50 protein-coding genes (1 of these 50 cut by a window edge) are annotated in these 57,671 nt (G+C 35.4%); 25 read left to right on the forward strand and 25 right to left on the reverse strand.

Translation table 11 applies throughout. The features are described 5' to 3' along the window. The first annotated feature begins 623 nt into the window (after nucleotides 1-623). The 7 genes from AC07XU_RS17340 to AC07XU_RS17370 all read left to right on the forward strand — a co-directional run bounded on the left by AC07XU_RS17340 (nucleotide 624) and on the right by AC07XU_RS17370 (nucleotide 8,795). Entirely contained in the window at nucleotides 624-1,082 is a 459-nt protein-coding gene (locus AC07XU_RS17340; RefSeq protein WP_494944892.1) for a MarR family winged helix-turn-helix transcriptional regulator, read from the forward strand. Next, nucleotides 1,063-3,468: a 3-hydroxyacyl-CoA dehydrogenase/enoyl-CoA hydratase family protein gene (locus AC07XU_RS17345; protein WP_494944893.1), complete on the forward strand. Its 2,406-nt coding sequence runs from the start codon at nucleotides 1,063-1,065 to the stop codon at nucleotides 3,466-3,468. The genes AC07XU_RS17340 and AC07XU_RS17345 overlap by 20 nt, the downstream gene beginning before the upstream one ends. Nucleotides 3,469-3,629: 161 nt before the next feature. Further along, nucleotides 3,630-4,805, forward strand: a complete 1,176-nt coding sequence (locus tag AC07XU_RS17350) for an acetyl-CoA C-acyltransferase (RefSeq protein WP_494944894.1) — start codon at nucleotides 3,630-3,632, stop codon at nucleotides 4,803-4,805. Nucleotides 4,806-5,012: 207 nt separating this feature from the next. Then, entirely contained in the window at nucleotides 5,013-5,363 is a 351-nt protein-coding gene (locus AC07XU_RS17355) for a four helix bundle protein (RefSeq protein WP_494944895.1), read from the forward strand. Nucleotides 5,364-5,440: 77 nt separating this feature from the next. Further along, nucleotides 5,441-7,219 (forward strand): acyl-CoA dehydrogenase FadE, encoded by a 1,779-nt coding sequence (locus AC07XU_RS17360; protein WP_494944896.1) that lies wholly within the window; start codon nucleotides 5,441-5,443, stop codon nucleotides 7,217-7,219. A 219-nt stretch (nucleotides 7,220-7,438) separates the two neighbouring features. Then, the gene (locus tag AC07XU_RS17365; RefSeq protein ID WP_494944897.1) at nucleotides 7,439-7,909 is read left to right on the forward strand and encodes an FKBP-type peptidyl-prolyl cis-trans isomerase; all 471 of its coding nucleotides are present in this window, start codon (nucleotides 7,439-7,441) and stop codon (nucleotides 7,907-7,909) included. Nucleotides 7,910-7,916: 7 nt separating this feature from the next. Next, complete coding sequence (locus tag AC07XU_RS17370) at nucleotides 7,917-8,795, forward strand: FKBP-type peptidyl-prolyl cis-trans isomerase (protein WP_494944898.1); 879 nt, start codon at nucleotides 7,917-7,919, stop codon at nucleotides 8,793-8,795. A gap of 38 nt (nucleotides 8,796-8,833) precedes the next feature. Here AC07XU_RS17370 and AC07XU_RS17375 read toward each other — a convergent pair whose 3' ends face one another. Continuing rightward, nucleotides 8,834-10,177 carry a cryptochrome/photolyase family protein gene (locus tag AC07XU_RS17375; RefSeq protein ID WP_494944899.1) on the reverse strand — a complete coding sequence of 448 codons (1,344 nt, stop codon included), beginning with the start codon at nucleotides 10,175-10,177 and terminating at the stop codon, nucleotides 8,834-8,836. 25 nt (nucleotides 10,178-10,202) lie between these two features. After that, nucleotides 10,203-11,117 carry a TIGR01777 family oxidoreductase gene (locus AC07XU_RS17380; RefSeq protein WP_494944900.1) on the reverse strand — a complete coding sequence of 305 codons (915 nt, stop codon included), beginning with the start codon at nucleotides 11,115-11,117 and terminating at the stop codon, nucleotides 10,203-10,205. A 276-nt stretch (nucleotides 11,118-11,393) separates the two neighbouring features. Here AC07XU_RS17380 and AC07XU_RS17385 point away from each other — a divergent pair, with 276 nt between their 5' ends. The 4 genes from AC07XU_RS17385 to AC07XU_RS17400 all read left to right on the forward strand — a co-directional run bounded on the left by AC07XU_RS17385 (nucleotide 11,394) and on the right by AC07XU_RS17400 (nucleotide 17,946). Beyond that, nucleotides 11,394-12,680 (forward strand): DASH family cryptochrome, encoded by a 1,287-nt coding sequence (locus AC07XU_RS17385; protein ID WP_494944901.1) that lies wholly within the window; start codon nucleotides 11,394-11,396, stop codon nucleotides 12,678-12,680. Between the two features lie 174 nt (nucleotides 12,681-12,854). After that, nucleotides 12,855-15,653, forward strand: a complete 2,799-nt coding sequence (locus tag AC07XU_RS17390; RefSeq protein WP_494944902.1) for a 2-oxoglutarate dehydrogenase E1 component — start codon at nucleotides 12,855-12,857, stop codon at nucleotides 15,651-15,653. Between the two features lie 47 nt (nucleotides 15,654-15,700). Beyond that, on the forward strand, nucleotides 15,701-16,936 hold the full coding sequence (gene odhB / locus AC07XU_RS17395) for a 2-oxoglutarate dehydrogenase complex dihydrolipoyllysine-residue succinyltransferase (protein WP_494944903.1): 1,236 nt from the start codon (nucleotides 15,701-15,703) through the stop codon (nucleotides 16,934-16,936). Between the two features lie 302 nt (nucleotides 16,937-17,238). Further along, on the forward strand, nucleotides 17,239-17,946 hold the full coding sequence (locus tag AC07XU_RS17400) for a DUF2490 domain-containing protein (protein ID WP_494944904.1): 708 nt from the start codon (nucleotides 17,239-17,241) through the stop codon (nucleotides 17,944-17,946). 69 nt (nucleotides 17,947-18,015) lie between these two features. Here the strand turns inward: AC07XU_RS17400 and ytxJ are convergent, their stop codons facing one another. The 3 genes from ytxJ to AC07XU_RS17415 form a co-directional block, all read right to left on the reverse strand. Continuing rightward, on the reverse strand, nucleotides 18,016-18,351 hold the full coding sequence (ytxJ, locus tag AC07XU_RS17405) for a bacillithiol system redox-active protein YtxJ (protein ID WP_494944905.1): 336 nt from the start codon (nucleotides 18,349-18,351) through the stop codon (nucleotides 18,016-18,018). 177 nt (nucleotides 18,352-18,528) lie between these two features. Further along, nucleotides 18,529-19,023: a 6,7-dimethyl-8-ribityllumazine synthase gene (gene ribH, locus AC07XU_RS17410; RefSeq protein WP_494944906.1), complete on the reverse strand. Its 495-nt coding sequence runs from the start codon at nucleotides 19,021-19,023 to the stop codon at nucleotides 18,529-18,531. Between the two features lie 114 nt (nucleotides 19,024-19,137). After that, nucleotides 19,138-19,806 carry a tetratricopeptide repeat protein gene (locus tag AC07XU_RS17415; protein ID WP_494944907.1) on the reverse strand — a complete coding sequence of 223 codons (669 nt, stop codon included), beginning with the start codon at nucleotides 19,804-19,806 and terminating at the stop codon, nucleotides 19,138-19,140. Between the two features lie 163 nt (nucleotides 19,807-19,969). Between AC07XU_RS17415 and recF the strand changes: the two genes are divergently transcribed. Together recF and AC07XU_RS17425 are read left to right on the forward strand one after the other, a co-directional pair. Further along, nucleotides 19,970-21,073, forward strand: coding sequence for a DNA replication/repair protein RecF (gene recF / locus AC07XU_RS17420; protein WP_494944908.1), 1,104 nt, complete (start codon nucleotides 19,970-19,972; stop codon nucleotides 21,071-21,073). After that, the gene (locus AC07XU_RS17425; RefSeq protein WP_494944909.1) at nucleotides 21,066-21,356 is read left to right on the forward strand and encodes a DciA family protein; all 291 of its coding nucleotides are present in this window, start codon (nucleotides 21,066-21,068) and stop codon (nucleotides 21,354-21,356) included. Before recF ends, AC07XU_RS17425 begins: the two co-directional genes overlap by 8 nt. 61 nt (nucleotides 21,357-21,417) lie before the next feature. Here AC07XU_RS17425 and AC07XU_RS17430 read toward each other — a convergent pair whose 3' ends face one another. From AC07XU_RS17430 to AC07XU_RS17440, 3 genes are all read right to left on the reverse strand, one after another. Further along, a complete protein-coding gene (locus AC07XU_RS17430; protein ID WP_494944910.1) occupies nucleotides 21,418-21,591 on the reverse strand; it encodes a hypothetical protein in 174 nt (57 codons plus the stop codon). Between the two features lie 109 nt (nucleotides 21,592-21,700). Further along, nucleotides 21,701-22,462: a BamJ family beta-barrel-assembly machinery protein gene (gene bamJ / locus AC07XU_RS17435; protein ID WP_494944911.1), complete on the reverse strand. Its 762-nt coding sequence runs from the start codon at nucleotides 22,460-22,462 to the stop codon at nucleotides 21,701-21,703. 86 nt (nucleotides 22,463-22,548) lie between these two features. Further along, the gene (locus tag AC07XU_RS17440; protein WP_494944912.1) at nucleotides 22,549-22,968 is read right to left on the reverse strand and encodes a nucleoside-diphosphate kinase; all 420 of its coding nucleotides are present in this window, start codon (nucleotides 22,966-22,968) and stop codon (nucleotides 22,549-22,551) included. A 113-nt stretch (nucleotides 22,969-23,081) separates the two neighbouring features. On the opposite strand from AC07XU_RS17440, the gene AC07XU_RS17445 reads away from it, so the two are divergent. From AC07XU_RS17445 to AC07XU_RS17470, 6 genes are all read left to right on the forward strand, one after another. Then, the gene (locus AC07XU_RS17445) at nucleotides 23,082-24,092 is read left to right on the forward strand and encodes a DHH family phosphoesterase (protein ID WP_494944913.1); all 1,011 of its coding nucleotides are present in this window, start codon (nucleotides 23,082-23,084) and stop codon (nucleotides 24,090-24,092) included. 44 nt (nucleotides 24,093-24,136) lie between these two features. Beyond that, nucleotides 24,137-25,117 carry an FKBP-type peptidyl-prolyl cis-trans isomerase gene (locus AC07XU_RS17450; RefSeq protein ID WP_494944914.1) on the forward strand — a complete coding sequence of 327 codons (981 nt, stop codon included), beginning with the start codon at nucleotides 24,137-24,139 and terminating at the stop codon, nucleotides 25,115-25,117. A gap of 95 nt (nucleotides 25,118-25,212) precedes the next feature. Then, on the forward strand, nucleotides 25,213-25,980 hold the full coding sequence (locus AC07XU_RS17455; RefSeq protein WP_494944915.1) for a TatD family hydrolase: 768 nt from the start codon (nucleotides 25,213-25,215) through the stop codon (nucleotides 25,978-25,980). Between the two features lie 323 nt (nucleotides 25,981-26,303). Then, a complete protein-coding gene (locus tag AC07XU_RS17460; RefSeq protein ID WP_494944916.1) occupies nucleotides 26,304-27,320 on the forward strand; it encodes an asparaginase in 1,017 nt (338 codons plus the stop codon). A 246-nt stretch (nucleotides 27,321-27,566) separates the two neighbouring features. Continuing rightward, nucleotides 27,567-28,982, forward strand: a complete 1,416-nt coding sequence (locus AC07XU_RS17465; RefSeq protein WP_494944917.1) for an MBL fold metallo-hydrolase — start codon at nucleotides 27,567-27,569, stop codon at nucleotides 28,980-28,982. Nucleotides 28,983-29,113: 131 nt separating this feature from the next. After that, nucleotides 29,114-30,115: a YpdA family putative bacillithiol disulfide reductase gene (locus AC07XU_RS17470; RefSeq protein ID WP_494944918.1), complete on the forward strand. Its 1,002-nt coding sequence runs from the start codon at nucleotides 29,114-29,116 to the stop codon at nucleotides 30,113-30,115. 21 nt (nucleotides 30,116-30,136) lie between these two features. Here AC07XU_RS17470 and AC07XU_RS17475 read toward each other — a convergent pair whose 3' ends face one another. The 3 genes from AC07XU_RS17475 to AC07XU_RS17485 all read right to left on the reverse strand — a co-directional run bounded on the left by AC07XU_RS17475 (nucleotide 30,137) and on the right by AC07XU_RS17485 (nucleotide 33,078). Beyond that, complete coding sequence (locus AC07XU_RS17475; protein ID WP_494944919.1) at nucleotides 30,137-31,225, reverse strand: redoxin domain-containing protein; 1,089 nt, start codon at nucleotides 31,223-31,225, stop codon at nucleotides 30,137-30,139. A gap of 212 nt (nucleotides 31,226-31,437) precedes the next feature. Then, nucleotides 31,438-31,818 carry a PH domain-containing protein gene (locus AC07XU_RS17480; protein ID WP_494944920.1) on the reverse strand — a complete coding sequence of 127 codons (381 nt, stop codon included), beginning with the start codon at nucleotides 31,816-31,818 and terminating at the stop codon, nucleotides 31,438-31,440. A gap of 267 nt (nucleotides 31,819-32,085) precedes the next feature. Next, complete coding sequence (locus AC07XU_RS17485; protein ID WP_494944921.1) at nucleotides 32,086-33,078, reverse strand: alpha/beta hydrolase; 993 nt, start codon at nucleotides 33,076-33,078, stop codon at nucleotides 32,086-32,088. 65 nt (nucleotides 33,079-33,143) lie between these two features. Between AC07XU_RS17485 and AC07XU_RS17490 the strand changes: the two genes are divergently transcribed. The 3 genes from AC07XU_RS17490 to AC07XU_RS17500 all read left to right on the forward strand — a co-directional run bounded on the left by AC07XU_RS17490 (nucleotide 33,144) and on the right by AC07XU_RS17500 (nucleotide 36,854). Next, a complete protein-coding gene (locus tag AC07XU_RS17490; protein ID WP_494944922.1) occupies nucleotides 33,144-34,115 on the forward strand; it encodes a polyprenyl synthetase family protein in 972 nt (323 codons plus the stop codon). Continuing rightward, a complete protein-coding gene (locus AC07XU_RS17495) occupies nucleotides 34,115-35,164 on the forward strand; it encodes a TerC family protein (RefSeq protein ID WP_494944923.1) in 1,050 nt (349 codons plus the stop codon). Before AC07XU_RS17490 ends, AC07XU_RS17495 begins: the two co-directional genes overlap by 1 nt. A gap of 238 nt (nucleotides 35,165-35,402) precedes the next feature. Continuing rightward, complete coding sequence (locus AC07XU_RS17500; RefSeq protein ID WP_494944924.1) at nucleotides 35,403-36,854, forward strand: M20/M25/M40 family metallo-hydrolase; 1,452 nt, start codon at nucleotides 35,403-35,405, stop codon at nucleotides 36,852-36,854. A gap of 73 nt (nucleotides 36,855-36,927) precedes the next feature. Here the strand turns inward: AC07XU_RS17500 and AC07XU_RS17505 are convergent, their stop codons facing one another. The 5 genes from AC07XU_RS17505 to recJ all read right to left on the reverse strand — a co-directional run bounded on the left by AC07XU_RS17505 (nucleotide 36,928) and on the right by recJ (nucleotide 42,196). After that, nucleotides 36,928-37,356: a CBS domain-containing protein gene (locus tag AC07XU_RS17505; RefSeq protein ID WP_494944925.1), complete on the reverse strand. Its 429-nt coding sequence runs from the start codon at nucleotides 37,354-37,356 to the stop codon at nucleotides 36,928-36,930. A 383-nt stretch (nucleotides 37,357-37,739) separates the two neighbouring features. After that, nucleotides 37,740-38,147 (reverse strand): YkvA family protein, encoded by a 408-nt coding sequence (locus AC07XU_RS17510; protein WP_494944926.1) that lies wholly within the window; start codon nucleotides 38,145-38,147, stop codon nucleotides 37,740-37,742. A gap of 40 nt (nucleotides 38,148-38,187) precedes the next feature. Further along, the gene (locus tag AC07XU_RS17515) at nucleotides 38,188-39,696 is read right to left on the reverse strand and encodes a GH3 auxin-responsive promoter family protein (RefSeq protein ID WP_494944927.1); all 1,509 of its coding nucleotides are present in this window, start codon (nucleotides 39,694-39,696) and stop codon (nucleotides 38,188-38,190) included. 15 nt (nucleotides 39,697-39,711) lie between these two features. After that, entirely contained in the window at nucleotides 39,712-40,446 is a 735-nt protein-coding gene (lptB, locus tag AC07XU_RS17520; RefSeq protein WP_494944928.1) for an LPS export ABC transporter ATP-binding protein, read from the reverse strand. Between the two features lie 49 nt (nucleotides 40,447-40,495). Next, the gene (gene recJ / locus AC07XU_RS17525; RefSeq protein WP_494944929.1) at nucleotides 40,496-42,196 is read right to left on the reverse strand and encodes a single-stranded-DNA-specific exonuclease RecJ; all 1,701 of its coding nucleotides are present in this window, start codon (nucleotides 42,194-42,196) and stop codon (nucleotides 40,496-40,498) included. A 122-nt stretch (nucleotides 42,197-42,318) separates the two neighbouring features. Between recJ and AC07XU_RS17530 the strand changes: the two genes are divergently transcribed. Continuing rightward, entirely contained in the window at nucleotides 42,319-43,089 is a 771-nt protein-coding gene (locus AC07XU_RS17530) for an MBL fold metallo-hydrolase (RefSeq protein WP_494944930.1), read from the forward strand. Here the strand turns inward: AC07XU_RS17530 and AC07XU_RS17535 are convergent. Both AC07XU_RS17535 and AC07XU_RS17540 read right to left on the reverse strand, forming a co-directional pair. After that, nucleotides 43,086-43,487 (reverse strand): response regulator, encoded by a 402-nt coding sequence (locus AC07XU_RS17535; protein WP_494944931.1) that lies wholly within the window; start codon nucleotides 43,485-43,487, stop codon nucleotides 43,086-43,088. The two genes, AC07XU_RS17530 and AC07XU_RS17535, sit on opposite strands and share 4 nt — an antisense overlap. A gap of 144 nt (nucleotides 43,488-43,631) precedes the next feature. Then, the gene (locus tag AC07XU_RS17540) at nucleotides 43,632-44,231 is read right to left on the reverse strand and encodes a YceI family protein (protein WP_494944932.1); all 600 of its coding nucleotides are present in this window, start codon (nucleotides 44,229-44,231) and stop codon (nucleotides 43,632-43,634) included. Between the two features lie 491 nt (nucleotides 44,232-44,722). Here AC07XU_RS17540 and AC07XU_RS17545 point away from each other — a divergent pair, with 491 nt between their 5' ends. Continuing rightward, entirely contained in the window at nucleotides 44,723-45,937 is a 1,215-nt protein-coding gene (locus AC07XU_RS17545) for an exo-beta-N-acetylmuramidase NamZ family protein (protein ID WP_494944933.1), read from the forward strand. Between the two features lie 236 nt (nucleotides 45,938-46,173). On the opposite strand, the gene AC07XU_RS17550 is transcribed toward AC07XU_RS17545, so the two are convergent. The 7 genes from AC07XU_RS17550 to AC07XU_RS17580 form a co-directional block, all read right to left on the reverse strand. Beyond that, nucleotides 46,174-49,314, reverse strand: a complete 3,141-nt coding sequence (locus tag AC07XU_RS17550) for a DEAD/DEAH box helicase (RefSeq protein ID WP_494944934.1) — start codon at nucleotides 49,312-49,314, stop codon at nucleotides 46,174-46,176. Beyond that, a complete protein-coding gene (locus AC07XU_RS17555) occupies nucleotides 49,311-49,703 on the reverse strand; it encodes a (deoxy)nucleoside triphosphate pyrophosphohydrolase (protein WP_494944935.1) in 393 nt (130 codons plus the stop codon). The genes AC07XU_RS17550 and AC07XU_RS17555 overlap by 4 nt, the downstream gene beginning before the upstream one ends. A 518-nt stretch (nucleotides 49,704-50,221) precedes the next feature. Further along, nucleotides 50,222-53,101 (reverse strand): aminomethyl-transferring glycine dehydrogenase, encoded by a 2,880-nt coding sequence (gene gcvP / locus AC07XU_RS17560; protein ID WP_494944936.1) that lies wholly within the window; start codon nucleotides 53,099-53,101, stop codon nucleotides 50,222-50,224. 341 nt (nucleotides 53,102-53,442) lie between these two features. Next, nucleotides 53,443-54,006, reverse strand: a complete 564-nt coding sequence (locus tag AC07XU_RS17565) for a hypothetical protein (RefSeq protein WP_494944937.1) — start codon at nucleotides 54,004-54,006, stop codon at nucleotides 53,443-53,445. 32 nt (nucleotides 54,007-54,038) lie between these two features. Further along, the gene (locus AC07XU_RS17570) at nucleotides 54,039-54,947 is read right to left on the reverse strand and encodes an EamA family transporter (protein ID WP_494944938.1); all 909 of its coding nucleotides are present in this window, start codon (nucleotides 54,945-54,947) and stop codon (nucleotides 54,039-54,041) included. 76 nt (nucleotides 54,948-55,023) lie between these two features. After that, nucleotides 55,024-55,743 carry a pyridoxine 5'-phosphate synthase gene (locus tag AC07XU_RS17575; protein WP_494944939.1) on the reverse strand — a complete coding sequence of 240 codons (720 nt, stop codon included), beginning with the start codon at nucleotides 55,741-55,743 and terminating at the stop codon, nucleotides 55,024-55,026. A gap of 168 nt (nucleotides 55,744-55,911) precedes the next feature. Next, the gene (locus tag AC07XU_RS17580; protein WP_494944940.1) at nucleotides 55,912-56,262 is read right to left on the reverse strand and encodes a DUF6370 family protein; all 351 of its coding nucleotides are present in this window, start codon (nucleotides 56,260-56,262) and stop codon (nucleotides 55,912-55,914) included. Nucleotides 56,263-56,375: 113 nt separating this feature from the next. Between AC07XU_RS17580 and AC07XU_RS17585 the strand changes: the two genes are divergently transcribed. Further along, nucleotides 56,376-57,671, forward strand: the 5' portion of a protein-coding gene (locus AC07XU_RS17585) for an ArnT family glycosyltransferase (protein ID WP_494944941.1). Its footprint extends 339 nt past the window's final position; 1,296 of the gene's 1,635 nt are visible here — the first part of the coding sequence; its start codon is at nucleotides 56,376-56,378; its stop codon lies beyond the right edge, outside the window.

Consider the following 57,671-nt stretch of genomic DNA (forward strand, 5'->3'; position numbering starts at 1 on the left):
TACGGGTAACCACAAGGGTTACCACTACGTGCCCACGTCAATAAGGTTTATGTTACAAAGCCAGTGGTTCTTTTGGCAATTTGCGAGCCCTCATAGTAGCTCAAGTTTATTCATAACCCCTATTCACGTGAAATTCCTTTTTAAAGTCATCCTGATCGCAGGGAAGGATTTCTTTATCTTACCTTAAAACAGATCAGAAAAACAATGCCATCACGCTTCGGGTATTTCAGTCCTTCTTTCCATTTTACTACGGGGTAACCACAAGGGTTACCACTACGTGCCCACGTCAATAAGGTTTATGTTACAAAGCCAGTGGTTCTTTTGGCAATTGGCAACCCCTCATAGTAGCATAAATTTTATTCCTAGCCCTGATTAACGCGAAAATCCTTTTACCATTCCCCTTTAGGGGCTCTTGGGGTAAAAGATTGAAGCAAAAGCAGGAACAAACTTTAAGCTTTGCTTCCAAATTGCGCTCCAAAAATCAAGAATTATAGGTTATTTAACCGCTACATCTTACTCCACTCGCTTTTAAATCCTACTCAATTTTTTTTAAAAATATTTTCATTTTGTACTTGCATACTAAAATCTAATTCTATAAATTTGTTATGCAAGCATAGCAATTAATGAAGCAGAAAGAAACAGTAGATTATTTTTTAAAGGTTGTTTGGCAAAATGTATCCAACACTTATAACCAAATTGCAGGTGGCTTTGGTATTACCCAGGCCATTGGCTATGTTTTAATAAATATTGAGGCAGATGGTACAGCTGTTTCGGCATTGGCAGCTTTACTTGGCGTTAAGGCTACTAGTTTATCGCGTATGCTTAACAACATGGAAGAGCTGGGCTTAATTTACAGAGAAACAGCTACCGGAGATAAACGCTCGGTAAAGGTTTTTTTAACCGCTTTCGGAATTGAAAAAAGAAAATTAGCGAGTAACGTAGTGATAAAGTTTAATGAATATTTAAACGAAAAACTAAGTACCAAAGAAAAAGAACAATTGATAACAACCTTAGATAAAGTAAACCAGTTAACATTGGCTTATACACCTAAAAAAGATCATGATGAACAAAAGAATAAATAAAGTAGTAGTATTAGGCTCTGGTATTATGGGCTCACGTATTGCTTGCCACTTTGCCAATATTGGTGTAGAGGTATTGCTTTTAGATATTGCTCCAAAAGAATTAACCCCTGATGAACAGGCCAAAGGTTTAGCTTTAATGCATCCAAATGTTAAAAACCGCATTGTAAACACAGCTTTGCAAACAGCGGTTAAAACTAATCCTTCTCCAATTTATTCGCAAAGTGTTTTAAAGCGTATTAGCACAGGTAATTTTGAAGATGATATGTCTAAAATTGCCAACTACGATTGGATTATTGAGGTTGTAGTTGAAAATTTAGGTATCAAGCAAAAAGTATTTGAGCAAGTTGAGCAATTCCGTAAGCCTGGTACTTTAGTTACTTCAAACACCTCGGGTATTCCGATACACATGATGGCTGGAGGTAGAAGTGAGGATTTTAAGGCTCACTTTTGCGGAACGCACTTTTTTAATCCGCCTCGTTATTTAAGGTTGTTAGAAATTATCCCGACACCGCATACCAAACCAGAGTTGGTTGATTTTTTAATGCATTATGGTGATAAATTTTTAGGTAAAACAACTGTTTTATGTAAAGATACGCCTGCATTTATTGCGAACAGAGTTGGTGTTTATTCTATTATGGCTTTGTTGCACTTGGTAGAAAAAATGGACTTAACCGTAGAGGAGGTAGATAAATTTACTGGTCCGGCTTTAGGCAGGCCAAAATCTGCAACTTTTAGAACTACAGATGTGGTTGGTTTAGATACCATGATTAAAGTTTCTAAAGGCTTGTATGATAACTGCCCTGAAGATAAAGCTCACGATTTGTTTAAACTTCCAGCATATGTTCAAAAAATGGAAGCCAACAATTGGTTAGGCGATAAAACTAAACAAGGTTTCTACAAAAAAACAAAATCTGCCGAAGGCAAAACAGAAATATTGGCGCTTGATTTAAAAACGCTAGAATATCGCCCACAGCAAAAGGTAAAATCTGCTACTTTAGAAATGACTAAAACCATTGATAAAGTTGCGGATAGAATGAAAGTTTTTGCTACTGGTAAAGATAAGGCTGCGGAACTTTTTAGGGCCTCATTTTTCGGTTTGTTCGAATATGTTTCAGATCGTATTCCAGAAATTTCTGATGAACTATATCGCATAGATGATGCAATGAGAGCTGGCTTTGGATGGGAATTAGGTCCGTTTGAAGTTTGGGATGCCGTTGGTATCCAAGCTTCGCTTGATGGAATGAAACAATTAGGGCACACGCCAGCTGCATGGGTAACTGAAATGTTGGCTGCGGGAAATACTTCATTTTATAAAGTAGAAAATGGCGTTAAAAAATATTACGATATCCCATCAAAAAGCTATAAAGCAATTCCAGGAGCTGATGAATTTATCATTTTAGATAATTTAAGAGCCAATAAAGTAATTTGGAAAAATGCAGGAGCCTCAATTATTGATTTAGGCGATGGCATTATCAATGTAGAATTCCATTCTAAAATGAATACCATTGGCGGAGATACTTTAACCGCGATAAACAAAGCCATTGATATGGCTGAGAAAGATTACAGAGGCGTTGTAATTGGAAATGATGGAGCTAACTTTTCGGCAGGTGCCAACGTAGGGATGATTTTTATGATGGCTGTAGAGCAAGAATGGGAAGAACTAAATATGGCAGTCCGTATGTTCCAAAATACCTCAATGCGTATCCGTTATTCATCAATTCCGGTTGTAGTTGCGCCACATAACTTAACCTTAGGTGGTGGTTGCGAGTTTAGCTTACATGCCGATTTTGTGCAGTTAAATGCAGAAACTTACATGGGTTTGGTAGAGTTTGGCGTAGGTGTTATTCCAGGTGGTGGCGGAAGTAAAGAATTTGCTTTACGTGCTTCTGACGAATTTAAAGCAGATCAGATCGTACAAAATGCAATGAAAGAACGCTTTTTAACCATTGGTATGGCTAAAGTAAGTACATCGGCTATAGAAGCATTAGAATTAGGTTATCTACAAAAAGATAAATTTGCTATTAGTATGAACAGGAGCCGTTTAATTGCAGATGCAAAAGCCAAAGCGATTGAATTGGCTGATGCAGGTTACACTAAGCCGGTTCAACGAAAAGATATCAAAGTGTTGGGTAAACAAGGTTTAGGCATTGTATATGCCGGAGCAAACACCATGTATTCTGGTAATTACATCTCAGAACATGATAAAAAAATCTCTGAAAAATTAGGTTGGGTGATGTGTGGTGGAGATTTATCATCGCCAACAGAAGTTACTGAGCAATATTTATTGGATTTAGAGAGAGAGGCCTTTTTATCGCTTTGCGGAGAGAGAAAAACACTCGAAAGAATACAGAGCATAGTAACCAAAGGGAAACCGTTGAGGAATTAAAAGTTTAAGTATCGAGATATGAGTATCAAGTATCAAGATATGAGTATCAAGTATCAAGATATGAGTATCAAGTATCAAGATGGAAATCAAATAAACTAGTTAAAAATTAAGCTTGTGCAAGTGTCTCGATACTTGATACTCGCTACTAGATACTAATAAAAATGGAAGCATATATAATAGCAGGACTTAGAACAGCAGTAGGTAAAGCGCCACGTGGTGTGTTTCGTTTTACAAGAGCTGATGAATTGGCGGCAAACGTAATTAGAGAGTTGGTGGCTTCGGTTCCTAATTTGGATAAGGAGCAAATTGATGATGTAATTGTTGGTAATGCAACTCCAGAGGCAGAGCAGGGCTTAAACATAGCTCGTATGATTTCGCTGATGGGCTTGGATACTGATAAAGTACCTGGAGTAACCATTAACCGTTACTGCGCATCTGGCTTAGATACTATTGCTACAGCTGTAGCCAAAATTAAGGCGGGCATGGCCGATTGTATTGTGGCTGGTGGTGTTGAGGTAATGTCTGGGATGCCATTTGGCGGATGGAAGTTAGTTCCAAATCCGGAGGTTGCTAAAACTAATCCAGATTGGTACTGGGGAATGGGCTTAACCGCAGAGGCCGTTGCTAAAGAATACAATGTAAATAGAGAAGATCAAGATGAATTCTCATTTCAGTCGCACCAAAAAGCAATAGAAGCCATTAATAACGGGCATTTAAAAGCAGGAGTTTTACCAATTACGGTAAACGAAAACTATTTAGATGGCAATATGAAAAAGCAAACTCGCTCTTTTGTTGTAGATACTGATGAAGGACCGAGAGCTGATACTACTGTTGCGGCATTAGCTAAATTGAAGCCAGTTTTTGCGGCAAATGGTGTAATTACTGCTGGTAATTCATCTCAAACATCAGACGGAGCCGCATTTGTTTTAGTGGTTTCTGAAAAGAAAATGAAAGAGTTAGGTGCTGAGCCAATTGCTCGTTTGGTAAGTTATGGTGTTGCAGGTGTGCCACCACGCATTATGGGAATTGGGCCAATTGAAGCCATTCCAAAAGCCTTAAAACAAGCAGCTTTAAAACAAGATGATATTGATTTAATTGAGTTGAATGAAGCTTTTGCTTCTCAATCATTAGCCATTATCAGAACATTAGGCTTAGACCAAAGCAAAATTAACGTAAACGGTGGTGCAATCGCCTTAGGTCATCCACTTGGCTGTACCGGAGCCAAGTTATCTGTACAAATTTTTAACGAACTAAAGAGACAGAATAAAAAATATGGTATGGTAACCATGTGCGTAGGTACAGGGCAAGGAGCAGCTGGGATATTTGAGGTTTTTTAGTTATTAGATGTGGGGATAAAGATATGAGTATCAAGATATGAGTATCAAGTATCAAGAGTAGGATTACAATCAAGAATGACTAGATAATTGATAATCTCTATTCGCTAATAAAAATGAGTATCAAGTATCAAGACGCATTGAGATAAAAAATAAATGAAAATTAAGAGTGTCTTTATACTTGATACTCGCCACTAAATACTTTTATATATGCACAATTTTAAAGATTTGAAAGTTTGGCAGAAAGCAATTGACTTAGGTGTAGATGTATATAAAGCAATGTTACAACTCCCTAGTGATGAAAAATTTGGACTTGTTTCTCAAATGAAAAGATGCTCAGTTTCCATACCGTCAAACATTGCTGAAGGCTCGGGTAGGGGAAGTAACCCTCAATTCAAGCATTTTTTGAACATAAGTCAGGGTTCTGCTTTTGAATTAGAAACTCAACTTATCATTTCAAATAAATTAGAACTGTTAGATAATGATTTGACCGAAAAATTGGTTAATCAGACAACTGAAGTTCAAAAAATGATTTATTCCTTAGAACGTAAAATTAATTAGAAATTAACCCAAGCGATTCAGGGTTTCTTGAGACTTATGTCTTGATACTTGATACTCGCTACTTGATACTTAGAAAAATGAAAAAAACAATTAAAGGTGGCGAGTTCTTAATAACTGAAACCACATATCAGGATGTGTTTATTCCTGAAGAGTTTGATGAAGAGCAACAAATGATTGCGCAAACTTGTCGTGATTTTTTAACGCAAGAAATTAATCCAATTTTAGATCGAATTGATACACAAGAAGAAGGTTTAATGCCTAGCTTGATGGACAAAGCGGGTGAACTGGGAATTCTTGGTGTTTCTATTCCTGAAGAATTTGGAGGTTTCGGCAAAAACTTTAACACTTCAATGTTAGTAGCCGATGTTTGCGGTGCTGGTCACTCATTTGCAGTTGCACTTTCTGCACATACAGGCATCGGTACTTTACCAATTCTATATTATGGAAATGCAGAACAAAAAGCAAAGTATATTCCAAAGTTGGGAACTGGCGAATGGAAAGCTTCGTACTGCTTAACTGAGCCAAATTCTGGTTCTGATGCCAACTCTGGTAAAACAAAAGCAAAACTTACAGAAGATGGAAAGCATTATGTAATCAATGGGCAAAAAATGTGGATTACCAATGGTGGTTTCGCAGATATTTTTATCGTTTTTGCAAAAATTGATGATGATAAAAACCTTACTGCATTTATTGTAGAAAAGGATTTTGGTGGCATTACCATGAACCCTGAAGAACACAAAATGGGGATTAAAGGTTCATCAACTCGTCAGGTGTTTTTCAACGATTGCCATGTGCCAGTTGAAAATATGCTCTCTGACAGAGAAAATGGATTTAAAATCGCGGTAAACATTTTAAATATTGGTCGTATAAAATTATCTGCTGCGGCAATTGGTGGTAGTAGAGAGGTTTTAAATCAAGCGATAAATTACGCCAATGAGCGTATTCAGTTTGATAGGCCAATTTCTAAATATGGTGCAATTAGATTTAAAATCGCCGAGATGGCAGCAAAAATTTATGCTGTAGAATCTGCAAATTATAGAGCTGGACAAAACATTGATGATGCATATGATGAGTTAGTTGCTGGTGGTATGGATGAAGGTAAAGCAAAATTAAAATCTACCGAGCAATTTGCTGTTGAATGCGCTATTCTTAAAGTTTGGGGTTCAGAAGTTTTAGATTACGTTACTGATGAAGGCGTTCAAATTTATGGTGGTATGGGTTTCTCGGCTGATGCACCAATGGATAGAGCTTATCGTGATGCACGTATAAACAGAATTTTTGAAGGTACAAACGAAATCAACAGACTATTGACAGTTGATATGATGTTGAAACGAGCGATGAAAGGTGAGCTAGATTTGATGACCCCTGCAACAGCAGTTGCTAATGAATTAATGTCGATACCTGATTTTGGGGAAGAAGATACTACACTTTTTGCTGCTGAGAAAAAAATCATCCAAAATTTAAAGAAAGCAACGTTAATGGTAGCTGGTGCTGCGGTACAAAAATTAATGATGAGCCTTTCTAAAGAGCAAGAAATTTTAATGAACATCGCCGATATGGCAAGTTATGTTTACATCGCCGAGTCAGCTTTGCTGAGAACAGAAAAATTAGTTTCACTTCGTGGAGAAGAAGCTTGCAAAGGGCAAATTGACATGATGAAAATTTATTTTGTTGAAGCTGTTGATGGCACCAATAAAGCTGGTAAAGAAGCCTTATGGGCATTTGCCGAAGGTGATGAACAACGTATGATGTTAGTTGGCCTACGTAGATTCACTAAAATGGATCCATTTAATGTAAAACAAGCTCGCCAAAATGTAGCACAACAGGTTATCGAAGCGAATAAATATATTTTCTAAAAAGCTGAAAGACTAAAGCTGAAAGACTAAAGCTGAAAGACTAAAGCTAAAAGACTAAAGCTAAGATTGTATGAAGTACAACTTAGTTTTAGTCTTTTTTTGCATTATGCTAACTATCTATGTGCTTTAGTCTTTGGTCTTTCGGCTTTGGACTCTTTTAATTGTTAAATTTGGTTAAAAATTGCGCCATCGGTTATAAAAGCTTATTTTTGTGCAATTATGTTAAAAACCAGATTTTTATTAGGTCTTTTTTTAATTGTGGGAGCTTTCGCTTCATGTAAAAAAGACAGCTATGATGCAGAAGAACAAGCTAAAAAAGATGATGCGCTAATTGTTGATTTTATTGCAAAAAATAGCATTGTTGCTGTTAAACACAGTTCAGGATTGTATTATCAAACTTTAACTCCTGCAGCATCTGGTGAAAATAACTTCAACGGATCTACTAATGTAACAGTTAACTACGAAGGTAAATTGTTAAACGGAACTAGTTTTGATAAAGGTACGAATGTAACTTTTCCACTTGGTAATCTTATCCAAGGTTGGCAAATAGGCATCCCGTTGGTAAAAAAGGGCGGTAGAATTAGATTATTAGTACCATCTACCTTAGCTTATAAAAATACCTCACCAGGAGCTGGAATACCAGAAAATGCTGTTTTAGATTTTACTATTGATTTACTTAGTGCACAATAATATGCAAATGCTTAAAAAATATACACTTTATTACTTTGCCTTATTGGGTATAATGATTCTTTTTAACTCATGTGAAAAAGAGTATGAATCTATAGAGAGTGTAGATGATGCAAAAATTCAGGCTTATTTAAAGCAGAATAATTTAACAATGACTAAAGATCCAACTGGATTTTATTACCAAGTATTAGAGCCAGGTACTGGAAACGTTGTACTAAATAAAGATTCTATATTTTTTACCTTAAGTGGGCAGTCGTTAAGTGGTGTAAGTTATTTTGCTACTTCTAAGTATACTGCTGAGGCAACCTATTTAGGTTATGTGTCTCCAGATTCTTATAGACTTGCGTTGCAGGGTATTAAAAGAGGTGGTAAGGTTCGTGTAATATTGCCATCTCATTTAGCTTATGGTAAAAATGGTACTGCTGCCGTCCCATCTAACGAAATTATATCATCAGTTATTAGCGTTTATCCAGAAGCTTCACAAATAGCTATAGATGACAGGTTTATTAGGGAGTTTGTTGCCGAAAAGGCTATACCAAATGTAGTGAAGTCACCTAGTAGAGTTTATTATCAAGTTTTAACACCGGGCACTGGCACGGTAGTTAATGCAACATCAACCATTACTGCAAAATACACAGGAAGATTTCTTAATGGATCTATTTTTGATCAATCGGGAACTGATGCCGTCTTGCTAGGACAACTTAATCGGTTAGTTAAAGGTTATGGTGTTTTGGTTGGGATGCAAAAAGGAGCTAAAGTAAGAATATTTATTCCTTCGGATTTAGGGTATGGCGTAAGTGGAAGTATAGATAACTCTACAGGAACCTATGTGATACCACCAAATGCAATTTTGGATTTTGATATAGAATTGACTGATGTAACCAATTAAAGATTTTAAAACCCCATCTTCAAAAAAGATGGGGTTTTTTATGCCAAAGCTCTTTTAAATTCTTTTAAAATTCGATCTCTCGCAAAAGTGTGCTCAACTATTGGTACTGGTAAAATTGCTTTCTTGTATTCAGGAGCATATTTAAAAACATATTCCATTTTCGGATCAAATTTTTTGAGCTGTAATTCGGGGTTAAAAACTCTAAAATAAGGAGCAGCATCATTACCAGATCCGCAAGCCCATTGCCAGCCACCAACATTACTGGCCAATTCATAATCTAATAGTTTGTCCGCAAAATAAGCTTCTCCCCAACGCCAATCTATCAGCAAATGTTTGCACAAAAAGCTGGCTACAACCATACGCACTCGGTTGTGCATAAATCCAGTTTCATTTAATTGCCGCATGCCTGCATCAACAATAGGATATCCTGTTTTGCCTTTGCACCAAGCTTTAAATTCTTGTTCGTTATTTCTCCACTTAATGTTGTCATAAGCTGGCTTAAATGCTTTATTCACAATGTGAGGAAAGTGCCAAAGTATCATCATGTAAAAATCTCGCCAAGCTAATTCTGCCAACCATTTATCTGCCTTATGTTCAATCGCTTTTTTAGCAGCTTCTCTAATGCTAACAGTTCCGAACCTTAAGTGTAAACCAATACGTGTTGTAGCTTCTGCTGCCGGATAATCTCTCTTTTTACTGTAGCTATCCAGTTTTTTTTCAAAGTTTAATACCGGAAAATGTTGGGTTGATTTCTCAAATCCCATCTCATTTAATGAAGGGATCACTAACTTTTTGGTACGATAAAAATTGCTGAAATATTTTTCTGTTGGATAAGCTTTTACGAAAAAATCATTGAGTTTGCTATGCCAAATTTTATAATAGGGTGTAAAAACTGTATAGGGTTTTCCGTCTGCCTTTACAACTTCGTCTTTTTCAAAAATTACTTGATCTTTAAAACTATGAAATGTAATTTCTTCACTCCTTAAAAATTCGGCCAAGGCATCATCTCTTTCTTTTGCATAAGGCTCGTAATCATGATTTGTGTACACAGCTTTAACATTGTATTCTTTCAAAACTGCCTCCCAAGCCCTTTCTGGAGTATCGTATTTTACAAGTAAAGCACATTTATGAGTAGCTAATTGCTCTTCAATTTCTGTGATAGTTTGGTAGATGAAAGTTACCCTAGCATCGTCTTTACTTTCTAACTTGTCTAAAATGTTTTTATCGAATATAAAAAGAGGCAACACAGGATATGGGCCTTTAAGGGCATGATAAAGAGCGGCATTGTCTGTTAATCTTAAATCTCTCCTAAACCATAAAATACTCACCCCTAAATCCTCTGAAGGGGACTTTTTTATTTCGCCTTTTTTATCTTGTTTCATATATAAAATTTGGTTTTACACCCTTTTAGGGCTTGGAGGTGTAAATTGATTGTAATGCATCATCAAGGTTGGTAAATGCGAATTTATATCCTGTATTTAAGATTTTTTTAGATAAAGTATTGTTACTCATTAATGGTAAAATACTCATCTCTCCTAGCAAAGCATTTAATGCAAATTTAGGTACATTAATTGGCCAAACAGGTCTGTTTAGTTGTTTTGCAAGTGCTTTAGTAAGCAGTTTGTTGGTAACCGGAAACGGAGCACAAGCATTGTATGCTCCAATCATTTTTTCATCCTCAACAGCTTTAATAAAAATACCTAAAATATCATCTAGGTGTATCCAAGGCATCCATTGTTTACCAGAACCTAATGGCGCTCCAACAAAAAACTTTACTGGTTTTTCCATTGCAGCTAATGCTCCACCTTCTTTACTCAAAATTAAGCCAATCCTAATTTTCGCAACGCGGATATTCATAGCTAAACCTGCATCAACAGCATTTTCCCATTGAACGCAACAATCTGAAAGAAAATCATTTCCACTAGCACTTTCTTCTGTTAAGATTTCATCGCCCCTGTTTCCATAAAAACCAACAGCAGAGGCAGATACAAAAGATTTTATTGGAGAATTTGTATCCTTGATGGTTTTGTAAAGCAATTGCGTAGAAAGAACTCTGCTCTCAATTATTTGCTTTTTCCTTTCAGCTGTCCATCTTTTATCAGCAATACCTTCACCAGCTAAATGAATAATGGCATCAACTCCATTCAGACAATTAGCATCAATTTCTTGCTTATAAACATCCCAGATAAATGTTTTTACGTCTTTAATGTTGTTGTTTTTCCTGCTAAGGATAACAATTTCATGTCCTAATTGCTGTAATGCTGGTATAAGTTTTCTACCTACCAATCCAGTTGCTCCTGTAATTAAAATTTTTTGTGGCATTATGTTTTAACCAATAAAATGATAGATAGTTTTGATTGAAGCAAGATAGTAATTTGCTTAATAATTACGAGGCTAAACAAATTGAAGGCGCTTAACAGTTGGCAAAGAGGATTATTTGAGTGAAATTTTACATCTAATTGATTTATGATTATACTATTTAGAAATATTTAATATATTAAAAGATAAATGTGTTAACCGTATGTAAAATATTGTACGATCAATCGTGCCTGTAAATAAAAATACGGATATTGCATGTCCATATAAATGTATTCCTTCATGAGCAAAAAGATTTTGGTTTGGTTTAGAAATGATCTCCGTTTGCATGATAATGAAATGCTGGTAGAGGCTATTGCCAAATCTGAAGAAATTTTGCCCGTTTTCTGTTTTGATCCACGCCAGTTTGAAACTACTTCCTACCACACTTGTAAAACCGGATCTGTTAGAGCAAAGTTTTTAATAGAAAGCGTAAACGGATTGAGGCAATCATTACAAAAATTAGGTGGCGATTTATTGATCGTAAATGGCAAACCAGAAGAGATTTTGCCAGATTTAGTTACTAAATATGAGATTTCTGAGGTTTATCACCACAGAGAAGTAGCTAGCGAAGAAACGGCTATATCAACCCAAGTTGAAGATTTACTTTGGAAACAAAAGGTGAATTTGAAACATTTTATTGGGCACACACTTTACAATAAGGAGGATTTACCTTTTCCGATTAAAGATATACCAGATGTTTTTGCTCAGTTTAAAAAGAAAACTGAACGCGATGCAATTGTTAAACCTTGTTTCTTAACCCCACAACAAATTAATTTCGTTAATGTTGAGGAGTGGGGCGACTTACCTACACTACAAGATCTTTTCGAAAATGTTAAAGGAACTGAGCTGAGTGAACAAACGGAAATTATTGGTGGAGAAACCGAGGCCTTAACTCACTTGCATGATTTTTTACATACGGGAGAAGGAATTGCATTATCGAACACAACGCTTAAAAAAAACACGATAGTTTCTAAACTTTCTGCTTGGTTGGCTTTGGGTTGTTTATCACCACGTGAGGTATATTGGAAAATGAAGGAGGCTGAGGCTAGTTATGGGCTAAAACCTTATTTCAATCAGATTGTGTTGGGCTTGTTATGGAGGGATTATTTCCGTTTCATGTTTAAGAAATACCGCAACACATTTTTTAAATCTAAAGGTTTTAGTCTTCAGCCAATAAAAAAATCCGATTTGAATATCGATTTATTAAATGCTTGGAAAAGTGGAAATACCGAACAGCCATTGGTTAATTCGCTAATGATAGAGCTGAACACAACTGGTTATCTCATTAATTCTGCCCGACAGCTAGTTGCTGCTTATTTGGTTTACGAGCTAAATGTGAGTTGGGTTTACGGTGCTGCCTATTTCGAAGAAAAACTAATTGATTATGCGCCTGCAAGTAATTGGGGTAATTGGGCAAATTTAGCTGGAGTAGGTAATGATGCTCGCCTAACTGCCAGTTTTGATTTTCAAAAACTTATTAAAATTGTAGATCCAAAAGGGGTTTACACCCAAGAACTGAGAGCTTAAAAGTAACTGTTCGTTCCATTATATCGATCTGTTATTATCATTTCTCAATCATTATAATTTTAATACCCAACAATCTCCCTAAAAAAGCGTTTTTTATTTGATTTTATCTTCAAGATTATTCCCATTTCTTAAGGTAAAATCCTAATTTTGCAATACTTATCGTAAAAAAACAAAATGGATAACTTATCTTATCTCAATGGCGCAAACGCCGAATACATAGAATCTTTATACCAAAGCTATTTGGCAGATCCAAATTCAGTAGAATTTGGCTGGCAAAAATTTTTTGAAGGCTTTGATTTTGGAAGAGGTGCCGATGCTTCAAATGTGGGTGGTGAAGCCCCTGAACATTTTTTAAAAGAAATTAGCGTTTTAAATCTGATTACAGGTTATCGTCAACGTGGTCATTTGTTTACCAAAACAAATCCTGTTAGAGAAAGACGTAAGCATATGCCTACGCTTGATATCGAAAACTTTGGTTTATCAAAAGCAGATTTAGACACTGTTTTTAATTCTGCAATTGAAACTGGTATTGGTGCTCCAGCAAAATTAAAAGATATTATCGCTTTTCTAGAGCAAACCTATTGCGTGTCTATAGGTGCTGAGTATTTATATGTACGTACGCCAGAAGTTTTAAAATGGATACAGCAGAAAATGGAAAGCGAACGCAATACGCCTAAATTTTCTATTGAAGAGAAAAAACGTATCCTTAGCAAATTAAACCAAGCTGTTAGTTTTGAGAACTTTTTAGGGACTAAATTTTTAGGACAGAAACGTTTCTCATTAGAAGGAGCAGAAGCCTTAATTCCTGCTTTAGACTCGGTAATTGAAAAAGGATCTGAGTTAGGTATTGAAGAGTTTGTGATTGGAATGGCACACCGTGGTCGTTTAAATGTTTTGGCAAACATCATGCAAAAAACCTATAAAGATATTTTTGCGGAGTTTGAAGGCAAGGGTTACAGTGCTGAGTCACCTTTTGGTGGCGATGTGAAGTATCACTTAGGTTACTCAACAGATATTACCACAAATGCTGGTAAAAACGTGCACTTGAGTTTATGCCCAAATCCATCTCACTTAGAAACAGTAAATGGAGTTGTAGAAGGTATGTCTCGCTCAAAAATTGATTTTAAATATGGTGGCGACAATAACCGTTTAGCGCCAATTTTAATTCATGGTGATGCATCTGTAGCTGGTCAAGGTATTGTTTACGAAGTAATTCAGATGGCTGGTTTAGAAGGTTATAAAACAGGTGGTACAATTCACTTGGTTATTAACAATCAAATTGGTTTTACTACAAATTATAAAGATGCCCGTTCTAGTACTTATTGTACTGATATTGCAAAAGTTACGTTATCGCCAGTTTTTCACGTAAACGGAGATGATGTTGAAGCTTTAGTTTTTGCTATTAATTTAGCAATGGAATATCGTCAGAAGTATAAAAATGATGTGTTTATTGATATTTTATGCTACCGCAGATTTGGGCATAACGAGGCAGATGAGCCTAAATTTACCCAGCCATTGTTGTACAAAGCGATAGAGAAACATGCCAATCCAAGAGATATTTATATCGATAAATTAACTAAAACCGGAGAGTTAGAAGCTGGTTTAGCTAAGGAAATGGAAAAAGAGTTTAAAGGATTGTTGCAAGATCGTTTAAACGAAGCAAAGGAATTAACATCAACTTACAGTGAAGTTAAATTTGGTGGTGCATGGGCAGATATGCGATTGGCTACTGAAAAAGATTTTGAGACTTCGCCAAATACCTCTGTTAAAAAGGAGACTTTATTAGAAGTTGCAAAACGTATTTCTACTTTACCAAAAGATAAAAAGTTCTTCAAAAAAATTGAAAAATTATTTGATGAACGGAATAAGATGGCTACATCAACCCATGTTTTTGATTGGGCAATGGGCGAGCAATTGGCTTACGGCACTTTATTGGCCGAAGGTAAGAGAGTTCGTTTGAGCGGTCAGGATGTTAAAAGAGGTACTTTCTCACATCGCCATGCGGTATTAACTTTAGAGGATAGTGAGGAAGAGTACACACCTTTAGCAAATGTTTCAGAGCAACAAGCACAATTTGATATCTACAATTCTCATTTATCAGAATATGGGGTTTTAGGTTTTGAGTATGGTTATGCCATGGCAAATCCTAATGCTTTAACCATTTGGGAAGCACAATTCGGAGATTTCTTTAATGGAGCTCAAATTGTTGTAGATCAATATATTGCAAGTTCAGAAACTAAATGGCAAAGAGCAAACGGCTTGGTGATGTTGTTGCCACATGGTTACGAAGGTCAAGGCCCAGAGCATTCGTCAGCACGTATTGAGCGTTTTATGGAGCTTTGCGCAGAGTACAATATGCAAATTACCAACTGTACAACTCCTGCTAACTTTTTCCATGCATTACGTCGTCAGTTTAAACGTGATTTCCGTAAACCATTAGTCGTGTTTAGTCCGAAAAGTTTATTGCGCCATCCGCTTTGCGTAAGTCCGTTAAAAGATTTTACCGAAAGTAAATTCCAGGAAGTAATAGATGATACTAATGTTAAAACAGCTGATGTTAAACGTGTGTTGTTTTGCAGTGGGAAAATTTACTACGACTTACTAGAAGGTAAAAAAGCAGATAACAATGTTGATGTAGCAATTGTTCGTGTAGAACAGTTGTATCCAACACCTGTTGATCAAATGGAAGCGATTTGCAAAAAATATAAAAATGCAAATGAAGTTTTTTGGGTGCAAGAAGAGCCTGAGAATATGGGCGCTTGGCCATATTTGCTACGCAGATTAAGAAAAACTGCTTTGAGCCATATTGATGTGATTTCTAGAAAAGAAAGTGCTAGTACGGCTACAGGGTATGCTAAGCAGCATACAAATCAACAAGCTTATATCATTGCTAAAGCTTTTGAAACATCACCACAGCCTGAAGTAAAAGAAAAAGTTAAAAAAACAGCTCAAAAAATGGCAAAGGTTGATTAATACCTGAGTTATCATTTTTACATTTGAACAAAAGAATATTATAAATTATGAGTTTAGAAATTAAAGTACCGCCAGTTGGCGAATCGATTACAGAAGTAGTTTTATCTCGTTGGGTTAAAAACGATGGAGATTTTGTTGAAATGGACGAAATTATTGCTGAGTTAGAATCAGACAAAGCTACGTTCGAATTGACAGCAGAAAAAGCAGGTACTTTAAAAACGGTAGCAAGCGAAGGTGATACTTTAGCTATTGGTGCAGTTGTATGTTCAATTGAAGAAGGTGGTGAGAAGTCAGAAAGTCCGAAGTCAGAAAGTCCGAAAGCTGAAGAAAAATCAGCAGCTCCTGCTGAAGATAAAGCTAATGCTCCAGTTGCCGAAAAATCTGGAGATAGCTACGCTTCAGGAACACCATCTCCATCGGCTGCAAAAATTTTGGCAGAAAAAGGTGTTGATGCCGGTGCTGTAAAAGGTACAGGTGTTGATGGCAGAATTACTAAAGATGATGCAAATAATGCTCAAGCTGCAAAACCTGCTGCTAAAGCTGAAGCTCCAAAAGCTGCAGCAGTTCCTGCAGTTGCGGGTGCTAGAAATGAGCGTAGAGAAAAAATGTCGCCATTGCGTAAAACAGTTGCTAAGCGTTTAGTTGCTGTTAAAAATGAAACAGCAATGTTAACTACTTTTAATGAGGTTAACATGAAACCAATTATGGATCTAAGAGCTAAATACAAAGATCAGTTTAAAGAAAAATTTGGTGTTGGCTTAGGTTTCATGAGTTTCTTTACCAAAGCAGTTTGTGAAGCCGCTAAAGACTTTCCTGCGGTTAATGCTCGTATTGAAGGTGAAGAAGTTGTTTACAACGACTTTGTTGACGTTTCTATCGCAGTTTCTGCTCCTAAAGGACTGGTTGTGCCAATTATTAGAAATGCAGAAAGCATGAGTTTGGCTCAGATTGAAAAAACTGTTATTGAATTGGCTACTAAAGCAAGAGATAGCAAATTAACAATTGATGAAATGACTGGCGGAACATTTACCATTACTAATGGTGGTGTTTTTGGTTCGATGATGTCAACTCCAATCATCAATGCTCCTCAATCTGCAATTTTAGGAATGCACAACATTATTGAGCGCCCTATTGCTGAGAACAAAGAAGTAGTAATTCGTCCGATGATGTATGTAGCTTTATCTTATGATCACAGAATTATCGACGGACGTGAGTCTGTTGGTTTCTTGGTACGTGTTAAACAATTATTAGAAGATCCAGCTAGATTGTTGTTGGGAGTATAGTCGATAGCCGTCAAGCTGAACTTGTTTCAGTATTTGTTATTCATAGAGAAAAAACCTTGTCAGTTTTAAACAGACAAGGTTTTTTTATTTTGTTATCCTCTTTTTCAGTGCGTGATACGAGGAAATTTTAATTCGCGAGCTTTTAGTTATATAGAATAATTATTTCATCTTTCCACTCCGATCAATCGGGCCAAGCTCTCGCAATTACAGTAATAATAAGGTTCTTTGTTTAGTTTCTGTTACTTATTCCTCGATTATAACAAATTTTGATACTTTCGCTAAACACAACAAATTAAAACCAAATGAGAAAATTTTTCCTATTTAGCTTATTCTTTTGCTTAATATCTTCATCACTTTTTTCACAAACTGTTAATCAAAACAGTGGTTGGCTTTTCTTTTTAAAGAGCACTAAATTGAATGAAAAATGGGGTTTGCATTTGGATGTACAAGTACGTTCTGCGGATGATTACGGCTATGTTCGTAATGTTTTAATTAGACCCGGATTAACTTATTTTATAAATAAAAAAAGCAATGTTACTACAGGTTATTTATTGGCTACTACAAAAAGTCAATTTGAAAATTTGCCAGATGTAAATACAATAGAGCATCGCATTTGGGAACAATATATCATCGCTCATAAATTAGGGAGCGGAACTTTAAGTCATCGGTTTAGATTGGAGCAACGTTTTATTGGCCAGCCAATTGGCGATGATATTTTTTCGCAGCGTATTCGTTACTTCTTTAGATTTGTACAGCCTTTACAAAAACAAGAAGAGGCATTTACGAAAGGAGTATTTGTAGCTTTGCAAAATGAAACTTTCTTCAACCTTCAAAATAAAGATCAACTAAACGGAAGTTTTTACGATCAAAATAGAGTTTATTTAGCTGCAGGTTATCGTTTCTCTAAAAAGTTTGATATAGAGGCTGGATATTTAAACCAAGCCATAAACGGCAGGGCAAATAACACGGTTAATCATGTAGCTCAGTTGGCTTTCTATACCAGGTTTTAAACAGGTATTACCAATTGAGCTAATAACCTTTAATTAAATAGTTGAGCTGGATAAAGAAGAATTCTAAAATTAAGCTGCGACTATATTCTCAGCAACTTCTTCTGCAGAAATATCACTGTGTGATGCGTCTAAAATGCATTCGCCATCTTTAATTAATAACACCTGTGGCGATTCGTGATGAACCTGAAAAAGTTCTGCTATTTGCGCAGAAATATCTCTGTGAGCTATTAAATCTAAAAAATAAAGTGAAGTGTTTTCAGGAATAGCGTCCCAATCAGATTCGAAGCCTCTTTTGGCCATTAAGCTCACCGAGCAGCGAGTACTGTGTTTAAAAATAACACTGTAGCCATTGTCTTTTTTTATATCGTTTAACTGATTAATATCAGTAAGGTTTGTCCATTGCATATTATCTTCTTCTTTTTCCCTCTGGGTAAGAGCTATAAGCAGGGCAAAGACGAGATGAGCAAGATTCTAATACTGCGATAGCGCAGAATACAAATAACAATAGAATAGCTACTTTTTTCATCGATTTTATTTTGTTTATAGCTCTAAATTACAAATTTTATTGAATAACACGTAAGCCTAAGAAATTGTTGCAGAAAATTCTGCCATTTTTAAAGCCGTTATCGCAGCTTCGTCTCCTTTGTTGCCATGTTTACCACCAGCTCTATCTATCGCTTGTTGCTCATCGTTGGTGGTTAAAACACCAAAAATTACAGGCTTACTATATTTAATGCCAACATTTGTAATGCCGTTAGCAACCGCTTCACAAATAAAATCAAAATGTTTGGTGTCACCTTGTATCACACAGCCTAGGCAAATTACCGCATCAACATCTGATTTTTTATGTAGAATAATTTCTGCTGCGCCTGGTAATTCAAAACTTCCTGGTACCGGAAAAGAACTGATGTTTTCTTCCTTTACACCATGCTTTATTAAAGTGTCATAGGCGCCTTGGTAAAGTGCCCCGGTAATATTTGCATTCCATTCTGCAACTGCAATTGCGAATTTAAAATTTTCGCCATTTGGTATAGTAGTATGCGAAAAATCAGATAGATTTTTAAGATGTGAAGCCATGTTACAAAGGTAATTCTATTGTTGAAATGTTGGGTTTTTTAAAGTTGAAATGTTGTCATAAAACAAAAAAGACCTTGCAAAAGCAAAGTCTTAATCATCCGCAATGCGGAAAAATTATTTTACCTGAGCTTGTGCTCTTGCAATATACTCGTCAATCATAGCAGCTTCTTGGCTTTCTGGATATTGAGTTTTAATTTTTGTATAGGCTTCTTCTGCAGATTTAAAATCTTTTTGGGTTTCGTAAACCAAACCTAGTTTTTTAAGAAACATTGGAGAAGTAAATTTATTACTCGCTTTATCTGCTGCTTTTTTATAGTAGGTAGCTGCTTGACTAAAATCTTTCAATTCGCTATAAGCATCACCTAATAAACCTAATGCTAAAGGATCAGCTACTGGACTTCCAGTTGCAGAATATTTACCTAAAGCCTCAGTTGCTTTTTTATACTCGCCTTTGCGTAAATAAATACCGCCCAAATAAAGGTTTGCCAAGTTAGCAGATTTTGTATTTTCATATTCATCAGCAATTTTTTCTAAGCCTGGGTAGTTAGCTTCTCCATTAATGGCTTTATTAGCTAATGAATCTACACCTACATATTGTTCTGCTTTAAACATTGCTGCAGCAGCCTCATTTGCACGGTTTGGCAAGTATGAATAGAAATAATACACCGCAATTGCTGCTAATGCAAGTATCGCAACGCCTATAAATAATAAGCTTTTGCCATTCTCTTCAAAAAAACCACCTTTTCTTACTGTTTGCGTTACTGTTGTATCTGTTGTAGACATTTATATTAAAAATTGAGAATGCAAAAATACGTTTTTCATTCAAAGTATCAACTCCTTTTTTAAGTATTTAATCAGCAGTGTGTTTACTCTAGTTCAATTAGTGTTTTAACTAGGCAAAAACCATTCGCTAAACGCATATATTCTGTATATTTGAAATTCAATTATGTGGTTAAAAAACATCACCCTTTTAAACTTTAAAAACTATTCGTCTGCAGAACTTCGCTTTGCTAAAACTGTGAATGCCTTTGTTGGTAATAATGGTGCTGGTAAAACCAATTTATTAGATGCTATACATTATTTGTGCTTATGTAAAAGCTATTTTAACCCAATAGATAGTCAGCAGATAAAGGCGAATGAAGATCTTTTTTTAATACAAGGTGATTTTGATAGGCAAGACAAGAACGAGAAAATAACTTGCGGATTGAAGCGTAATCAGAAAAAGCAATTCAAGAGGAACAAGAAAGAGTACGATAAATTAGCTCATCATATTGGTCTTTTTCCTTTAGTGATGATATCGCCATACGATGTAAATTTGATAATGGATGGGAGTGAAGAACGGAGGAAATTTATAGATAACGTAATTTCACAAACAGATGCTAGTTACCTAGATGAACTGATTGTTTACAACAAACATTTATTAAATAGAAATTCGTTACTAAAGCAAATTGCAGTTACAAGAAAGCTTGATGTTACGCTATTACAAATATTGGATGAGCAATTGATTGCTTCTGGAAATAAGATTTTTGCAAAACGTAAGCAGTTTTTGCTAGATTTTATTCCGCTATTTAATCAGCATTATAGCTTTATTACCGAAGATGCAGAGCAGGTTTCTTTAAATTATCAATCGCAGTTAAACGAACAAAAATTTGAAGACTTGCTAAACCAATCAATTGAGAAAGATAGGATTTTAGAGCGCACTACTACAGGCATCCATAAAGATGAATTGCTATTTGCCATTGGCGATATGCCTTTAAAGAAGTTCGGTTCGCAGGGGCAACAGAAATCTTTTTTAATTGCTTTAAAACTGGCTCAGTATAGTTATTTGCAAAAGTTTAGATCGTTTAAACCTTTATTATTACTGGATGATATCTTTGATAAATTAGATGATCATCGCGTTAGAAAATTAATGGAGATGGTTTCACATCATGATTTTGGGCAAATATTTATCACTGATACAGGAAGAGAAAGGGTACAATCTGTTTTTAAAGAAATAAATGTGGAGGTAACCTTGTTTGAGGTAGAAAATGGAATGATTAAACATGCGTAAACCGAATGACATCACCCTAAAAGAGGCAATTACAAAAATGCTATCTGTTTATCGTTTGCGTGGCAAATATGATGAAACCGGTGTGGTATCACATTGGCCCGAGTTAATGGGCACTGCAGTTGCTAACCGTACTACTCAAATTTACGTAAGCAACGGTAAATTGTTCGTGAGGATAGAATCTTCCGTTATCAAAAACGAACTGCTAATGGTTAGAACTGGCATTATCGACAAACTTAATGAAAGAGCTGGTGCAAAAGTGATTAGCGAAATAGTGTTTCTATAAATAGCGAAGATTAAATCAAGCTTTGCTTAATAAAAATCTTCGCTAAACTATTTATAAACGGCTATTTTTTGCCGCCAAAAACTTTAGAGATTAACCAAATAATCAAGGCCAGTACAATTACAACTATAATTACGCCCGACCAAACGCCTGCTTTAAAAATTCCTTCAACTAAATCACAACTGGTTAAAGTTGTACAAACTAAGGCAATTGCTGCCAATGGGATATATCTTTTCATAACAATTCTGTTTAATTTTTTAAATAAACAGCCTAAATCACGAATAGTTTGAAATAAAAAAGTCTGCTCTAGTGAACAGACTTTTTGGTATAAGTATTTTAGCTATTTTTTAGTTTACTTTGATTAACTCCACTTCAAAAATCAATGTGCTGTAAGGAGGGATCTGACCAGCATCTCTACTTCCATATGCTAATTCATAAGGCACAAAGAAACGATATTTTGATCCTTCAGTCATCAGCTGTAAACCTTCTGTCCAGCCACTTATCACTTGGTTTAAACCGAAAGATGTAGGTTCTCCTCTTTTATATGAACTGTCAAATTCAGTTCCATTAAGTAGCATTCCCTTATAATTTACAGTAACTCTATCTTCAGCCGAAGCTGGTTTTGCACCAGTGCCTTGGGTTAAAACTTCATATTGTAGTCCGCTTGCAGTGGTTTTAATACCAGATTTGGTTTTGTTTGCAGCTAAAAAGTCTTTACCCTCTTTAATCTGAGGTTCAAATTTTTTCATTTGTTCCGCCTCGCGTACTTTGCTAAAACTCGCAAACAGACTGTTTACGGCTTGTTGGCATTGCGCTTCTGTTAATAACGGATTTGTTTTAGCAAAAGCATCTTTTAAACCTTTGTTAAACAGCTCGTAATTTAAGGTATTCATTCCGCCAGATTTAAAGCTGCTGGCTACATTTATACCCAAGGCGTAACTAGCAGAATCAAGTTTATTATTGAATAACTTAGCTTTAACTACTGGTTTAGTAGCGGTTTTCGTAGCAGTAATAGGCTTTTTAACAGTTGTAGTTTTTTTTGCTGCAGTTTGCGCATTAGCATTAATGGCAAATAGCGTTACAACCGATGCAATGATTATTTTTTTCATTATTAAAATTTAAAGGCGAAATATAAGCAAAAAATAAGCACCTTAAATAAATGAGGTGCTTATCAATAATTCAAAAGCAGATTTACTTAGAAACGCTCATCAGCTTTAAAGAAGAAATCTCCTTCGATTTGAGCATTCTCATCAGAATCAGAACCGTGTACAGCATTTGCATCAATAGATTTTGCATATTTCTGACGGATAGTGCCTTCAGCAGCCTCAGCTGGATTAGTTGCACCAATTAAATTTCTGAAATCTTCAATTGCATTGTCTTTTTCTAAAATAGCAGCAACGATTGGCCCAGAAGACATAAAGCTCACTAAGTCACCATAAAACGGGCGAGATTTGTGTACTTCATAAAACTTTCCAGCAGTTTCTTCTGTTAGTTTGGTGTATTTTAAAGCAATGATTTTAAAACCAGCGCTTGTGATGTCATTTATGATTGCGCCAATGTGCCCGTTAGCTACAGCATCAGGCTTAATCATGGTAAATGTTCTATTTGTACTCATTTGGGTTAAATTGAATTTTTTGCAAAAATACAATTCTTTAACTTAATATTAAAGCTAATCCAATAAAAGCTATCTATTATACCTAAAATTATTAGCTTTGCAGGCGAAAAATTATGATATCACTTTCAGAATTAAAAACTTTACTGGCAACACCACAGAAAATTGTCATTACAACTCATCATAAACCAGATGGCGATGCGATGGGTTCATCTTTAGGTTTATATGCATTTTTAATTCAAAAAGGGCATCATGTTACGGTTATTACCCCTACAGATTATCCTGATTTTTTACATTGGTTACCAAACAATAGCAACGTTGTTATTTATACCGAAGATGTAGAAAAGTCGGTTAATTTAGTAAATGAAGCTAGTTTAATTTTCTGCTGTGACTTTAATACATTGAGTAGAATTAATGATTTAGGTGAGCACATTCGCAATGCGGGAGGTTTAAAAGTGATGATTGACCATCATTTAGATCCCGAAGACTTTGATGATTACCGCCATTGGGATATTAATGCTTGCGCTGCTGCTCAGTTAGTTTACGATTTTATTGTAAATGTTTTGGGTGAGGGAGAACTCGTTAAAAAAGATGTGGCAACCTGTTTATATACAGGTATCATGACAGATTCTGGTTCTTTCCGTTTTCCATCAGCAACCTCAAATGTTTATCGCATTGCGGCAGATTTGATAGATTTAGGTGCAGAACATTGGAGAATTCATCAGTTGGTATATGATAACGCATCAGAAAACCGTTTACGTTTCTTAGGACATTGTTTATCTAACAAATTAGAAATTTTAAGAGATTATAATGTAGCTATCATTACAGTAAATGCCGACGAACTGAAACAATACGATATTGCTACTGGAGATACAGAAGGGATTGTTAATTATGCATTGTCAATTAATGGAATTAAATTAGCCGCTTTTATTATAGAAAGAACTGATAAAGTTAAATTATCTTTGCGCTCAACTGGAGATTTTCCGGCAAATGAGATTTGTAAAAAATATTTCAGTGGCGGTGGTCACAGAAATGCAGCCGGTGGTGCTTCTGATAAGAATTTAGCAGATACGATTGCCGATTTTAAATCCATTTTACCTGAATATAAAACACAATTATTACAATAAAAATAAAATGAGAGGTAGCTCTCAATCAAACAAAAAAATAGAAAATGAAAAAAAGTTTAGTAATTCTTTTAGCAGCTACCTTAGGTTTAGCAGCTTGTAATCAAGAGAAAAAAGGTGCTGGTGGTTTATTATATACTATCCACAAATCAGAAAACAAAGAGAAAATTAAAGAAGGCGACATCATTAAAATGAATTTGATTGTTAAAAATGATAAAGATTCGGTTTTCTTTAGTTCATACGACAATGAGATGCCACAAATATTTATGGCACAGAAAAAAATGTATGCTGGAGACCAAAATGATGCGTTGGCATTACTAGGTGAAGGTGATAGCGCAACTTTCAAAATCAATTTAGATACACTTGAAAAATACACTAAACAACCAAAAGCTGAGCAATTTAAAAATGATAAATTTCAAACTTTTGTAGTTAAAATAGAGAAAGTATTTAAAAAGAATGCAGGTGAAGTAGATTCAGCATTCCAAAAAAGAGCTAATGATTTTTTCCAAGCAGATTTTAAAACCACAATGGATAAAATTAAAACTGGTGAAGATGCTAAACTTAAAAAATATATCGATGACAAAGATTTAAAAACTAAAGTTTCTGCAAGTGGCTTACATTACGTCATTACTGCTCCGGGCTCTGCAGAAAGACCAGCTTTGGGCGATACTGTTGAGATTAACTATACTGGTAGCTTAACTAAAAAAGGTCAAGACGGTAAATACAAAGTTTTTGATACCAGCGATGCTAAAATTGCAAAGGAAAGCGGTTTAGATAAAATGCAAATGGGTAGAACTTATGGTCCAACCAAAATGGTTTACGGACAAACTGTACCTGGTTTTACAGAAGCTATTTCTTTAGTAGGTGTTGGTGGTAAAGCTACTGTAATTATGCCTTCTAAATTAGGTTATGGAGAACAAGGTAATCCTCAAGCTGGTATTGGTCCATATTCGCCAATAGCTTTTGATATTGAAATTGTTAAAATTATCAAAGGAACAACTCCTCCGCCTGCACCAGTGCAACCATAATATATAAGATTTATAAAAGCCCTGCTTGGTAACGAGCAGGGTTTTTTTATGCAACACGATTTACATCAATAAACAAATAAAAAATACCTTTGCATATGCTGTTAACTGACACCCACACTCACCTTTATTACGAAACCGATACAGAAAAGCAAAATTTATTAATGGAACGTTGTTTTGCATTTGATGTTAAGCGACTTTTTTTGCCAAATGTTGATGTGAAATCTATAGCCATGATTGATGATTTGGTGTCAAAATATCCTGAGCATTGTTTTGCAATGGCAGGTTTACACCCATGCGATGTAAAAGAAGATTATGAAGCGCAGTTAGCTGAAATTTATAAAAGCATAGCCGATAGAAAAATTTTTGCCATAGGCGAGATAGGAATTGATTTATATTGGGATAAATCTACTTTAAGCATACAGCAAGATGCGTTTAAAAAACAAATAGCTTGGGCCAAAGATTTGGGTTTGCCCATAGTTATTCACTGCCGTGAAGCTTTTAATGAAGTTTTTGAAGTTTTAGATTCTGAAAAGGACGAGAGACTAAGAGGTATATTTCATTGTTTTACAGGAGATATTGGGCAAGCTAAAAGGGCAATTGATTTAAACTTTTATTTAGGAATAGGTGGTGTTGTAACCTATAAAAAAGCTGGTTTAGATTTGGTTTTAGCCGATATTCCTCTAGCTAATATTGTTTTAGAAACAGACTCTCCTTACTTAGCCCCAGTTCCTTATCGTGGTAAACCTAATGAAAGTAGTTATCTAATTCATATCGCCCAAAAGGTAGCAGATATTTATAGTTTAACTTTGGAAGAAGTAGCAGAAGTAACAACTGAAAATTCGAGGAAGGTTTTTGGTGTTTAAGGTTTTCTTCTTATTTTTTTGGCTATTCTTAAAGTTATCTAGTAAAATCTATCACTTAACCTCACCCTATGAAAGTTGGTGGTTTTCGTTAAGGCATTGCATCCCTCTCCTTCAAGAGAGGGAAAGTTGAGGCAGCTCTACAGCTTTACGCAGAGTTCATTAAATCCCTCTCTTTAAGGAGAGGGAAAGCAGAAAAGAAGTAAATGTACAGAATGTTGTAAGGGTGAGGTAAATATCTAATATTAGCACTCTTCAGTTCTTTGCGGTTGATTGCACACTTATTTCCTTATATCTCAAAGTTAAAAAACTTATCTTTGTTACGTATGACAAAAATTCTAATCATTTATACTGGCGGTACAATTGGGATGGTAAATGATGCCAAAACGGGCACACTTATTCCCTTTGATTTTGAACAAATTCAAGAAAATGTTCCTGAATTGGCCCGTTTAGATTATCAATTATCTGTGCATTCTTTCGATCCTATCTTAGATTCATCCAATATGAATCCAGAAATTTGGGCAGAGTTAGCAGAATTAATCAAAGATAAATATGATGAATTTGACGGATTTGTAATCTTGCATGGTTCAGACACCATGTCGTTTACTGCAGCAGCTTTAAGTTTTATGCTTCAAAACTTAGCAAAGCCAGTGGTTTTAACAGGTTCTCAATTGCCAATTGGCGAGATTAGAACAGATGCTAAAGAGAATCTGATTACTGCTTTAGAAATTGCAGCTACCAAAAAAGATGGTAAAGCAATGGTGCCCGAAGTTTGTGTATATTTCGATTATCAGCTTTTTAGAGGTAATCGATCAATCAAAAACAACTCCGAAAAATTTGAGGCTTTTTCATCTCCAAATTATCCCATTTTGGCAGAAGCAGGCGTGAATTTAGATTTTTTTCCAAACTATATTTTACCAACTCCAACTCAGCCATTTCAAATTCATACACAGTTTAATGCCAATATTGGGGTGCTTAAAATATACCCAGGTATTACAGAAAATGCAGTAAAGGCGATTACAGAATCAGCAGTTAGCGCAATTGTTTTAGAAGCATTTGGTTCTGGCAATACTACCACTGCAGCATGGTTCATCAATTGCTTACAAACTGCAATATCAAAAGGCAAAATCATTGTAGATATTTCACAATGCAAAGGTGGTTCTGTACAATTAGGTATGTATGAAACCAGTAGAAAACTACAGCAAATGGGTGTGTTAAGTGGTTACGATATGACTTTTGAAGCCACAGTAACTAAGCTGATGTATTTAATGGGTTTAGGTATTTCAAAAGATCAAATCAGCAAACAAATGGAAATTGCTATTGCCGGAGAGCTGACAAGTTAGGGAATTGGTTCAATTGTTCATTAATTCAATTGTTCATTCGTTCAATTGTTCTTATATCAATCTCACATCTCACATCTCATATCTCACTTCTCACATCTCAATCCAACATCTCAATAAAGTAAAATTGCTGCAATTATGACTACAATCATTCTGCTATAAAAATTTATAATCTTATTTTTGTTGATTAAGTCTTGATACAACATACTCGCATCTTGATACTTGATACTCACTACTTGATACCAAAGGATGAAAATAGAACAAATATATACAGGTTGCCTTGCAGAAGCTGCTTATTACATAGAAAGTAACGGAGAAGCCGCGATTATTGATCCGCTCAGAGAAGTTGGACCATATATTAAAAAAGCGGAGCAAAGCAGTGCGAAAATCAAATATATTTTCGAAACTCATTTTCATGCCGATTTTGTATCTGGTCATGTAGATTTGGCAGAAAAATCTGGTGCTACAATTGTTTACGGCCCAACTGCTCAAACAACTTTCAAATCGCATATTGCAGTAGATGGAGAGGAGTTTAAAATTGGCAATCTTACCATCAAAACCTTACATACCCCTGGTCACACATTAGAATCTACCACTTATTTGTTGTTCGATGAAAATGGTAAACCACATTGTATCTTTAGTGGCGACACCCTTTTTATTGGAGATGTTGGCCGACCAGATTTAGCGCAAAAAGGTGAATTAACGATGAATGATCTGGCAGGAATACTTTATGATTCGCTGCACAGTAAAATCATGAATTTGCCAGATGAAGTAATAGTTTATCCTGGTCATGGTGCAGGTTCGGCATGTGGTAAAAGTATGAGTAAAGAAACTTTCGATACACTTGGTCACCAAAAAGAAGTTAATTATGCGTTAAAAGCAACTTCAAAAGAGCAATTTATAAAAGAAGTTACCGATGGTATTTTGCCACCGCCACAATATTTTGCCAAAAACGCAGCTCTAAATAAAGGTGGTTATACCAATATGGATCAGGTTTATCAGCAGGGTTTGCAAGCACGTTCGCCTCAGGCTTTTGAAGATATTGCCAACCAAACTGGAGCCTTAGTTTTAGATACCAGAGATCCTCAACAATTTGCAAAAGCATTTGTGCCAAATTCAATTAATATCGGTTTAAATGGCCAATTTGCACCTTGGGTGGGCGCTTTAATTACAGATCTAAAGCAAGAGATTTTATTAATTACCGACGAGGGAAAAGCAGAAGAAACCATTACGCGTTTGGCTCGTGTAGGTTACGATAATACAATTGGTTATTTAGCTGGCGGATTAGAAGCCTGGGAAAAAGCAGGTAAGGAAACAGATAATATTACTTCCATAACGGCAAGTGAATTCGAAAAAGCAGTAAATGATCAGCCAACTATCCATGCCTTAGATGTGCGCAAGCCTGGAGAATACGAAGCCGAACATTTAGAAAATACCCTAACCCGGCCTTTAGATTACATTAACGATTGGACACCAAAGTTAAAACCTCAAGAAACCTATTACATTCACTGCGCTGGTGGTTACCGCTCAATGATTGCCGCTTCTATTTTAAAAGCTCGTGGCATAGAAAATGTAATTGACATCGCAGGCGGTTATGGCGCAATTAAAGAAACAAATTTAAAACGCACCGATTTCGCTTGTCCGAGTAAGGCAATGAAGGTGTAATTTTTGTAGAAAAACATTGTAAGTTATGCTTGGCAAATTCAGCCCTGCTTTACGCTTTATTTCGGGGTAGCCACAAGGGCAACCCCTACATGTTCGCTACAATCAGGTTTATCATTTAAAGCAACAATAAATTGGCAAAAATCTTCCCCTCAAATTCGCAATATGATGTACTAATTATTGGTGCTGGTCCAATTGGTTTGGCTTGTGCAATTGAAGCTCAAGATGCAGGTTTAAGTTATCTAATTGTAGAGAAAGGCCCTTTGGTAAACAGTTTATACCATTACCCGGTATTCATGACCTTCTTTTCTACTTCTCAAAAACTAGAAATTGGAGGGGTTCCATTTGTGAGCATCAGCAACAAACCAAACCGTAATGAAGCCTTAGAATATTATCGCAGAGTGGCCGAAAAATTTCAATTGAACATTAATTTATTTGAAGAGGTTAAGCAGCTTACACAGCTATCTGCAAATGACTTCGAAATTGAAACTGCTAAAAAAACATATCAGGCAAAAAATGTAATTATTGCTACTGGTTTTTACGATGTGCCAGTAATGATGAACATACCCGGCGAAGAATTGCCAAAAGTGAGACATTATTACCAAGATCCGCATTTGTATGCTTTTAGTAAAGTGGTGGTTATTGGGGCTAACAATTCAGCAATTGACGTGGCTTTAGAAACTTACAGAAAAGGTGCTGATGTTACTTTGGTTATTCGTGGTAGCGAAATTGGTTCTTATGTTAAATATTGGGTTAGGCCAGATATTGAGAACAGAATAAAAGAAGGCGAGATTAAAGCCTATTTCAATAGTGAAGTTTTAACTATTAGCGATAGCGAGGTTCAAATTCAAACACCTGAGGGAAGCATTTCTATTGAGAATGATTTCGTTTTAGCGATGACAGGTTATCAACCTAATTTCGCTCTGCTTAAAAAGTTGGGAGTAGAGTTAGATGAAAATCAATCGCCTGTGCACAACCCAGCAACGATGGAAACCAATAAAAAAGGTTTGTACTTAGCTGGAGTAGTTTGTGGCGGCATGGATACACATAAATGGTTTATCGAAAACTCTAGGGTACATGCAGAGCAGATTGTTAAGCATATAACAGTGAGTTTTGAGGGAGTTAATAAGTTATAAGCATTTAAATGCACTATAAATTTAAGGCAGTAACTCTGCTAACTTTTTTCTTAATGCTTCACCTGATAAATTTTTGGCAATGATTATTCCTTTATCATCAATAAGATAACTAGTTGGAAATGAATTTACGCCATAAATAACCACAGCTTCATTTCTATTCCCTTTTAAATCACTTACGTTTTCCCATGGCAGTTGGTCGTCATTAATAGCTTTTAGCCATTGTTCCTTATTATTGTCTGCTGCTACACCTAAAATTTCAAAACCTTTACTTTTATATTCATTGTAAGTTTTAACAAGATTTGGGTTCTCCTCTCTACATGGGCCACACCATGACCCCCAAAACTCCAATAAAATATATTTTGCCTTTATAGCTGATAATTTAACTTTCTTGCCTTGCGTGTTTGTTTGCTCAAAATCTGCAAATTTATTTCCGAGTTTAATTTCTTGATTTAAAATAAGATATTCATTAATTCCCTTTCCAAATGACGACAATTTTTGCGCTTTGGTTAAGTTCTGATATAACTCTTTTGTCTTTTCTTTTCCCCATGTGGAGGCATAAACATATAAAATATTGGTAGCGAAAAAAGAGTTTGGATTGTTTGCTACATAATCTTGATATATATCTTGTTCTTTAGATCTAAATGCTTTTAATTTATCCCAAACATCTATTGTTTCTTTACCTTTTTGTCCTTTTAATAAACTGCTTAAGCTATCTTGCAATTGAATTAAACTATTCAACTTTGATTTAAAATTTTCAGCCTCAGTTTGAGTAATGGAGCCTTTTATAATTGCTTTTTTGAATTCTCCAGCTCGTAAATTAATAGTCATTTCTTTGGGTTCAACCCATAGAGTGGTATAGTTTTCATAATTTTCCGTATATAATATCATTTCCACAGCATCGTCATCAATATTTCCTTGAAGCAAAAATTTGCCATTTAAAATTAAAGAAGAGTCTATTTTTACATCTGATGTACCTTTTCTTACGAATATCCATTTACTATCCTTTATACCAATCGTAGTTCCATTGATTTTAAACTTTTGAGCAGATGCTGTGAAAAATGGATAAATGAATAAAAAAAATATAACAGTCTTTAAAAACAAATTTTTCATTTTTATTATCTTGATAAAGTATAAATTTTAATAATATGATAGGTACTTGAAATCCGTAAGCAAGTAACTGTAAATTTAGAAATTTTTTCCTATCGGCTGGTGTCTCCACCAGCCGAAACTACGCAACTATACACAATATATTTGTGTTGAGATAATGCCAGTAGCCGTATTTTTAAGGTCTTCGACTACGCTCAGACTGACAAGAACTGCAGCTACCCCAAAACATGATGCGCTAAGACATTTTGCACCTCATAAACATTTACCGATTTATTAAATTTCTTTTTGATGCTCGGCATGGTTTCACTAGAAATCCAGATTTTAAGTTCAGCTTCTAAATCAAAGGTACCTGCGGTTTCTACACTAAATTTCGAAATGCTTTTGTAAGCAACTGAAAGATATTCAGTTTTACTGCCTGTTAAACCTTGTACGTCAATTAAAATTAAACGCTTGTTGGTAAAGATAAAAGTATCTCTAATCAGCTTAAACCCTAACTCAATTTCTTCGCCTACAATTAATAGCTGACCATAATTTTTCTTTAATTCTTCTGGGCTTACTGCACCTGCATTACCCATTAACGATGAAAATATTCCCATTTTTTTGATTTTTTTAAACCACTAAGGCACAATTACGCAAAGGGCCAATGTTCTATTTAATTTTTGTTTTTTGCACTTACTTTGTTATATAAACCCGACAGCAACGAAAATCTTTTTTGTCATCTGAGCTTGTCGAAGGACAAAAAAATTGTAGTGTATGGCGGGACTGATTTTGCCAAGAACTACTGAAGAACTTTTTCTAATCATTCATTTTTTAAACCGCAAAGAAACAAAGTACGCAAAATGATGTTCTTTCCGCTTTGGTCTTTAGTCTTTTACCTTTAGTCTTCCTGCAATAAACCCATCCATCGCTTTTTGTGCGCCAATTATATCTTTGGAGGTAATGGCTGAGCCCAAAACATGGTTGGCAACATTTGCTAAGGCAACTTTTTGTTTTTGAGCTGTAGGCGTACCCAATTCATCAAACATTTTAAGCATTGCATCTACACGTACCACAGGATCTTGCTCGGTTTCGTTTTTATAATAGTACAACATTAAAACAGGTTGTTTTACTTGTGCAAACAATTCTGGTGTCATTGCAGTTTCTAGCAATTCTTCTAGCTCAACCAATGATTCTAACCTATAGTTGGTGTACCAAAACTTTTTATAAGCTGCGGCTCTTCCATCAACTTTACGTTCATCGGCACCAACAACTTTACGTGCAATTTGTAAACCCCATGGATCATTTAGCATCCAAGCGTTTTTATCATTAATGGCAATATTTGGCGATAATAAAACCAAACTGTTAATTTCTGGGTAAGTTGCCGCCAGTTGCAAAGCCAAAGTGCCGCCGGTAGAGGTGCCCATTAAAATTACCTTTTTGCCCAATTTTTTGCCTATTGCATAAGCTTCTTGGGCCGATTGCCAAAGTCGATCTGCAGTAAAATATTGCATTGGTGCAATGGTGTCAATCCCATGATCGGCCAATCGGGCCAGATATAAATTTGCATTTAATGCTTTTGCTAGGTATTGGTGAGCCGGATTACCTTCTTCTTTTGAAGCCGAAAAACCATGTAAATAAACAATGGCATATTCAGTTTGAGTTTGGTTGGTGCTATCTGCCCAAATAACTTCGGCATTATTGCCCGGCTTTATTTTGTGCTTAGCTTCCTGTTGATCAATATAAGCTGTTAGGTTTGCTAACTCTGCAACTTTAGGCAGTTCTTTTTGGTAAATTGGAGCATTTGGTTTTGGTCCAACTAGGTATACAATTGCCAATGCAAAGGCTATTGTAACCAGAATGTATAAGAATTTTTTCACGTTAATTAATTTGATTAAAAATACGCTTTTAATAAGTAAGTTTGCAAACACATTTTTTAAGCCGAATGCCCGGAATAAATCAGATTAAACAGCCCATTGCCGCCGAGATAGATGCTTTTGAAGTAAAATTCAAAGATACTATGCGTAGCGATGCCCCATTGTTAAATCGAATAACTCATTATATTGTTAAAAGAAAAGGTAAACAAATGCGACCAATGTTCGTGTTTTTTGCTGCAAAGCTGTGTGGTGGCATTATCGAATCTACTCATAGAGGAGCTGCTTTAGTAGAGTTATTGCATACGGCAACTTTGGTACATGATGATGTGGTAGATAATGCTTACGAAAGACGTGGCTTTTTTAGCATTAATGCCTTATGGAAAAATAAGATAGCGGTTTTAGTAGGCGATTATTTACTGGCCAAAGGATTATTATTGTCGGTAAACAATAGCGAGTTTGCTTTGTTAAAGATTGTGTCTACGGCAGTGCAGCAAATGAGCGAAGGCGAACTTTTACAAATTGAAAAAGTACGCCGAATGGACATTAGCGAAGAGTTATATTTTGAAGTTATACGACAAAAAACAGCTTCGTTAATTGCTTCTTGTTGCGCTTGCGGCGCTGCTTCTGCAGGAGCAGATGAAGAGACGATTGAAATAATGCGATTATTTGGCGAAAAAGTAGGGATCGCTTTTCAAATTAAAGATGATACTTTTGATTTTGGTACCGATGATGTTGGCAAACCGTTGGGTATTGATATTAAAGAGAAGAAAGTTACGCTTCCGCTAATTTATGCCTTAAATAATGCAGAAAAGCCAGAGCGCAAGAGGATCATTAATTTGGTTAAAAATCATAATGACGATCCAAAAAAAATACAAGAGGTTATAGATTTCGTAAATAGTAAAAACGGAGTGCAATATGCTAACGAAAAGATGTTAGCCTATCAGAAGGAGGCTTTTGATATTTTGTATCAGTTTGAAGAAAGCGATGCCAGAACTGGATTAGAACAATTAGTTAGATATACAACAGAACGTAAAAAATAATGTCGAGCGAACTCTTATTTATAGGCGGTTTTTTAGTCTTTATTGTGCTTATTTTAGCCTTAGACTTGGGTTTGTTTAGTAAAAAAGACCATGTTATAAGCTTAAAGCAAGCTGGGATCATGAGCTTTATTATGGTAACGTTAGCGCTTGGTTTCTATTTTTTGTTGATAACCGAAGGACAGCAATTACATGGCATTGATAGTTATGCTAAATTGCAGCAAATTGTTAAAGCTCATAAACATGCCATAACTTTAGTTCCTGGAGATTTTGATGCAAGTTTAAAAATATACAATCAAAATCTTGGGATTGAGTTTTTAACTGGATATGTAATTGAATACGCTCTTTCGGTTGATAATATTTTTGTAATCGTATTGATTTTTTCAGCTTTTGCTGTTCCAGAAAAATACTATCACAGGGTTTTATTTTGGGGGATTTTAGGCGCAATCATCATGCGCTTTATCTTCATTTTTGCTGGCGCTGCTTTAATTAATCAATTCTCTTGGATCTTATATGTGTTCGGTGCTTTCTTAATTTTTACAGGTGTAAAAATGTTTTTCTCAAACGATGAAGACGATAAAATAGACACTGAAAAGCATCCCGTAGTTAAATTTGCTTCTAAATTTTTTGCTATCCATCCAAAGTACGAAGGCAATAATTTTTTCCATAAAATTAACGGCAAAAGGTTTATTACACCCTTATTTTTGGTATTGCTTATTGTAGAATTTACAGATTTAATTTTTGCAGTAGATTCAATCCCCGCTATTTTTGCGGTAACTAAAGATGCTTACATCGTATTCTTCTCTAATATTTTTGCCATTATGGGCTTAAGATCAATGTTCTTTTTATTGATCAATATCATTCATAAATTCCATTACCTTAAAACTGGCTTGGCATTTTTACTAACCTTTATAGGAGTTAAAATGTTGGCTCACCATTACCTTAAATTATGGGGATTTACTACCGAGCATTCGTTGTTTATCATTCTGTTTATCTTAACAGCTAGTGTGGTGGCATCGTTAGTATTTCCTAAAAAGAAGGCGCATAGTTGAGTCAGTGTTGTGGCGGTCGTCATATCGACGGAGCATAGTGACGAGATATCTTTAATAAAAGAACTAGTTTGTGAATTGGTTACAATCTTTTAATTTCTAATAGTGAATTTTATAAGAAAGAGATTTCTCCTCGCAAAAAACTTGTTCGAAATCACGCAAGGCAGTTTAGATTGTAAAAATTCAAATAACTAACTGTAAATTTATTTAAAAACCTTATTTTTCATCAAATTTAATATTGATGAAGAATTTTCTATTTCTGGCATTAGCTAGTTTTTCTATATCTGTTGCGGCGCAAGATAATTTCGCTCCTGTTTTTAAACAAATCAATACAGAAGTACAAACTAACTCTAAAGCATACGGTACATTAAAAAATGCAACCGAAACAATCGGTCATCGTTTAACAGGTTCTGCAAATGGTGCAAAAGCCGAAGAATATGCCTTTAACTTATTAAAATCTTATGGCTGTGATGTTAAATATCAACCTTTTGAAGTAGAGAGTTGGGATAGAAAAACCATATCTGTTAAAATTGGAAGCAATAGCAATGATTTAGCCCCTGTTAAAGCAGTTACTCTTGCACATTCGCCTGTTAAGGCAAATGTTACTGCGCCAATAATTGACGCTGGCAATGGACTAGAAGCTGATTATGCTGCAATAGGTGATAAAGTTAAAGGTAAAATAGCCCTGATTTATTTAGGTGTATTGCCAGGCTCACCAAAAGGAACTTCATCTTTGCATCGTCCAGAAAAAACGGCTATAGCAACAAAATACGGGGCAGTCGGAGTAATTATCATCAATACTGTTAAAAATGGGGTATTACTTACAGGTACTGCTTCAGTTACAGGTAAGTTAATTCCAATTCCGGCCGTTTGTATTGGTTTAGAAAATGGAATGGCCCTTAAAGAAAGATTAAAAACGGTTAGTCAGATTGCAACTATTGATATGACTAATTTTTCTGGCTTAATTAAAGCTAGAAATGTAATTGCAACATTCAAGGGCACTCAATTTCCTAATGAGAAAGTTGTGGTTGGCGGGCATTTAGATAGCTGGGATTTGGCAACTGGTGCAATTGACAATGGAATAGGCTCTTTTGCCGTTTTAGATATGGCTCGTACTTTTAAAAAGTTAGGGGTTAAACCTAAACGCACTGTAGAGTTTGTTCTTTTTATGGGCGAAGAACAAGGCTTATTAGGTTCTAAAGCTTATGTAAATCAGGCAAAAAAAGATGGTACGCTTAATCAGGTTAGTTTTATGCTTAACTATGATATGACTAATGATCCGAAAGGTTTTAATACCTCTAGAGAAGAGTTAGAGCAATTGTTTACAAGTTGGGGAGCGGAAGTTGCGAAATTAGATAGCGGCTTTACCAATCTATTTTTAGCTGGAGCAAGCTTGCATAGCGATCATCAACCATTTTTATTAGAAGGTGTACCAACTGGTGGCGGCGCTGGTGGCAAATTGCCAAACAATTCTGGTCCTTATTACCACTCTGATGGTGATGTTTTTAAACTTGTAGATGAGCAAGGCTTAAAAAACACAGTTAGAAACGGTGCAATTTTAGCCTATGCTTTGGCCAATACTGCAAAAATTCCGGTTACCAAACAAACAGAAGAAAAGTTAGAAGCCTTTTTAATTGAACAAAGACTAAAAGAGCCACTAAAAATTGCTGGCGAATGGAGATGGAAGGACTAAGATGTTGTAAAGTTGTAGAGTTGAAATGTTGCGAGATTAACATTCCAACTTATAACACTCCAACATTTTTAACTTAACTATTAATATAATTTTCCAGTTGTGATATCGTTTGTTTTTGATCGGCAATGATGAATTTTACCACATCTCCGATTGAAACCATGCCAACTGCTTTATCTTCGGCAACAACAGGTAGGTGCCTAATGTGCTTATCTGTCATAATTTCCATGCAAAGTTCAATACTATCTTTCGGGTCAATGGTAATAGGATTCGCTGTCATTGCCTCGCTAATTGGGGTTTCCATCGAAGTCTTACCTTGCAAAACAATTTTCCGGGCGTAATCTCTTTCGGTAAATATGCCCAGTAATTGTTCGTTTTCCATAATTAACAAAGCACTAATATTTTTTTCGGTCATTAATTTAAGGGCGTCTAAAACCGAAGTGCTTTGGCTTACGCTAAAAATTTGAACTGGTTTTGTATTTAAAATCTGCTGAACTGTTTTCATAGTTATTTGTTTATTAGCTACTTAAAGCTAACTAAAATAATTTCAAATACAAATTGTTGTTTTTTCAGATTTTAGAAGTTTAATTTTTCGAAAATGAACGTTCAGCTATTTATTGGTTCTACAGTCCTGCTTTCGCTTATAGTCCTTACAAGCCTGCGGCTTAAAGGAGCTATTTAGCTCAATCAGGTTTAGCAACAAATTTTAGTGCAATAACAGCAATAACAACGATAAAGGTTTATGAAACTGTGCAGCTTTACATAATAGCATAAGCAGAACTTTTCTAAACCCGATTGAAGTGGATGCCGATTTTTCATCGGCAGAAGCGAAAAGCGGGACAATTGTTTCCTAAGAGATACTGAATTTGCTTTTCGAAAAAAATCGATTTAAATATGGATAATTTTCTTCTGCTGATCTTTCCAGTCTTGATACCTTTCTAATTCTTTAGCCACTTTTTTGTATACCATGCCTAAAATAAAGGCATCATCTAAAAAGCCTAAGCCCACAATAAAATCTGGTATAATATCTAAAGGCGATATAAAATACAGTAAACCAGCCATTACAGCAATTATAGAGCTCTTCGGAATGTCGGTATAGGTGCCATTAACGTAATCTTTTGCCAGCGCAAAAAATAACTGTATTTGGTCCCAAACGTTAGTTAATGAGGCTTTGTTTTCAGTAGCTTTTTTAATGGCTTCTTGAATTTTTGTTGACGTTTTGCCTTTATCGTTTATTAAGGTGCTTGCTTTTTTGGTAAAAGCATCAAAGCTAGATTTTAATTGATCGAAATTCATAGGTTAGGTTTAATAATGGCTAACAATAAGTATACCTAAACTACAATAACTCTAAAATTTCATCTACATATTGTCTGTCATTGGCTAAACGTGGTACTTTATGTTGGCCTCCTAGTTTGCCTCTGTTTTTAAGCCAATTGTAAAAAGTATTTACTGGTGCATTATGTACTTTTGGCCTTCGTAAAGCCATGTCTTTAAAACGTTTGGCATCATAATCTGAGTTAATTTCTCGTAAGGTTTGGTCCATTACATCAACAAAATGCTCGAAATTATTAGGCTGTTGCTCAAATTCGATAATCCACTCATGTCCTCCCGCTTCTTCTCCTTTAAAGTAAATCGGACAAGCAGTGTAGTCTTTTATTTTAGCTTCGGTAGTTGCACAAGCCTTAATCAGTGCATTTTCTGCATTGTCAATAATCAATTCTTCTCCAAAAGCGTTTATAAAATGTTTGGTTCTGCCTGTAATTTTTATCCTAAAAGGAGATAATGACCTAAATTGAATAGTGTCGCCAATCATGTAACGCCATAAACCAGCATTGGTAGATATAATAATTGCATAGTTTTTATGCAATTGAACTTGTTCTAGGGTTAAAGTTTGCGGGTTTTCGTCATCTAAGTTCTCTATTGGTAAAAATTCATAGAAAATACCATAATCTAACATTAGCAAAAGCTCTTCAGAATTATCCTGATCTTGTATGCCAAAAAAACCTTCTGATGCATTATAAGTTTCTAAATAATACATATTTGGCGAGGGAATGAGCTCCTTGAATTGTTCACGGTAAGGCGCAAAATTAACCGCACCATGAAAATACAATTCTAAGTTTGGCCAAACTTCTAATAAATTCTTTTTACCGGTAATTTCTAGAACTTTTTTGGCTAAAACTATAGTCCACGTTGGTACACCCGAAATATTGGTTACGTTTTCTTTAATGGTGGCCTCGGCCATTCTATCCATTTTTTCTTCGTAATTATCCATTAATGCAATGGAGATATCTGGCGTACGGTAATACTCTGCCCACATGGGTAAATTTTTAATCAGCACTGCTGATAAATCTCCATAGTGAATATCTTCGCAAAGCTGATTAATTTGGTGGCTACCGCCTAAAACTAAGCCTTTACCCGTAAACATTTGGGTTTGTGGTTGATTATTGCAGTAAATAGAAATCATGTCTTTACCGCCTTTAAAATGGCATTCTTCTAAAGCTTCTGGAGAAACTGGAATAAACTTACTTCTATCGCTTGTAGTGCCCGATGATTTGGCGAACCATCTAATATCCGAAGGCCATAAAATATTTTGCTCGCCCTTAAGCATTCGCTCTATGTATGGCTTTAAGGTATCATAATTTTGAATAGGAACACGTTCCTTAAACTGACCAACAGTTAAGATCGATTTATAATCATATTTTTTGCCCCATTCGGTACCAGCTGCACTAGAAATTAAGCTGTGTAACCATTCTTCTTGTACGTCTAGAGGATATTTAATAAAAAGCTCAATCTGATGAATGCGCTTTTTCATGTACCAAGTAAAAATTGAATTTACAATTGCCATTAGTTGAGGTGATTTTTATAAATTTTTTCTACGTAGTACAAAGTTTGATCCCAGATATACTTTACGAACCATTTCATTAGAGGCAAGTACTTCTGGCGTTCCAGATTCTAATATTTTGCCCTCGAACAATAGATAAGCTCTATCTGTAATTGATAAGGTTTCTTGCACATTATGGTCGGTTATAAGGATGCCAATATTTTTCTTTTTGAGCTTAGCTACAATGGTTTGTATTTCTTCAACAGCAATCGGATCTACACCAGCAAAAGGCTCATCTAGTAAAATAAAGTTAGGGTTTGCAGCCAAGGCACGGGCAATTTCCGTTCTACGGCGCTCGCCACCAGAAAGTAAATCGCCACGATTTTTTCTCACTTTATGTAAGCTAAACTCATTAATTAACTCTTCTAATTTTTCATGACGTTCTTCTTTGCTAAGCTTTGTCATTTCTAAAATTGCCATAATGTTATCTTCTACAGTAAGCTTTCTAAAAACGCTAGCTTCTTGTGCCAAATAGCCAATTCCTTTTTGTGCTCTCCTAAACATTGGATCTTTGGTAATGTCCAATCCATCTAAAAGGATAGTGCCTTCATTAGGTTTGATCAAGCCTACAATCATGTAAAAAGAGGTTGTTTTACCAGCACCATTTGGGCCAAGTAAACCAACAATTTCTCCCTGACTAACTTCAAAAGATACATCATTTACAACAGTGCGTTGTTTATATTTTTTAACCAGATTTTCGGCCTTTAATATCATTTAGATTTTACGATTTACGATTTACGATTTACGATTTGCATCATCATCTTCAATCTCTTTTTATTCCTTTTATATTTAGTTGCAAACGCTTTTTGTCTTTCCACACATTTTCTTCTATCGTATAACAAACATCAAATGTTTGGTTTGGTTCTAATATACTTTCAAATTCGGCTAAACCAAATGCAATGCATTCAAAAATAGCTGAATTTTGTTGTTTTATGCTCAATTTTAAATGTTTTGCACCAACAATTTGAGCGTTACTAACTAAAGATACTCCTTTACTTACAAAAACAGGTGCCATATTCTGCGGTCCGAATGGAGCCATTTGCAATAAAATTCTATAAAATTTAGCATCAATTTGCGCTAAATTAAGCTCACAATCAATATTTATTTCGGGGATTAATAAATTGTCGCTGATGGTAGCAGAAACTACTTGTTCAAATTTATCTGAAAATAAAGTTAAATTTTCTGGCTTAATGGTTAAGCCAGCGGCATATTTATGCCCTCCAAATTGTATCAACAAATCACTACAAGAAAGTAGTGCTTCATATAAATCATATCCAGCTACAGAACGAGCAGAGCCGGTATAATTACCATTCGATTCTGTTAATACAATAGTTGGGCGATAGTAGGTTTCTGTTAAACGAGAAGCAACAATGCCAATTACACCTTTATTCCAATCATTCTGATAAACAACAGTTGTTTTGCGGTTCATTAAATCTTCGCTCTGCTCAATTAAATGCAAAGCCTCAGCAGTAATATTCTGATCAAATGATCGGCGTTCGGTATTTTGGCCATTAATAAAAGTACTTTGTTCGTCAGCTAAAATAACTTCATCACTCAGCAACATTTTTACAGCATCTTTTGCATCTCCCATCCGCCCTGCAGCATTGATGCGTGGCGCTAATAAAAACACAACATCGGTAATGCTGTAATTTTCTGTTTTGCCAGAAATTTGCATTAAAGCTTTTAAACCACAGCATGGGTTGGTATTCAACTTTGTTAAACCAAAATGTGCCATTACCCTGTTCTCATCTACAATAGGAACAATATCTGCGGCAATGCTTACCATGCATAAATCTAAATATTGCTCGTACAATTCATCGGGTAAATCATTGGCTTGGCAGTATGCTTGGGCTAATTTAAGTCCAATACCACATCCAGAAAGTTCTTTAAAAGGATATTGGCAATCGCCTCTTTTTGGATCCAAAACTGCAACGGCTGCTGGCAAGGTTTCTCCAGGTAAATGGTGGTCGCATATAATAAAATCTACGCCTAAATTGTTGGCACGCTCAATTTTATCAACCGATCTAATACCGCAATCTAAAGCTATAATTAAAGTGAAGCCATTTTCTGCTGCAAAATCAATTCCTGTTGTAGAAATGCCATAACCCTCTTTGTGCCTATCTGGTATGTAATAGGCAATTTCGCTGGTAAACTGACTAAAGAAGCTGTAGGTTAATGCCACAGCGGTTGTGCCATCTACATCATAATCGCCATAAATCATAATTCTCTCACTATTTTGCAGTGCAAGTGTAATTCTGTTGATGGCTTGTTCCATATCCTTCATTAAAAAAGGATCATGTAATTGCGTTAATGTTGGCCTAAAAAAGTAGCGGGCATCTTCAAAATTAGTAATGCCACGTTGTACCAAAACCTGCGCTAAACAGGTGTCAATATTTAGTTCATTGGCTAAATTTTCACTAATTTCTTTTGCACCTTGCTCTGCTAGAGCCCATCTTTTTTCCATTTAGCAAATTTGTATTTATTTGGTTTGGTAAATGCCTGATACCCATATTTTAAATCAGGATAGCTATATTTGCAGTACCGTTCGTAAATATATCATTTAATTTCTTTTCAAAAAAATAGCCCATGTCTTTGCAAGTTTACACATTACACGAAGGTTCATACTCAGTAGATGCTACTAAAAAATTCATACCTTTTGATCCATCAATACACCAAGCAAAAGACAGACCCGCTTCACTTTTTATACATGTGCAGCCATTTTTAATTAAGCTAAACAACAGTTTAATTTTACTAGATACAGGTTTAGGTTATAGCGATGAAGAAGGTAGATTACACTTACACGAAAACATTAAAAAAGCTGGTTTCGATCCGGCGGATGTAGAGTTAGTTTTAATGTCTCACTTACATTTTGATCATTCTGGTGGGATGGTGCATAATGTAAACGGTAAAATGGAATTGAGTTTTCCAAACGCAACTTACGTAATGCAAAGAGGGGAGTGGGAAACCGCATTTTCAAGCACCTCATCATCTTACCATACCGATATTTTCGATTTTATACAACGCAACGCACAAATTAAACTGATAGAAGGTAATGGAAATTTAACGCCAGAAATTGGTTACGAGTTAACAGGAGCACATTGCCCATATCATCAAGTGTTTTTAATAAGTGATGAAGAAGAAAAGGTATTTTTTGGTGGTGATGTTTTGCCAGAACCAGAAGAACTGATTAGAAAATTTATTGCCAAATACGATTTTGATGGTCGTAAAGCAATGGAGTTAAGAGAAGAGTTTGGGCAAAAAGCAGCCGAAGAAAACTGGAAATGTTTATTCTATCATTCTAAATCTAAATCGCAAGCGTATGTGGCAATAGATGGAGATCGATTTAAGATTAGCTAAAACTTAAGTTCTTTTAATAATTCAACCAATCGCTCCATAGATAAGGGCTTAGATATGAAGCCTTTAACATTACTGTAACTTTTTGTCTTTTCAATGTCGTTTTCATATACCGACGAAGACAAGATGTATAAATCGATTGCTTGCTGTATGCCAAGTGTTTCATAAGCTTCTACAAACTCCCAACCATTCATAACTGGCATATTGATATCAATTAAAATCAAATCTGGTAGCGGGTTGCCGGCTGCTAAGGTTTCCTTTAAAAAGTCAATAGCTAGCTGACCGTTACTTCTGGCAGTCATATCTATATTGTAGCCAGTTTTCTCTACAATTTTTTTGATGATGAAAATATTAATATCGTCGTCATCAATAACCAGTAAATTGATCTTTTTATCTAACATTTGTTTGTGTGTGTATGCAATTGTTATTTGCTAACGCGGTTAAAGGTAGATATTGACATTCGTAATAGCAACATAATTTATAAACAAAAGCCCCGCTCATTAGTAAAACGAGCGGGGCTTTAGAGGTTTTCATTAAATAAAACCTTATTTTTTAGCTACTAATTTTACGCCAATAGTAAATTCATCGTAAATAAAATTGTCACCTAAGTCAGAAAACAATGATTTAGACTTGTATTTTACACCGAATTTGGTTCTATCAATTGTAATTTTTTCTGCAGTAGCAGTTACTGTATTATCTGCACCCCAAACAACAGTAGCCGGAAATGTAACAGATTGTGTAACACCTTTAATAGTTAAATCACCAGTAATATTTAAGTTAGCACCGTTTCCAGCTACTTTTTTGATTACAAAGTTAGCAGCAGGAAATTGCTCTACACCAAAAAAGTCATCAGCCTTTAAGTGTTTATCTAAACCTGCATTTGGTTTTGTACCGCCATCCATAGTTTTAATGGTAGTCATGTTAGCAATAAATCCACCTTGGGTTAATTTTTTGCCATTAAAACCTAAAGTTCCAGAAGTTAAGTTTACAAAACCGCTGTGAGAACCAGAAAATTTCTTGCCTTCCCAAGTAATGGTAGATTTTGTTACGTCTACATTATATACATCAGCCTTTGGTGCAAAAGCAAAAAAAGCAAAACTAGCAACAACTGCTAGCAAAAACGTTAAAGAGAATTTTGATTTCATTTTAATATTAATTTAATTTTTTGATAAAGGTATTTATTTTTTGCGGATGACATCTTATCCTATGTTAAGAATTAAAAAAATCAAAAAGGTTTAATTTGAAAAGCGATGGCAGGAACATTATTTAGTGTTAGCCCTGCTTTTTATTTCAAGTCCTCTCCCGATTAAAATCGGGATCCGGGCTTTTCATTTCAATCAGGTTTAAAGCAGTTTTTGCAGTGGTTTTTGGGTTAGTTTGGCTCCGTGCAACTGTTAATAATAGCAGCGCCTTAATGATGTAAACCTTGGCGAAGCGGCATCCCTTAATTTTAGCTATGAAATAGCTCAAATTAAGGATACAGCAAAGCAAAGGACTGTATTTACATCTGTGCGATTTATTTGCTTTTCAATTTATTTATTGCCCAATCATATATTTATAACAAGCTAAAACGATGAACATTTTTTTTCTAAACTTCAATAAGTATCTTTAGCAGATCATACCAATATAAATAATTATGAAAGTTATATCCCTATTGTCTATTGTTGCGCTTTTGTTCTCGTGTTCGCCAAAAATTCAGGCTACAAAAACCGATAATGTTAACGGTAATATTAAAACCGGTGCAGATCAAACTGAACTTTATTTGCCTTTGTTAAAGGGTAAAAGAGTGGCTGTTTTGGCTAATCAAACTTCAATTATTGGTAAAACGCATTTAGTAGATAGTTTACAGAAACTAGGAATTAATATTGTTAAAGTATTTGGTCCGGAGCATGGTTTTAGAGGTAACGCTAGTGCAGGTGCAAAAATAGCCGATGAAAAAGATGAGCGAACAGGTATTCCTATCATTTCATTATATGGTAAAAAGAATAAACCAAGCAAAGAAGATTTAGCTGATGTAGATATTTTAATTTACGATTTGCAGGATGTTGGCGTTCGTTTTTATACCAATATTAACGCTTTAGCAAGGTTAATGGAAGCTTGTGAAGCTAGTAAAAAGCAATTGTTAATTTTAGATCGCCCCAACCCAAATGGTTACTTAATTGATGGGCCAATATTAGACATGAAGTACAAATCTGGTATTGGGATGTTTCCCATTCCAATGTCGCATGGTTTAACAGTTGGCGAATTTGCGCAAATGGTAAATGGCGAAGGTTGGCTAACCAATAAAGTTAAGGCAGACTTAAAAATTATTAAGGTGGCAAACTACAACCACGATATGCGTTATGTGTTGCCGGTGGCACCTTCACCTAATTTAAATACAGAACAATCTATTTTACTTTACCCAAGTGTGTGTATGTTCGAGGGTGTTTATGTAAATCATGGTAGAGGAACATATAATCCTTTTACGGTATTAGGCAGTCCGGCTTACAAAGGTATTTACAGTTTTAGCTTTACCCCAAAAAGCATCAAAGGCATGGCAGAGTCGCCAATTTTTATGGATGAAGTTTGTTACGGCATAGACTTGCGTAATTACGATACTGAGCTTTTAAGAAAAAGCAAAAAAATTAATTTTGAGTGGATAAAAGAGTTATACAAAAAGCACCCACAAAAAGAGAAGTTTTTCGAATCGAAGTTTAGCAACCAAATGAACAACATCGAAATACAAATTGGCCGTGGTGATTTTAGACAACAAATTATTGATGATGTGCCTATCGAAACCATAAGAGCTGGTTGGGAGCCAGGTTTAAAGGCGTATAAAGAGATGAGAAAGAAGTACGTGCTGTATCCTTAAATAGGTATACACTTATTGCGGAATTTACTTATGAAAGTCGCGTCATTGCTACGAAGGTGGGAATTTTAATGGATTAGCTATTTAGTGCACAATTCGCATTGCGATGCCCAGTGAAGCTGAGCATGACGATTGACTAATCTAAAGCCATGGTTCGTATCTTGAAGAAACGAAACAAGGCAAGTAATTCGTGTTAAGGGATTTAGGTAATTGTTAGGTTGGATGAGTTGAATCTTTGCTTATCCTATTCTCAATTTGGCTGCATCTTTCCAAAGGTAGTTGGGTAGGGGTTCTTGTAATTCCCATTTAATGTTCATAGGTTTTGCACCATAATAATCTTTTAATTTTGCTTTGCCAACGAACACATATCCCATTGCATTTCCAAATTCATCTTCGTTTTTCTCTCTTACAAACAAGAGGATTTTTTTGTGATTAGCTTCATGGTTGATGTAAGATATTCCTTTGCCAGTATGAGGTGCCGCAGAATTTTGACTTTGCCAATGAAATAGCATTTCGTCGATGGCGTAATCATCATACATGGTTGTTGGAGAGAAATTCTCTTCAGATTTGACGAGGTTAATGAAAAGTAATTCTGTGTTCAATTTTTTATTTTCGGCAACACCTTCTCTACTTGGTGATTTTCTTTCAAATGTACTCAAGCTAAAAGCCGCTAAAACTTGATCTCTAGTATATCTCGAATGTACTTTCAAAGGTTGATTATAAGGTAAAGGAATGTCCAATTCTTTAAAATCAATTCTGTCGATGAGTAATTCTAAAACTTCAATAATTTCATCAACCAACACTTTATTTAAACCAATTTCTCGCACACTACTTTCTAAAGAATTAAATCCGCCAGCATTGTACCATACATCATAATGTAACATCAAAAGCATCTTTGTTTCCTTTTCATCAAATTCATGAATAGAAACTTGAAAATTTCTTTCCGCCAAACTTAGAATAAACTGAAAATAGCTACTTGAGGCCGACGATAGCCATTTATTTCCAATAGCACTAACAATTTGCTTTTCGTTAGTCTGTTCAAAATTTTCAAATCTGCCTGCCTCTTGACAAAGTCTTTTCCATCCACCTCGTTTATAAATTGTCTGTAATGGTATATTATGAAATTCTACAAAATTCTTTAAACTAAGTTCTAATGTGGTTTGATGCTGAAAATTCTGAATTTTCTTTATCAATTGATTTCGATTTAGAGATGTTGCGGCAGTAATATTTTCTATTATGGTTTGCTTAGCCTTTTTCTCCAGAATAATTGAACACCCTAATGGCAAATGGGGAAAGTTGTCTTCGATTTCTTTTTTAACTGTTGTAGCGGTTTTGCCGATTAGAGCTCTAAACTTATTTTCGAAATTATATTCAGGCCTTGAATTGCCAACAAAATCTAATACAGTTAAGCATTCTTTGTTGTCAGCAAAACGCAAGCCACGGCCAAGCTGCTGTAGAAAAATAGTCAAACTTTCAGTAGGTCTCAGAAACAATACAGTATCTATTTCAGGTATATCTACACCTTCATTAAAAATATCAACGACGAATAAATAATTGATTTCTTTTTTCAATAATTTGCTTCTTACTTCATTTCTATTCTCATTATTTGCGCTTGTTAAGAAATCAGCATTTAGTCCTGCTAAACTAAATTTTTCAGCCATAAACTTGGCATGTTCCATGGTTACGCAAAATCCTAAGGCACATACATCATTAATATCTTTTGTATATTTATCTAATGCATCAATAATCTCTCTAACTCTTCTATTGTTTGCTGTATAAAGTGAATTCAATTCACTAGCTACATATCTTCCTTTATCCCAAGTAACTTTAGATAAATCAATACTATCTGTAATGCCGAAATATTGAAAAGGAGAAAGCAGTTTTCTATTCAGTGCTTCGGGCAATCTAATTTCAGCAGCAATTCTATGATGAAAATCTTCCTGAATGTCTCCACCATCCATTCTTTCTGGAGTTGCTGTTAGTCCAAGTAAAACTTTAGGTTTAAAATAATTGATAATATTACGATAGCTACCAGCTGTCAAATGATGACACTCATCAATAACAATATAGTCGTAAAATTCGGGCGATTGATTTAATTCTTGAAGCCGGTTGTTTAGGGTTTGAACAGATGCGAAAACATATTCAAAATTGTCTGGAATAAAACCATCAACCCATAGCTCTCCAAAATTATTGTCTTTTAAAATTCCTCTAAAAGCAGTTAAAGACTGGGTCAAAATTTCCTTTCTATGTGCTAAGAAAAGAAGTTTGGCACTTTTGTTTTGTTGTTTAAATCGTTTGTAATCGAAGGCGGAAATTATTGTCTTTCCTGTGCCTGTTGCAGCTACAACAAGATTTCTGGTTCGATTATGCAAAGTGCGTTCTACTTCTAATTTTTCTAATATTTCTAATTGAAAAGGGAAAGGCTTAATTTCAAAAAAGGAAATATTTAAATCGCCAATTTTATTCGTACGGCCTTGATTTAAAGAATTGATTAATTTGTCTTTGTGTAAATTGTCATCAAAAATTTCAAAGTCATCGCTTTGCCAATAAGAATCGAATGTTTTTTGAAATTTATCAATAATGTGGCTGACTTCTTTGGTTGTTATTTTCAAGTTCCATTCTAAACCATCAGTTAATGCAGAACGTGAGAAATTTGATGAACCAATGTATCCTGTGTGGAAACCTGTTTTTCTTTTAAATAGGTATGCTTTAGCATGAAGTCTTTCGTTACCTGAATTATAAGATATTTTGACTTTTGTATTTTCAAGATTTGATAAAATTTGGATCGCTTTATAATCCGAGGCTCCCATATATGTAGTAGTGATTACTCTTAGTTGGCCGCCTCTTTTGGTAAATTCTTTTAACTCTCTTTCTAAAATAATTATCCCTTTGAATTTAATAAAAGAGACCAATAAATCTATTTGGTTAGATGATAAAATTTCCTTTTTAAGTTCACTTTCCAAAGATAAACCTGTATTTCCTCCTGTAAATAATTCACTATGTGTTAGCCTCGTGTAAGGCGTTATCTCTTTTAGGTGAAGATTAAAATCCGCAAAATGAGCGTCAACTTTTGAAAAAACAGCTTTCAAAATTTCACCTTCAATGTCGATTAAATCATTCGTAAAATCTTCTTTGTTTAATTCTTGCTTTAAAAATAAGATGATTTTATTGGCGATTTCAATCTGAATTTCAATCTGATTGTCTCCGCTAACTGTTTTTAGAGCCGTTTTTATAGTTTGTCCGAGATGTTTTGAAAGAATGGTGGCAGCTTCTTCTTTGTCTATGGTAGCCTTGTTAACATAAAAAGTATTTTGATTAACTTCTTCAAGTTTTAAGGAAACAAGTTTGGTAACCAGTTCTTCGTAAATTCCTTCGTTCATAAGGTTAAGTATTCTTTTAAAATTGGCAAGTCAGCTTCTGCCCAATCTAAATCAATTAGTTCTTCTTTTTTTAGCCAAAGATACTTTTTATGCTCAGCTAAGTTTATGTCTCCCTTTTTAAATTGAGCGATAAAAGGTATAAGCTCAATTGAGAGATTTGGATATTGAAATTTTGATGGTGTCAATCGCGAAACTAAATTAATCTCTAAGTCTAATTCCTCCTTAATTTCTCTTAATATACAATCTTCTTCTGTTTCACCAAGTTCAATTTTTCCTCCGGGAAATTCCCATTTTAAAGGGAATTTCATTTTTTCACCTCGTTGAACTACAAGTGTTTTATTGTTATGAGATATAATTGCACAAGTTACACGAATAGGATTGTAAGGCATAGATTTTAAGTGTTAAAGGCTAAGATAGTTATTTTCATTCATCATAGTTAAGGTTTCCCGTAAAGCGCTTATTTCTTAATTTAAGCACAGTTTTTTATTATCTAAACCCGATGGCAGCGGATATACTTTTTGTTATTGCCTAAGTTTTTAAATGTAGATGCTTCGACAAGCTCAGCATGACAGCAATATAAAGCAGCGACAACAAAAAGATAGTAGCGGACAGCGGGACGAACATTAAAATGAAATGCTGCGGTTGCTTTTCTAAAAAAAATGAGAAATTCATCTTTAGAGATTCCTCGCACACTCGGAATGACAAATTTATGAGATCCTTCTCGGCGCTCTGGATGACAAACTATGGGAATGACAACCCTTCGACTACCAGCCACGGCTGACAAGCGCTCAGGATGACAGGCAAAAAAAATAGCCCGAAATTTAATTCGAGCTATTAGTGTTTTTAAGTAAGAGGCTTGACAAAACAGATTGCCACATCGTGCCTCCTCGCAATGACGCGTTATTTGTTATGCCATTGCTTCTTCTTCCATGTAACTTTCGATAGGTGGACAAGCGCAAATTAATGCTCTATCACCATGGCTATCATTTACTCTACCTACCGACGGCCAGAATTTGAAGGCTGCTACATATGGTAAAGGGAAAGCTGCAGTTTGGCGACTGTAACCATGTTCCCAATCGTTAGCCGTTACAACAGCTGCCGTATGTGGTGCATTTTTTAAAGGGTTATCTGCTCTGTCTAAACTTCCGTTTTCTATTTCGGTAATTTCATGTCTGATGGCACTTAAAGCATCGCAGAAACGATCTAACTCATGCTTAGGCTCGCTTTCTGTTGGCTCTACCATTAATGTACCTGCCACTGGGAAAGATACCGTTGGTGCGTGGAAACCATAATCCATTAAACGTTTAGCAATATCTACCACTTCGATACCGAAGTTTTTAAAGCTGCGACAATCTAAAATCATTTCGTGTGCACAACGACCTTGAGCGCCAGAATACAACACGGGGTAGTGCGCTTCTAAACGAGCTTTCATGTAATTTGCATTTAAAATGGCGTATTTGGTAGCATCTGTTAAACCTTCACCGCCCATCATAGCGATGTAAGCGTGAGAGATAATTAAGATGGATGCAGAACCCCAAGGTGCAGAAGAAACTGCTGGAATTGATTTTTCGTTATTGATGTTAACCACAGCGTGACCTGGCAAATATTTAACCAAATGTGCAGCTACCCCAATTGGACCCATGCCTGGACCACCTCCGCCATGCGGAATACAGAATGTTTTATGTAAGTTTAAGTGGCAAACATCGGCGCCAATATTAGCCGGACTAGTTAAGCCTACTTGAGCGTTCATGTTGGCGCCATCCATGTAAACTTGTCCGCCGTGTTGGTGTATAGTTTCGCAAATCTCGATGATGCTTTCTTCGAACACGCCGTGAGTTGATGGGTAAGTTACCATTAAACACGAAAGGTTTTCTGCATGCTCGGCAGCTTTTGCTTTTAAATCTTCAACATCAATATTTCCGTTTTCTAAAGATTTAACAACAACAATCTTCATACCGGCCATTGCCGCAGAAGCTGGGTTTGTACCATGTGCCGAAGCAGGAATTAAAGCGATGTGACGATGAAAATCGCCACGATCTTGGTGATAAGCACGGATCACCATTAAACCTGCGTATTCGCCTTGTGCGCCAGCATTTGGCTGCAAACTCATGGCGGCAAAGCCAGTAATTTCACTTAACCATTTGTCTAACTCATCAAAAATAGTGTAATAACCTAACACTTGATCAGCAGGTGCAAATGGGTGTAATTTACCAAATTCTGGCCAGGTAACTGGGATCATTTCGCTAGTTGCGTTTAGCTTCATGGTACATGAACCTAAGGCAATCATAGAGTGGCAAAGCGAAAGATCTTTGGTTTCTAATGATTTAATGTAACGCAACATTTCATGTTCAGAATGGTGCGAATTGAAAACTGGGTGCGTTAAATAAGCAGAAGTACGTTGTGAACTTGCTGCAATGGTAGTTTGTACATTTTCAGCAATGGTTAAATTATCTGCTGAGATGCCTTTAACTTTAGAGAAAATACGAACCAATAATTTCACATCTTCGTAAGTTGTGGTTTCATCAAGAGAGATGTTTACCAAATTACCATTATAATTTAGGTTGATGTTATTGTCTAAACACTCTTTGTGGATAGAACCTGTTAAATCACCTAAATCTACTTGAATGGTATCGAAATATGATTTGCTTAGCACGTTATAACCAGCTTGAGTTAAGCTCTCGGCCAAAGTAACGGTTAAACCATGGGTGCGTTCTGAAATTAACTTTAACCCTTTTGGGCCGTGGTAGGCAGCATAAAAGCCAGCCATTATAGCCAATAATGCTTGTGCAGTACAAATGTTAGAGGTGGCTTTGTCTCTACGAATGTGTTGCTCGCGAGTTTGCAAAGCCATACGTAAAGCGTAATTATTATTGCTATCGATGGTTACACCAATGATACGACCAGGGATAGAGCGTTTGTACTCTTCTTTGGTTGCAAAAAATGCAGCATGAGGGCCGCCAAAACCCATCGGGATACCGAAACGTTGCGTTGTACCCACTACTACGTCAGCTCCCCATTCGCCCGGAGGAGTTAATAAAGTTAAGCTCAATAAATCAGCTGCAACAGTTAATTTAATATTTTGGGTGTGCAAAGCTTCCGCAAATGCGGTATAATCAAACACTTCGCCATTACCTGCCGGATACTGAACAATTGCGCCGAAAAACTCATCAGTTGCAGTAAATTCTTGGTGATTACCAATAACCAATTCGATGCCGAAAGGATTGGCACGTGTTTTTAATATATCTATGGTTTGTGCGAAAACTAATTCAGACACAAAATATTTAGTAGCTTTTTGATTTTTACGCAAGCTATATTGCATAAACATCGCTTCCGCCGCTGCGGTACCTTCATCTAATAAAGATGCATTGGCAATTTCCATTCCGGTTAAATCGATAACCATAGTTTGGAAATTTAACAAAGCCTGCAAGCGACCTTGAGCAATTTCTGCTTGGTAAGGCGTGTACTGCGTATACCAACCTGGATTTTCCATCACGTTACGCAAAATTACACCTGGCGTATGGGTATCATAATAACCTTGCCCGATGTAAGATTTGTAAACCTTGTTTAATGATGCTGTTTGCTTTAAACCACTTAGGTATTCTACTTCAGATTTTGCCTTTGGTAAGTTTAGAGGCTGTTTTAATCTGATAGAAGCCGGAACCGTTTGCTCAATCAGCTCGTCGATAGAATTTACGCCAATGGTTTGTAGCATAGCCGCTGTATCTTCGCTGTTTGGCGCAATGTGGCGGTCTTGAAAATCTTCCTGGTAATGGATATTTAAACTCATGCAGTTGATAAAAATAAGTTGCCGCAAAGTTAAGAAATCTGCAACTATTTTTTGCTATAGAATTGATTGTCCAATCGTCATATTTTGGTGGTAAAAGGAGGATAAAAGACGATGATTTTGGTAGGAATTTTGATTTGTTTAACCGCAAAGATACGAAGAAAGCAAAATGGGTGTTTTGTTGTTATTTTATTGTTGCAAAGTTTGAAAGTTGGAGTGTTGTAAAGTTGTTGCCGAGAACGAGGATAAACCAACAACAAAAAACTAAAACGATGGAAGACTAAAATGACTTTTCCCTAAACCCTAAACCCTAAACTTTCCATCCTTCTTCCATCCATCCTTCCTTACTTATTCACTTTCCAACCCTCTTCTTTATCTAATTTTAGTCGGTATGTTTTGGTAATAAAATCGCTATTCTCGTCGCTATCTTTTTGAAATGGAGCAAAAACAGTATTTACTTTTTTAAGAGAAACGGTAACTTTTGCATTTTTATCGTTAACACGAGAAAAGTTAACTGGTTTTTCGCTTGAGAGCTCATAGTTAACAACTTTAACGGTAGCCTTATCGTTATCTTGTTTTAGAACCAAATCGCTGGCTTTATCGGTCAATTTAATCAAATAAACGAAGCTGCTATCTTTTGATAAAAATTTCTTTTTGCTCTCTTGTAAGGTTAAAGTGATAAAACCTTCGTTGGCTAAAGTTTTATATTTTTCTAACTCGCCCATTTCCTTTCGGCTATTAAAGGTGATTTCGCCAAATTCAAATTTATCCGTTTTATATTCTGGGTTTCCTTTTAAGTAAGTTACAATCACATCAGAAGCTTCTGCCTCACTAATGGTTGCTACGTTTTTGCAAGCGCCAAAGGCGATGGTTATTAAAGCGATAAATATATATGTGTATTTTTTCATGTTTAACATTTATGTTTTAATGAAGGATTCTTTTAATCCTTAACTTTTTTAAAGATATTCCCCTTTTTTATATTTTCCAAATTAGGAAGAATTAAGGCGCTTAAGATAATGAAAACGCCTAACCAACGCCAAATGTTTACATCTTCGTGTAAAACCAAACTGCTCATCATAACTGCAACTGGTAATTCGGCACTGCTTAAAATAGAACTTAATGTTAAACCAATTTTAGGAATGCCTGATGCAAAACAAAGTGGAGGAATAAAAGTGCCAAATATGGCTAAAATAATTCCCCATTTTAATAAACTTCCGCCTAAAGCACCATTGATTAAAAAAGTAGGAGGTAGGCAGATAAAAATTAAGATACAGGCTCCGGTTATCATCAAAGCACTCTTTTTTAAAGGTGGATAATCATTACCCAGTTTGCCGTTTAACATTAAAAAAATGGCATAACACAAAGCTGCTAACATGCCAAATAGTATGCCTTCTAAATTAATAGGTTCATTACTGCTTTCTGTAAAGCCACTGGCTAAAACTGTTCCCCCTAAAATAATAAACACCGCTAAAATTTGCATTTTGCTTGGCTTCTTTTTATAGATAAAAAGCTCTAATAAAACGCTAATCCATACAAATTGCATTAATAAAATAATGGCTAATGAGGCTGGTACTAATTTTACACATTGATAATAAAACATGCTTACCAAGCCTGTAAACGTGCCAGCGGCCAAGAGTTTAAACCAATGTGTTTTAGATTTAGGGTAAACTTTTTTGCCAATTTTAGTCTCGATGAAATAAAATAGCCACAATAAAATAGCCCCAAAAAAGGCTTGTGTGCCTGTTACATCGCTTAGCGAATAACCATCGGCGTAAGCCAATTTTACAAAAGTAGAGAGAATGCCAAAACTGCAGGCACCGAATAACACAAGAAGAATTCCTTTGAGCATAACCCCTTAATCCCCTGAAGGGGAAATTAGTTTAATTGAATCGTTTATTTTTTACTGTCTCCGCCAAGGCGGATATTTAGGGATTTAATTGTCTTAAATAAAGTTGTACCGTATTTTCCAAACCATAATATAACGCATCGCTAATTAAGGCATGGCCGATAGAAACTTCTATTAAATTCGGGATATTTTGGGCGAAATATTTTAGGTTATCTAAATCTAAGTCGTGACCAGCGTTTAAACCTAATCCCAATTCATTTGCTTTTTTTGCCGCCGCGATGTAAGGTGCAATTGCGGCATCCTTATCTTTATGGAAATCACTTGCATAAGCTTCGGTATACAATTCAATTCGATCTGTACCTGTTGCTAATGCACCTTCTACCATTTCAATTACTGGGTCTACGAATATCGAAACTCTTATGCCTTCATTTTTAAAAAGTGAAACCATTTCTTTTAAATATACTTGCTCTTTTATGGTGTCCCAACCATGGTTTGAGGTTATCTGACCTAAAACATCAGGTACTAAAGTAACTTGTGCAGGTTTATTTGCTAAAACAAGGTCGATGAATTTTTGCTCTTTGCAATTGCCTTCGATGTTAAATTCAGTTGCAATTACCGCCTTTAAATCAAAGGTATCTTGGTAGCGGATGTGTCTCTCATCAGGACGAGGATGTACAGTAATACCTTGTGCACCAAAACGTTCGCAATCTAATGCTACCTTAACTAAATCGGGATTATTGCCACCGCGACTGTTGCGTAAAGTTGCAATTTTATTAATGTTGACTGATAATTTTGTCATAGTGCAAAGATACGGAATTAAGAGCGAAGGCAAAAGGCTTAAAGGGTGAAGGTTTAAAGCCTGAAATTTCAATCATTAAGCTTATGAGCCTAGATAGGTTAGGTAGTTTAGTTTGAGATAATAAACTCTTTTTCGCTGTGCAAAATCAACACACTTTGTGTTTAACTATTAATTCTTAGCAGGAATAAGTTCAATTTTTTTAGCTTTAAAACGCCCGTCAACAATCTCTCCAGTTACTTTCGCAGTGTTAATTACATTACAAAAACCATGTTTTTCATCATGTGCATCACCAAAATCATCGATGCCTTTTCCGTCAACAAAATAAGGTTTGCCATCAATTTTAACAGCTAAATCACAGCTTTTGCCAGTCATTTTAAACTTACATTCTCCACAAGCAATTTCTACAATTTTATCTTTAATAACAGTTAATTGTTGAGTTTGCGGTTTTTGATTAGTGGTTTGTGCGTTTGCAGAAAACCCAATAAATGCTATTAAAATACTGAAAACTAGATTTTTCATAAAAATGGATATAAACCACAAAAATAAACATAATTATTACGAAAATATGAATTCAGATTAAAGCGCATAAGACTTTTTTTTTGATTAAAATTGTAAACTCAAATTCCTATTAGTTGAAAGAAACAAATCTCTATAAATTACTCATTGGCCTAATGGCAATAGTTAGTATTGTGCCGTTGTTTGGTGGTATAATGGAGAATGATTCTGCACTATATGCTTCTATCTCTAAAACCATGGCGCTCAATAACGATTGGTTTAATCTTTACGTTAGAGGTAATGATTGGTTAGATAAGCCCCACTTAACCTTTTGGTTTGCGGCATTGTCATTTAAAGTTTTCGGAATAAATGCGTTTGCCTATAAATTGCCTTCGTTTTTGTTTGGATTATTAGGTGCGTACTACACTTATAAATTTGGCAAACGACTTTACAACGAGAAAATAGGCTTGTCAAGTGCATTAATTTTTATAAGTGCTTTGCATGTAATTGTTTCTACTTTTGATGTTAGGGCAGAAATATATATCTGTACCTTTACATTAGGCGCTATTTATCATTACTATAGAGCTCATGAGGGTTCATTTTGGCATATTGTTTTAGGTTCGCTTTTCGCTGCCTGCGCAATTATGATTAAAGGAATTTTTGTGCTAATTCCTATATTTTTAGGTTTTGTTGGCTACTGGATTTTCACCAAACAATACAGCCAACTCAGTAAACCAAAATGGTATCTGGCTATTATTTTAGTTTTATTATTCATCACCCCAGAATTATATAGTCTATACATTCAGTTCGACCTGCATCCAGAAAAGTTGGTATTTGGCAAAACAGAAGTATCGGGCTTAAAATTTTTCTTTTGGGATAGCCAGTTCGGAAGGTTTTTTAATACCGGGCCAATAAAAGGTAGCGGAGATATTTCCTTTTTTCTTCATACCACACTTTGGGCGTTTTTACCTTGGTCTATCTTGTTTTATGCAGGCGTTGCCAATCTTTTTAAAAAAGTCACAAATGCCAAACTACCTAAAGCAACGATGATCATTTGGGCAAGTGCATTTTTTACATTTTTGCTTTTTTCGTTTTCTAAATTTCAGTTACCGCATTATATCATTATCATATTTCCACAATTTGCTATAATAACTGCGGTGTACTTAGATAGCTTAACAGTAAAGGCTCAAAGCGTATTTTCAATTATTCAAAATTGTGTTTTTGTAATTATAGTTATATTGCTGGCAGGCTTAGCAGTTTACTTTAATGTAGATTACAAATACATTGGTGTTGCTATATTGTTTATCATTTTGGCTTGGGCGTTTGTGTTATTTAAGGGAGATTTTCGAGAAAAAATCGTTGCCAGAAGTGTTTTTGCCTCAGTTGCATTGATGGTTTTTCTTTCCGTTTTCTTTTATCCTTCGTTATTAAAA

Source organism: Pedobacter sp. GW456-11-11-14-TSB4, assembly GCF_059424425.1.

Bases quoted from the DNA above. Each gene is read 5' to 3' on its own strand.
- ytxJ (WP_494944905.1), bottom strand. From the start codon at position 18,351: ATGCAATGGACAAACCTTACTGATATTAATCAGTTAAACGATATAAAA.
- AC07XU_RS17375 (WP_494944899.1), bottom strand. From the start codon at position 10,177: ATGAAACAAGATAAAAAAGGCGAAATAAAAAAGTCCCCTTCAGAGGAT.
- AC07XU_RS17385 (WP_494944901.1), top strand. From the start codon at position 11,394: ATGAGCAAAAAGATTTTGGTTTGGTTTAGAAATGATCTCCGTTTGCAT.
- AC07XU_RS17370 (WP_494944898.1), top strand. From the start codon at position 7,917: ATGCTTAAAAAATATACACTTTATTACTTTGCCTTATTGGGTATAATG.
- AC07XU_RS17445 (WP_494944913.1), top strand. From the start codon at position 23,082: ATGATATCACTTTCAGAATTAAAAACTTTACTGGCAACACCACAGAAA.
- AC07XU_RS17550 (WP_494944934.1), bottom strand. From the start codon at position 49,314: ATGAACGAAGGAATTTACGAAGAACTGGTTACCAAACTTGTTTCCTTA.
- bamJ (WP_494944911.1), bottom strand. From the start codon at position 22,462: ATGAAAAAAATAATCATTGCATCGGTTGTAACGCTATTTGCCATTAAT.
- AC07XU_RS17365 (WP_494944897.1), top strand. From the start codon at position 7,439: ATGTTAAAAACCAGATTTTTATTAGGTCTTTTTTTAATTGTGGGAGCT.
- AC07XU_RS17500 (WP_494944924.1), top strand. From the start codon at position 35,403: ATGAAGAATTTTCTATTTCTGGCATTAGCTAGTTTTTCTATATCTGTT.
- AC07XU_RS17465 (WP_494944917.1), top strand. From the start codon at position 27,567: ATGAAAATAGAACAAATATATACAGGTTGCCTTGCAGAAGCTGCTTAT.
- AC07XU_RS17425 (WP_494944909.1), top strand. From the start codon at position 21,066: ATGCGTAAACCGAATGACATCACCCTAAAAGAGGCAATTACAAAAATG.
- AC07XU_RS17570 (WP_494944938.1), bottom strand. From the start codon at position 54,947: ATGCTCAAAGGAATTCTTCTTGTGTTATTCGGTGCCTGCAGTTTTGGC.
- AC07XU_RS17450 (WP_494944914.1), top strand. From the start codon at position 24,137: ATGAAAAAAAGTTTAGTAATTCTTTTAGCAGCTACCTTAGGTTTAGCA.
- AC07XU_RS17555 (WP_494944935.1), bottom strand. From the start codon at position 49,703: ATGCCTTACAATCCTATTCGTGTAACTTGTGCAATTATATCTCATAAC.
- AC07XU_RS17380 (WP_494944900.1), bottom strand. From the start codon at position 11,117: ATGCCACAAAAAATTTTAATTACAGGAGCAACTGGATTGGTAGGTAGA.
- AC07XU_RS17440 (WP_494944912.1), bottom strand. From the start codon at position 22,968: ATGAGTACAAATAGAACATTTACCATGATTAAGCCTGATGCTGTAGCT.
- AC07XU_RS17480 (WP_494944920.1), bottom strand. From the start codon at position 31,818: ATGGGAATATTTTCATCGTTAATGGGTAATGCAGGTGCAGTAAGCCCA.
- AC07XU_RS17540 (WP_494944932.1), bottom strand. From the start codon at position 44,231: ATGAAATCAAAATTCTCTTTAACGTTTTTGCTAGCAGTTGTTGCTAGT.
- AC07XU_RS17340 (WP_494944892.1), top strand. From the start codon at position 624: ATGAAGCAGAAAGAAACAGTAGATTATTTTTTAAAGGTTGTTTGGCAA.
- AC07XU_RS17390 (WP_494944902.1), top strand. From the start codon at position 12,855: ATGGATAACTTATCTTATCTCAATGGCGCAAACGCCGAATACATAGAA.
- gcvP (WP_494944936.1), bottom strand. From the start codon at position 53,101: ATGAGTTTAAATATCCATTACCAGGAAGATTTTCAAGACCGCCACATT.
- recF (WP_494944908.1), top strand. From the start codon at position 19,970: ATGTGGTTAAAAAACATCACCCTTTTAAACTTTAAAAACTATTCGTCT.
- AC07XU_RS17535 (WP_494944931.1), bottom strand. From the start codon at position 43,487: ATGTTAGATAAAAAGATCAATTTACTGGTTATTGATGACGACGATATT.
- AC07XU_RS17575 (WP_494944939.1), bottom strand. From the start codon at position 55,743: ATGACAAAATTATCAGTCAACATTAATAAAATTGCAACTTTACGCAAC.
- AC07XU_RS17565 (WP_494944937.1), bottom strand. From the start codon at position 54,006: ATGAAAAAATACACATATATATTTATCGCTTTAATAACCATCGCCTTT.
- lptB (WP_494944928.1), bottom strand. From the start codon at position 40,446: ATGATATTAAAGGCCGAAAATCTGGTTAAAAAATATAAACAACGCACT.
- AC07XU_RS17460 (WP_494944916.1), top strand. From the start codon at position 26,304: ATGACAAAAATTCTAATCATTTATACTGGCGGTACAATTGGGATGGTA.
- AC07XU_RS17455 (WP_494944915.1), top strand. From the start codon at position 25,213: ATGCTGTTAACTGACACCCACACTCACCTTTATTACGAAACCGATACA.
- AC07XU_RS17490 (WP_494944922.1), top strand. From the start codon at position 33,144: ATGCCCGGAATAAATCAGATTAAACAGCCCATTGCCGCCGAGATAGAT.
- AC07XU_RS17510 (WP_494944926.1), bottom strand. From the start codon at position 38,147: ATGAATTTCGATCAATTAAAATCTAGCTTTGATGCTTTTACCAAAAAA.
- recJ (WP_494944929.1), bottom strand. From the start codon at position 42,196: ATGGAAAAAAGATGGGCTCTAGCAGAGCAAGGTGCAAAAGAAATTAGT.
- AC07XU_RS17580 (WP_494944940.1), bottom strand. From the start codon at position 56,262: ATGAAAAATCTAGTTTTCAGTATTTTAATAGCATTTATTGGGTTTTCT.
- AC07XU_RS17505 (WP_494944925.1), bottom strand. From the start codon at position 37,356: ATGAAAACAGTTCAGCAGATTTTAAATACAAAACCAGTTCAAATTTTT.
- AC07XU_RS17495 (WP_494944923.1), top strand. From the start codon at position 34,115: ATGTCGAGCGAACTCTTATTTATAGGCGGTTTTTTAGTCTTTATTGTG.
- AC07XU_RS17355 (WP_494944895.1), top strand. From the start codon at position 5,013: ATGCACAATTTTAAAGATTTGAAAGTTTGGCAGAAAGCAATTGACTTA.
- AC07XU_RS17400 (WP_494944904.1), top strand. From the start codon at position 17,239: ATGAGAAAATTTTTCCTATTTAGCTTATTCTTTTGCTTAATATCTTCA.
- AC07XU_RS17530 (WP_494944930.1), top strand. From the start codon at position 42,319: ATGTCTTTGCAAGTTTACACATTACACGAAGGTTCATACTCAGTAGAT.
- AC07XU_RS17515 (WP_494944927.1), bottom strand. From the start codon at position 39,696: ATGGCAATTGTAAATTCAATTTTTACTTGGTACATGAAAAAGCGCATT.
- AC07XU_RS17545 (WP_494944933.1), top strand. From the start codon at position 44,723: ATGAAAGTTATATCCCTATTGTCTATTGTTGCGCTTTTGTTCTCGTGT.
- AC07XU_RS17345 (WP_494944893.1), top strand. From the start codon at position 1,063: ATGAACAAAAGAATAAATAAAGTAGTAGTATTAGGCTCTGGTATTATG.
- AC07XU_RS17350 (WP_494944894.1), top strand. From the start codon at position 3,630: ATGGAAGCATATATAATAGCAGGACTTAGAACAGCAGTAGGTAAAGCG.
- AC07XU_RS17430 (WP_494944910.1), bottom strand. From the start codon at position 21,591: ATGAAAAGATATATCCCATTGGCAGCAATTGCCTTAGTTTGTACAACT.
- ribH (WP_494944906.1), bottom strand. From the start codon at position 19,023: ATGGCTTCACATCTTAAAAATCTATCTGATTTTTCGCATACTACTATA.
- AC07XU_RS17360 (WP_494944896.1), top strand. From the start codon at position 5,441: ATGAAAAAAACAATTAAAGGTGGCGAGTTCTTAATAACTGAAACCACA.
- AC07XU_RS17475 (WP_494944919.1), bottom strand. From the start codon at position 31,225: ATGAAAAATTTGTTTTTAAAGACTGTTATATTTTTTTTATTCATTTAT.
- odhB (WP_494944903.1), top strand. From the start codon at position 15,701: ATGAGTTTAGAAATTAAAGTACCGCCAGTTGGCGAATCGATTACAGAA.
- AC07XU_RS17415 (WP_494944907.1), bottom strand. From the start codon at position 19,806: ATGTCTACAACAGATACAACAGTAACGCAAACAGTAAGAAAAGGTGGT.